Origin of the sequence: Planobacterium oryzisoli (assembly GCF_015354315.1) — a bacterium.
GTDB classification, from domain to species: Bacteria; Bacteroidota; Bacteroidia; order Flavobacteriales; family Weeksellaceae; genus Planobacterium_A; species Planobacterium_A oryzisoli.
In genome coordinates, this window is the sequence record NZ_JADKYY010000006.1 from 56,620 (window position 1) to 114,290 (window position 57,671).

At 46.2% G+C, this 57,671-nt stretch carries 53 protein-coding genes and 1 other RNA gene (2 of these 54 only partly in view); 32 read left to right on the forward strand and 22 right to left on the reverse strand.

From position 1 onward, the window contains the following. The 8 genes in view from hisG to hisIE are tightly spaced (at most 11 nt apart) and all read left to right on the forward strand, a layout consistent with a single transcriptional unit that may run on beyond the window. Window positions 1-572, forward strand: the 3' portion of a protein-coding gene (hisG, locus tag IC612_RS05980) for an ATP phosphoribosyltransferase (RefSeq protein ID WP_194739274.1). The gene continues 286 nt to the left of window position 1, outside the view; only the last 572 of its 858 coding nucleotides appear in the window; the start codon falls outside the window, past its left edge; the stop codon is at window positions 570-572. Window positions 573-583: 11 nt separating this feature from the next. Then, entirely contained in the window at window positions 584-1,882 is a 1,299-nt protein-coding gene (gene hisD, locus IC612_RS05985) for a histidinol dehydrogenase (protein WP_194739275.1), read from the forward strand. Next, entirely contained in the window at window positions 1,872-2,906 is a 1,035-nt protein-coding gene (hisC, locus tag IC612_RS05990; RefSeq protein ID WP_194739276.1) for a histidinol-phosphate transaminase, read from the forward strand. Before hisD ends, hisC begins: the two co-directional genes overlap by 11 nt. Further along, window positions 2,903-3,994, forward strand: coding sequence for a bifunctional histidinol-phosphatase/imidazoleglycerol-phosphate dehydratase HisB (gene hisB, locus IC612_RS05995; RefSeq protein ID WP_194739277.1), 1,092 nt, complete (start codon window positions 2,903-2,905; stop codon window positions 3,992-3,994). The genes hisC and hisB overlap by 4 nt, the downstream gene beginning before the upstream one ends. Beyond that, on the forward strand, window positions 3,991-4,569 hold the full coding sequence (hisH, locus tag IC612_RS06000) for an imidazole glycerol phosphate synthase subunit HisH (RefSeq protein ID WP_194739278.1): 579 nt from the start codon (window positions 3,991-3,993) through the stop codon (window positions 4,567-4,569). Before hisB ends, hisH begins: the two co-directional genes overlap by 4 nt. Before the next feature lie 7 nt (window positions 4,570-4,576). Then, the gene (gene hisA / locus IC612_RS06005; protein WP_194739279.1) at window positions 4,577-5,311 is read left to right on the forward strand and encodes a 1-(5-phosphoribosyl)-5-[(5-phosphoribosylamino)methylideneamino]imidazole-4-carboxamide isomerase; all 735 of its coding nucleotides are present in this window, start codon (window positions 4,577-4,579) and stop codon (window positions 5,309-5,311) included. Further along, the gene (gene hisF, locus IC612_RS06010) at window positions 5,304-6,056 is read left to right on the forward strand and encodes an imidazole glycerol phosphate synthase subunit HisF (protein WP_194739280.1); all 753 of its coding nucleotides are present in this window, start codon (window positions 5,304-5,306) and stop codon (window positions 6,054-6,056) included. The genes hisA and hisF overlap by 8 nt, the downstream gene beginning before the upstream one ends. Beyond that, window positions 6,053-6,643, forward strand: a complete 591-nt coding sequence (gene hisIE, locus IC612_RS06015; RefSeq protein ID WP_194739281.1) for a bifunctional phosphoribosyl-AMP cyclohydrolase/phosphoribosyl-ATP diphosphatase HisIE — start codon at window positions 6,053-6,055, stop codon at window positions 6,641-6,643. Before hisF ends, hisIE begins: the two co-directional genes overlap by 4 nt. On the opposite strand, the gene IC612_RS06020 is transcribed toward hisIE, so the two are convergent. From IC612_RS06020 to IC612_RS06045, 6 genes are all read right to left on the reverse strand, one after another. Then, complete coding sequence (locus tag IC612_RS06020) at window positions 6,640-7,173, reverse strand: GNAT family N-acetyltransferase (RefSeq protein ID WP_317173993.1); 534 nt, start codon at window positions 7,171-7,173, stop codon at window positions 6,640-6,642. The genes hisIE and IC612_RS06020 overlap by 4 nt on opposite strands. Before the next feature lie 17 nt (window positions 7,174-7,190). Beyond that, window positions 7,191-8,234, reverse strand: coding sequence for a bifunctional transcriptional activator/DNA repair enzyme AdaA (locus IC612_RS10070; RefSeq protein ID WP_194739283.1), 1,044 nt, complete (start codon window positions 8,232-8,234; stop codon window positions 7,191-7,193). A 75-nt stretch (window positions 8,235-8,309) separates the two neighbouring features. Then, entirely contained in the window at window positions 8,310-8,894 is a 585-nt protein-coding gene (locus IC612_RS06030; RefSeq protein WP_194739284.1) for a DUF2911 domain-containing protein, read from the reverse strand. Between the two features lie 129 nt (window positions 8,895-9,023). Beyond that, entirely contained in the window at window positions 9,024-12,206 is a 3,183-nt protein-coding gene (carB, locus tag IC612_RS06035) for a carbamoyl-phosphate synthase large subunit (protein WP_194739285.1), read from the reverse strand. Between the two features lie 3 nt (window positions 12,207-12,209). After that, window positions 12,210-13,292: a glutamine-hydrolyzing carbamoyl-phosphate synthase small subunit gene (gene carA / locus IC612_RS06040; protein WP_194739286.1), complete on the reverse strand. Its 1,083-nt coding sequence runs from the start codon at window positions 13,290-13,292 to the stop codon at window positions 12,210-12,212. 85 nt (window positions 13,293-13,377) lie between these two features. Next, window positions 13,378-14,277, reverse strand: a complete 900-nt coding sequence (locus IC612_RS06045; protein ID WP_194739287.1) for an aspartate carbamoyltransferase catalytic subunit — start codon at window positions 14,275-14,277, stop codon at window positions 13,378-13,380. 244 nt (window positions 14,278-14,521) lie between these two features. Here IC612_RS06045 and IC612_RS06050 point away from each other — a divergent pair, with 244 nt between their 5' ends. From IC612_RS06050 to IC612_RS06080, 7 genes are all read left to right on the forward strand, one after another. Then, complete coding sequence (locus IC612_RS06050; protein WP_194739288.1) at window positions 14,522-14,935, forward strand: IS1 family transposase; 414 nt, start codon at window positions 14,522-14,524, stop codon at window positions 14,933-14,935. Between the two features lie 111 nt (window positions 14,936-15,046). After that, window positions 15,047-16,366 carry a hypothetical protein gene (locus IC612_RS06055; protein ID WP_194739289.1) on the forward strand — a complete coding sequence of 440 codons (1,320 nt, stop codon included), beginning with the start codon at window positions 15,047-15,049 and terminating at the stop codon, window positions 16,364-16,366. Between the two features lie 56 nt (window positions 16,367-16,422). Next, window positions 16,423-18,333 carry an acetate--CoA ligase gene (acs, locus tag IC612_RS06060; protein ID WP_194739290.1) on the forward strand — a complete coding sequence of 637 codons (1,911 nt, stop codon included), beginning with the start codon at window positions 16,423-16,425 and terminating at the stop codon, window positions 18,331-18,333. A 384-nt stretch (window positions 18,334-18,717) separates the two neighbouring features. Next, a complete protein-coding gene (locus IC612_RS06065; RefSeq protein WP_194739291.1) occupies window positions 18,718-20,922 on the forward strand; it encodes a RelA/SpoT family protein in 2,205 nt (734 codons plus the stop codon). Between the two features lie 23 nt (window positions 20,923-20,945). Then, window positions 20,946-22,109 carry a Na+/H+ antiporter NhaA gene (gene nhaA, locus IC612_RS06070; RefSeq protein ID WP_194739292.1) on the forward strand — a complete coding sequence of 388 codons (1,164 nt, stop codon included), beginning with the start codon at window positions 20,946-20,948 and terminating at the stop codon, window positions 22,107-22,109. 259 nt (window positions 22,110-22,368) lie between these two features. Beyond that, complete coding sequence (locus tag IC612_RS06075) at window positions 22,369-22,635, forward strand: helix-turn-helix domain-containing protein (RefSeq protein WP_194739293.1); 267 nt, start codon at window positions 22,369-22,371, stop codon at window positions 22,633-22,635. A 41-nt stretch (window positions 22,636-22,676) separates the two neighbouring features. After that, window positions 22,677-23,942, forward strand: a complete 1,266-nt coding sequence (locus tag IC612_RS06080; RefSeq protein ID WP_194739294.1) for a type II toxin-antitoxin system HipA family toxin — start codon at window positions 22,677-22,679, stop codon at window positions 23,940-23,942. Window positions 23,943-24,099: 157 nt separating this feature from the next. Here IC612_RS06080 and IC612_RS06085 read toward each other — a convergent pair whose 3' ends face one another. Next, window positions 24,100-25,104, reverse strand: a complete 1,005-nt coding sequence (locus tag IC612_RS06085; RefSeq protein WP_194739295.1) for a YihY/virulence factor BrkB family protein — start codon at window positions 25,102-25,104, stop codon at window positions 24,100-24,102. A 31-nt stretch (window positions 25,105-25,135) separates the two neighbouring features. Between IC612_RS06085 and IC612_RS06090 the strand changes: the two genes are divergently transcribed. Next, a complete protein-coding gene (locus IC612_RS06090; RefSeq protein WP_194739296.1) occupies window positions 25,136-25,609 on the forward strand; it encodes a 23S rRNA (pseudouridine(1915)-N(3))-methyltransferase RlmH in 474 nt (157 codons plus the stop codon). Between the two features lie 214 nt (window positions 25,610-25,823). Here IC612_RS06090 and IC612_RS06095 read toward each other — a convergent pair whose 3' ends face one another. After that, window positions 25,824-26,696, reverse strand: a complete 873-nt coding sequence (locus tag IC612_RS06095; protein WP_194739297.1) for an aldo/keto reductase — start codon at window positions 26,694-26,696, stop codon at window positions 25,824-25,826. Window positions 26,697-26,826: 130 nt separating this feature from the next. Here IC612_RS06095 and IC612_RS06100 point away from each other — a divergent pair, with 130 nt between their 5' ends. The 11 genes from IC612_RS06100 to IC612_RS06150 all read left to right on the forward strand — a co-directional run bounded on the left by IC612_RS06100 (window position 26,827) and on the right by IC612_RS06150 (window position 38,876). After that, complete coding sequence (locus IC612_RS06100) at window positions 26,827-27,222, forward strand: acyl-CoA thioesterase (protein ID WP_194739298.1); 396 nt, start codon at window positions 26,827-26,829, stop codon at window positions 27,220-27,222. A 199-nt stretch (window positions 27,223-27,421) separates the two neighbouring features. Then, window positions 27,422-27,955, forward strand: a complete 534-nt coding sequence (locus tag IC612_RS06105) for a ferritin-like domain-containing protein (RefSeq protein WP_194739299.1) — start codon at window positions 27,422-27,424, stop codon at window positions 27,953-27,955. A 47-nt stretch (window positions 27,956-28,002) separates the two neighbouring features. Further along, window positions 28,003-30,135 (forward strand): catalase, encoded by a 2,133-nt coding sequence (locus tag IC612_RS06110; RefSeq protein WP_194739300.1) that lies wholly within the window; start codon window positions 28,003-28,005, stop codon window positions 30,133-30,135. A gap of 86 nt (window positions 30,136-30,221) precedes the next feature. Next, window positions 30,222-30,761 (forward strand): type 1 glutamine amidotransferase domain-containing protein, encoded by a 540-nt coding sequence (locus IC612_RS06115; RefSeq protein WP_194739301.1) that lies wholly within the window; start codon window positions 30,222-30,224, stop codon window positions 30,759-30,761. 5 nt (window positions 30,762-30,766) lie between these two features. Beyond that, complete coding sequence (locus IC612_RS06120; protein ID WP_194739302.1) at window positions 30,767-31,399, forward strand: hypothetical protein; 633 nt, start codon at window positions 30,767-30,769, stop codon at window positions 31,397-31,399. 103 nt (window positions 31,400-31,502) lie between these two features. After that, entirely contained in the window at window positions 31,503-33,059 is a 1,557-nt protein-coding gene (locus IC612_RS06125) for an amidase (RefSeq protein WP_194739303.1), read from the forward strand. After that, entirely contained in the window at window positions 33,056-33,778 is a 723-nt protein-coding gene (locus IC612_RS06130) for an SIR2 family NAD-dependent protein deacylase (RefSeq protein ID WP_194739304.1), read from the forward strand. Before IC612_RS06125 ends, IC612_RS06130 begins: the two co-directional genes overlap by 4 nt. 55 nt (window positions 33,779-33,833) lie before the next feature. After that, the gene (locus tag IC612_RS06135) at window positions 33,834-34,493 is read left to right on the forward strand and encodes a YggS family pyridoxal phosphate-dependent enzyme (RefSeq protein WP_194739305.1); all 660 of its coding nucleotides are present in this window, start codon (window positions 33,834-33,836) and stop codon (window positions 34,491-34,493) included. Window positions 34,494-34,608: 115 nt separating this feature from the next. Next, window positions 34,609-35,793 carry a sigma-54-dependent transcriptional regulator gene (locus tag IC612_RS06140; protein WP_194739306.1) on the forward strand — a complete coding sequence of 395 codons (1,185 nt, stop codon included), beginning with the start codon at window positions 34,609-34,611 and terminating at the stop codon, window positions 35,791-35,793. A 133-nt stretch (window positions 35,794-35,926) separates the two neighbouring features. Continuing rightward, on the forward strand, window positions 35,927-37,294 hold the full coding sequence (locus IC612_RS06145; RefSeq protein ID WP_194739307.1) for an MATE family efflux transporter: 1,368 nt from the start codon (window positions 35,927-35,929) through the stop codon (window positions 37,292-37,294). A gap of 61 nt (window positions 37,295-37,355) precedes the next feature. After that, window positions 37,356-38,876, forward strand: coding sequence for a carbon-nitrogen hydrolase family protein (locus IC612_RS06150; RefSeq protein WP_194739308.1), 1,521 nt, complete (start codon window positions 37,356-37,358; stop codon window positions 38,874-38,876). 3 nt (window positions 38,877-38,879) lie between these two features. Here IC612_RS06150 and kdsA read toward each other — a convergent pair whose 3' ends face one another. After that, the gene (kdsA, locus tag IC612_RS06155; RefSeq protein ID WP_194739309.1) at window positions 38,880-39,689 is read right to left on the reverse strand and encodes a 3-deoxy-8-phosphooctulonate synthase; all 810 of its coding nucleotides are present in this window, start codon (window positions 39,687-39,689) and stop codon (window positions 38,880-38,882) included. Window positions 39,690-39,719: 30 nt separating this feature from the next. Next, entirely contained in the window at window positions 39,720-43,205 is a 3,486-nt protein-coding gene (locus tag IC612_RS06160) for a protein O-mannosyl-transferase family (protein WP_194739310.1), read from the reverse strand. Between the two features lie 214 nt (window positions 43,206-43,419). Here IC612_RS06160 and IC612_RS06165 point away from each other — a divergent pair, with 214 nt between their 5' ends. Together IC612_RS06165 and IC612_RS06170 are read left to right on the forward strand one after the other, a co-directional pair. Beyond that, the gene (locus IC612_RS06165; RefSeq protein ID WP_194739311.1) at window positions 43,420-44,457 is read left to right on the forward strand and encodes a PLP-dependent cysteine synthase family protein; all 1,038 of its coding nucleotides are present in this window, start codon (window positions 43,420-43,422) and stop codon (window positions 44,455-44,457) included. Between the two features lie 99 nt (window positions 44,458-44,556). Beyond that, a complete protein-coding gene (locus IC612_RS06170; protein ID WP_194739312.1) occupies window positions 44,557-45,831 on the forward strand; it encodes an aminotransferase class I/II-fold pyridoxal phosphate-dependent enzyme in 1,275 nt (424 codons plus the stop codon). 116 nt (window positions 45,832-45,947) lie between these two features. On the opposite strand, the gene IC612_RS06175 is transcribed toward IC612_RS06170, so the two are convergent. After that, window positions 45,948-46,229, reverse strand: coding sequence for a FoF1 ATP synthase subunit delta/epsilon (locus tag IC612_RS06175; RefSeq protein WP_194739313.1), 282 nt, complete (start codon window positions 46,227-46,229; stop codon window positions 45,948-45,950). A 52-nt stretch (window positions 46,230-46,281) separates the two neighbouring features. Further along, window positions 46,282-47,790, reverse strand: a complete 1,509-nt coding sequence (atpD, locus tag IC612_RS06180) for a F0F1 ATP synthase subunit beta (protein WP_194739314.1) — start codon at window positions 47,788-47,790, stop codon at window positions 46,282-46,284. A 208-nt stretch (window positions 47,791-47,998) separates the two neighbouring features. Here atpD and IC612_RS06185 point away from each other — a divergent pair, with 208 nt between their 5' ends. Beyond that, a complete protein-coding gene (locus IC612_RS06185; protein WP_317173994.1) occupies window positions 47,999-48,931 on the forward strand; it encodes a bifunctional riboflavin kinase/FAD synthetase in 933 nt (310 codons plus the stop codon). Here the strand turns inward: IC612_RS06185 and IC612_RS06190 are convergent. Then, window positions 48,928-49,284: an MmcQ/YjbR family DNA-binding protein gene (locus tag IC612_RS06190; RefSeq protein WP_194739315.1), complete on the reverse strand. Its 357-nt coding sequence runs from the start codon at window positions 49,282-49,284 to the stop codon at window positions 48,928-48,930. The genes IC612_RS06185 and IC612_RS06190 overlap by 4 nt on opposite strands. A gap of 65 nt (window positions 49,285-49,349) precedes the next feature. Here IC612_RS06190 and IC612_RS06195 point away from each other — a divergent pair, with 65 nt between their 5' ends. After that, on the forward strand, window positions 49,350-50,009 hold the full coding sequence (locus IC612_RS06195) for an NAD(P)H-binding protein (RefSeq protein WP_194739316.1): 660 nt from the start codon (window positions 49,350-49,352) through the stop codon (window positions 50,007-50,009). Here IC612_RS06195 and IC612_RS06200 read toward each other — a convergent pair whose 3' ends face one another. The 8 genes from IC612_RS06200 to IC612_RS06235 all read right to left on the reverse strand — a co-directional run bounded on the left by IC612_RS06200 (window position 50,010) and on the right by IC612_RS06235 (window position 57,449). Next, window positions 50,010-50,588 (reverse strand): glutathione peroxidase, encoded by a 579-nt coding sequence (locus IC612_RS06200; RefSeq protein ID WP_194739317.1) that lies wholly within the window; start codon window positions 50,586-50,588, stop codon window positions 50,010-50,012. A gap of 19 nt (window positions 50,589-50,607) precedes the next feature. Next, window positions 50,608-51,270, reverse strand: coding sequence for a LolA-like protein (locus IC612_RS06205; RefSeq protein ID WP_194739318.1), 663 nt, complete (start codon window positions 51,268-51,270; stop codon window positions 50,608-50,610). Between the two features lie 83 nt (window positions 51,271-51,353). Further along, a complete protein-coding gene (gene kdsB, locus IC612_RS06210) occupies window positions 51,354-52,091 on the reverse strand; it encodes a 3-deoxy-manno-octulosonate cytidylyltransferase (RefSeq protein ID WP_194739319.1) in 738 nt (245 codons plus the stop codon). 14 nt (window positions 52,092-52,105) lie between these two features. Next, window positions 52,106-53,362: a pyridoxal phosphate-dependent aminotransferase gene (locus IC612_RS06215; RefSeq protein WP_194739320.1), complete on the reverse strand. Its 1,257-nt coding sequence runs from the start codon at window positions 53,360-53,362 to the stop codon at window positions 52,106-52,108. Between the two features lie 87 nt (window positions 53,363-53,449). Continuing rightward, window positions 53,450-55,162, reverse strand: coding sequence for a phospho-sugar mutase (locus tag IC612_RS06220; protein ID WP_194739321.1), 1,713 nt, complete (start codon window positions 55,160-55,162; stop codon window positions 53,450-53,452). 4 nt (window positions 55,163-55,166) lie between these two features. Then, on the reverse strand, window positions 55,167-55,880 hold the full coding sequence (locus IC612_RS06225) for a GIN domain-containing protein (RefSeq protein WP_194739322.1): 714 nt from the start codon (window positions 55,878-55,880) through the stop codon (window positions 55,167-55,169). Beyond that, window positions 55,870-56,820: a glycosyltransferase family 2 protein gene (locus IC612_RS06230; protein WP_194739323.1), complete on the reverse strand. Its 951-nt coding sequence runs from the start codon at window positions 56,818-56,820 to the stop codon at window positions 55,870-55,872. Before IC612_RS06230 ends, IC612_RS06225 begins: the two co-directional genes overlap by 11 nt. A 47-nt stretch (window positions 56,821-56,867) precedes the next feature. Beyond that, window positions 56,868-57,449: a DUF4199 domain-containing protein gene (locus IC612_RS06235; RefSeq protein ID WP_194739324.1), complete on the reverse strand. Its 582-nt coding sequence runs from the start codon at window positions 57,447-57,449 to the stop codon at window positions 56,868-56,870. Window positions 57,450-57,522: 73 nt separating this feature from the next. Here IC612_RS06235 and ffs point away from each other — a divergent pair. After that, an RNA gene (ffs, locus tag IC612_RS06240) (signal recognition particle sRNA small type) lies at window positions 57,523-57,620 on the forward strand. 8 nt (window positions 57,621-57,628) lie between these two features. On the opposite strand, the gene IC612_RS06245 is transcribed toward ffs, so the two are convergent. Continuing rightward, window positions 57,629-57,671 carry the final stretch of a metal-dependent hydrolase gene (locus IC612_RS06245; RefSeq protein WP_194739325.1) on the reverse strand. Its footprint extends 638 nt past the window's final position, so only the last 43 of its 681 coding nucleotides appear in the window; the start codon falls outside the window, past its right edge; it ends in the stop codon at window positions 57,629-57,631.

Below are 57,671 nucleotides of genomic sequence, written 5' to 3' on the forward strand. Positions count from 1 at the left end.
TGGCCCTTCCCAAAGAGGCCAGCTATGATGGACCCCAGGACCTTGCCGGAAAGCGTATTGCTACCAGCTATCCCCTCATCTTAGAAAAATTCCTTGAAGAAAAAGGAATCCAAGCACAGATCGAACAGATTGGAGGAAGCGTGGAAATTGCACCGAGCATAGGCCTCTCCGAAGCTGTATTCGATATCGTCTCGACGGGTTCCACACTTCTTACCAACGGTCTTAAGGAAGTAGAAAAGGTATTGGAAAGCGAGGCGGTACTCATCTCCTCGCCGGCCCTTAGCAGCGAAAAAGAGGCACTACTTAACAAACTGCTCTTTAGAATTGATGCGGTCCTTGGAGCGCGCGAGCACAAGTACATCCTATTGAATGCACCTAATGCGGCCCTGGACCAGATCATCGAGCTGCTTCCAGGAATGAAAAGCCCTACGGTACTTCCCCTGGCCACCAGTGGATGGTCTTCGCTACACACCGTCATCCGTGAAGACAGCTTCTGGGAAATTATCGACGAGCTCCAACTTCTGGGTGCCGAGGGAATACTTGTCGTACCGATCGAAAAAATGATACGCTAATACCCTCTACTATGAACATTATAGAATATCCGGAAAAAAAATCCTGGAACAGTCTTACCGAAAGACCCTCCCTCCCACAGCAGGATCTCTCCCTACTTATCGAGAACATCTTTTCTAGAGTGGAGAAAGAAAAAGACCAGGCAGTCCTTGACCTGACCAAAGAATTCGATGGTACTACCCTGGCCTCCCTGCGCTATCCATTAGAAGAGGTTTCTTTGCAGGACCTTGCTCTAAGCGTCTCGCTAAAAAAGGCCATACAAGTAGCCAAATCCAATATTGAGTCTTTTCACAAAGAACAAAAACTTCCCCTGGAGAAAATAGAGACCGCTCCGGGAGTGTTCTGCTGGAGGGAAGAGCGCCCTATCGAGCGCGTTGGACTGTATATTCCTGGAGGCTCTGCCCCTTTATTTTCTACGGTGCTGATGCTTGCCATCCCTGCAAAGGCGGCAGGATGCCAAAATATAGTGCTGTGCAGCCCACCGGACAAAAACGGAGAAATACACCCCGCCATCCTCTATGCGGCCAAGCTTTGTGGCATTGATGCGCTGTACTCAGTGGGTGGTGCCCAGGCCATAGCAGCCCTTACCCTGGGCACAGAGACCATCCCAAAAGTAGATAAGATATTTGGGCCGGGGAACCAGTACGTGACCCGCGCCAAACAGTACGCGCAGCAACTAGGTACAGCCATTGATATGCCGGCAGGTCCCAGTGAAGTGCTGGTGGTTGCCGCAAGCGATGCCGATCCCGCATTCTGCGCCATGGACCTTCTTTCCCAGGCAGAACACGGAGAGGACAGCCAGGTGGTCCTGCTCTCGGACTCTCGGCAGATACTGGAAAATACCATTGGCTATATCGAGAAATTCTTGCCTGAGCTGCCACGAAGTGCAACGGCTAAAAAAGCGCTCACCTGCAGTCGGTTTATCCTTTTAAATTCCTTGGAAGAGTGCGTGGAATTTTCCAACCGCTACGCTCCGGAACACCTTATCCTAAACACCTCTGAGGCAGAACGCCTCAGCTCCAGGATAACGAGCGCAGGCTCGGTTTTCCTTGGCGCCTACAGCCCGGAGAGTGCAGGAGATTATGCCAGCGGCACCAACCACACCCTTCCAACTTCCGGATTTGCACGCGCCTACAGCGGCATATCGGTAGAGAGCTTTACCAAGTATATCACTTTCCAGTCTCTTACCTTCGAGGGATTGAGCGGCCTGGGACCCTCGGTCATGCGCATGGCAGAGGCCGAAGGCCTGGAGGCCCACAAAAGAGCCGTGGAAATCCGTCTTACCCCAAATACTTCTTCCAATGGCATATAACCTATCGAATTTGGTCCTGGACCACCTCAAAGGACTCTCTCCCTACAGCAGTGCGCGCGACGAGTTCTCCGAGCGTGCGGAGATCTATCTAGACGCCAACGAAAATCCCTTTAGCCCCTACGGGCGCTATCCCGATCCGAGCCACCTGGAGCTCCGCAAAAGCCTCTCTGCCCTTAGGAAGGTATCTACTGAAAATATCCTGATAGGTAATGGGAGCGACGAGCTTATAGACCTGCTGCTGCGTCTGGTAGTTCGTCCCGGCAGGGACAAGGTACTGTACTTTACCCCTACCTATGGAATGTACCGCGTCAGCGCAGAGATTGCTGGGGCAAAGACCCTGGAGATGCCACTTAGCGTAGACTTTAATCTTCCCCTTGGCCCCACCCTGGAGCGCATCTTGAAAGACCCGGATCTAAAGGTGGTATTTCTGTGTTCTCCGAACAATCCTACGGGAAATACGCTGCCAAAGGAGGAGGTTCGCCAGATACTAAGCTCTACCTCTGCCCTGGTGGTAGTGGATGAGGCCTACGCGGATTTTGCCAAAGAGTCTTCTTTAGACCTGCTGGAAACGTATGAGAACCTGGTGGTGCTGCAGACCTTTTCCAAAGCGTTCGGACTGGCAGCCGCGCGGCTCGGTATGGCCTACGCGAGTAAGGAACTCATCGCCTACCTAAGACGCATCAAACCGCCCTATAACGTAAGTACCTTCAGTCAGTCTCTGGCCCTGGAGCGGCTGAAAAGCTATGAGACGGTAACTGAGCAGATCCAGAAAATTATTAAAGAGCGGCAGCGTCTTGAAAAAGCGCTAGCCAAACTACCCAGCGTACTGCATGTCTATCCTTCGGAGGCGAATTTCCTCCTAGTGGAATTTAGCGAGTCCAAGGAAGTTTTTCAGTATCTTCTCTCCCGCTCCATTGTAGTTCGCGACCGCTCCAAGGAAGTGCCCAGAGCCCTTCGCATTACGGTAGGCACCCCTAAAGAAAACAACCAATTACTCAGCGCATTAAAAAAGTATAACGCATGAAAAAAGTACTATTTATAGATCGTGACGGCACATTAATCAAAGAACCGCCCGTGGATTTTCAGGTGGACAGTCTCGAGAAACTCGAGTATCTACCGGGCGTGTTTCGCTATCTTTCCCGCATTGCAGAGGAACTCGAATACGAGCTGGTACTTGTTACCAACCAGGACGGACTGGGAACCGAGAGTTTTCCCATGGAGGATTTCTTGCCGGCCCAAAACAAGATGCTTCAGGCCCTGGAAGGCGAAGGAATCCGGTTTGCAGATATATTTATCGACAGGAGTTTTCCTCATGAAAAATTACCTACCCGCAAGCCCGGTACGGCGCTTCTATCCAAATACATCTACGGGGCGTATGACCTTAAGGAAAGTTACGTGATCGGGGACAGAAAGACCGATGTGGAGCTGGCCGAAAATCTAGGATCCAAAAGCATTTTTCTGGGAGAAGAAAATCCAGGAGCTACCTTCTGTGCCCAAAGTTGGAAAGAAATCTACCAGTACCTGAAAGGGGTTCCCCGAACGGCAGAAATCCGGCGCACCACCCTGGAGACCGACATCCACGTGGCACTCAACCTCGATGGAGAAGGAAAAAGCAGTATCTGCACAGGACTGGGGTTCTTCGACCATATGCTTGAGCAGATCTCCCGCCACTCGGGAATCGATCTTAAAATTGAGGTACGGGGCGATTTGCACATTGATGAACACCACACCGTAGAAGATACTGCACTGGCCCTGGGCCAAGCCTTTGAGCGCGCCCTTGGAGCGAAAAAAGGCATTGGTAGGTACGGCTTTTTACTTCCCATGGACGAGAGTCTGGCCCAGGTGGCCATTGATTTTTCCGGTAGACCTTGGCTTGTCTTTGACGCTACGTTTTCGCGTGAGAAAATTGGGGATGTACCGACCGAGATGTTCTTTCACTTCTTCAAGTCTTTCTGTGATGCTTCGAGGAGCAATCTGAACATCAAAGTAGAAGGTAGTAACGAACACCATATGATTGAGTCGGTGTTCAAGGCCTTCGCAAGGGCACTTCGCATGGCGGTGCAGCGCTCCTCGAGTGATTTTAACATACCAAGCACCAAAGGAAGCCTATGATAGCTATTGTCGATTACGGCGCAGGGAATGTATTTTCCGTACAATGCGCATTAGAGCGTCTAGGCGCAAATTCCGTGCTCACCAAAGACCCCGAAGTGCTCTTAAAAGCTGAAAAAGTACTTTTTCCCGGTGTAGGCCACGCTAAAGCGGCGATGGAAGCACTAAAAGAAAATGGCTTGGACCAGGTGCTAAAAGAGCTCTCGGTTCCCATACTTGGTATCTGTCTGGGGATGCAGCTGATGTGTCTACGCACCGAAGAAGGAGATACCCAAGGTCTAGGAATTTTTCCCGTTGAGGTCCGGAATTTTCCGTCAGGACTTCCCGTACCCCACATGGGTTGGAATAGCCTGGAAGCGCTCAGTGGCCCACTCTTTAAAGGTATTGCTAAAGAAACGGACTTTTATTTTGTGCACAGTTTCTACGCAGAGCCTAGCCCCTACACTACTGCCACCACAGAGTACAACGAACTATTTAGCGCTGCTCTGGAAAAAGACAATTACTTCGCCGTGCAGTTCCACCCAGAAAAATCAGGGGCCGAAGGGGAAAAACTACTTCAAAACTTTTTAAAACTTTAAGAATCTCATGAAAATAATACCTGCCATTGATATCCTTTCCGGGCGCTGTGTGCGCCTCTCCCAAGGAGACTATTCCAAGCAGAAAATATACAGTGACAACCCGCTCGATGTGGCACTTTCCTTCCAGGACCAGGGCTTTAATTATCTGCACTTAGTGGATCTGGACGGAGCCCGCTCCCAAGGCATCGTGAACTATTCCATACTGGAACAGCTCTCCACAAAGACGGACCTTGTCATCGACTTTGGAGGAGGAATCAAGTCCCGTAGGGACCTTGAAGTGGCCTTTAACGCTGGAGCCAGCAAAGTCACGGTAGGAAGTCTTGCAGTGAAGGACCCTCAGCTTTTTTCCCAGTGGATAGAAGAATTCGGTCCCGAGCGCCTGATTCTTGGGGCCGACTGTAAAGACGGGCTCATCAGGACTTCCGGGTGGCTCGAGGAAAGTACGCTCGAGGTAGTGGACTTTATTTCCGGGTTTGCATCGGGCGGGCTACTGGAAGTAGTGTGCACGGATATATCCAAAGACGGAATGCTTCAGGGCCCTTCGTTTGCACTCTACGAGGAGATCCTCTCTCGCCTTACAATTCCCTTAATCGCCAGTGGGGGGATTAGTTCTTTGATGGATTTGGACCGTTTAAAAGCACTGGGACTTTCCGGAGCGATACTGGGAAAAGCAATCTACGAAGGTAAAATCCCTTTAAATGAACTTAGTGCATGGAATCAAAAAAATAGTACCAATGCTTAAAAAAAGAATCATACCCTGCCTGGACCTTAAAGACGGTACCACCGTAAAGGGAGTCAATTTCCTGAACCTCACCAGTGCCGGGGATCCCATAGAACTTGCCAAAAGGTATGCCCGGCAGGGGGCGGACGAATTAGTCCTTCTCGATATAACGGCCACGGTGGAGAACCGCTCTACCCTGCTTTCTTTAATCGAGAACATTTCTAGGGAAGTCTATATTCCCATTACGGTGGGAGGTGGCATCAGCTCGCTCTCCCACGTACGGGCCCTACTAAAAGCCGGAGCCGACAAAATATCGGTGAATTCCTCTGCCGTTAAGCGGCCAGAGCTGGTCAGGGAACTCAGCGAAGAATTCGGATCGCAGTGCATCGTCGTGGCGGTGGATACTAAAAGCAGCGAAGGCACGCATTATGTGCACGTGAAAGGCGGCAGAGAGGCCACAACGATCCAGACCCTGGACTGGGTTAAGACCGTAGAGGCCCTGGGCGCAGGAGAGATTCTTCTTACCTCCATGGACGCGGACGGAACAAAGGCAGGATTTGACCTACATATTACGCGCGAGGTAGCCCTTCAGGTAAACCTTCCGGTAATAGCCTCCGGAGGCGCAGGGGAGATAGCACATTTTTCGGAGCTTTTCACCACTACGCGCGCTACAGGGGCACTGGCAGCCTCTGTATTTCATTTCGACCAAATTCCTTTGCCAACCCTCAAACAAAGTCTTAAACAACAAAATCTACCCATACGATGAATATAGCTTTTGATAAAACTACCGGTCTGGTACCGGCCATCATCCAGGATGCCACCACCCTACAGGTGCTGATGCTTGGATACATGAACCAAGAGGCCCTTGATAGCACCCTCAAGGAAAAAAAAGTGTACTTCTATTCCCGCAGCAGGCAAAAACTCTGGCTAAAGGGCGAGACTTCAGGGGCTTTCCTTCATCTAGAGTCGGTGGAGATGGATTGCGATCAGGATGCTCTACTGGTAAGGGTACGGCCCGAATCGGTGGTATGCCACACGGGAAGCTTTAGCTGCTTTGGAGAAAAAAGTCCTAAAGGGTTTCTTTACGGACTGGAAGCTACCATCCGGCAGCGGCTTGAAAACGGTAGCGACTCGAGTTATACCCGCTCCCTGGTGGAAAAAGGCATCAACAAGGTAGCCCAAAAGGTGGGTGAAGAAGCCGTTGAACTCGTCATTGAGGCCAAGGACAATAATAGGGAGCTGTTCTTAGGAGAAGCTGCAGACCTTCTCTACCACACCCTTATTCTTCTTGCAGCCAAAGGCGAAGAGCTACAAAGTGTAGAGAAAGTACTTCTTGAGCGTTCCAAAGGTTAAGAAGGTTTTTCAATTAAGTATTCCACATTTTCTCTTGGAGGCTCCCCGTGGTAGGCAACTAAGACCTCCCCTTGGTAGTGGGCACCTAGTTTTTCCATCGCACGGCGGCTGCGGTAGTTTTCTTTTCCGACATGGAAACGTACCTTCACGTATGGGGTGTGGGTAAAAAGATAGTCCAGCATCAGGCGCTTTATCTGGGCGTTGAGTCCCGTACCCCAGTATTTTCGGGCATAAAAGGTATATCCAATGAAAATTTCCTTTTTCTTAGGGTCCCAGTCGTAAAATCGTGTCGATCCGCATAGCATTCCCGTGCGCTCGTCGCGTACTACCATTGCTCCACCGCTCTTTATGGCGCCCTGGAAGAAATTCCGAAAATCCTCCAAGCGGTAGCGAAAAGGATTGGGATGCATCGCCCAGATAAGCGGATCGCTGGCGGCCGCATAGAGTGCGTCGAAATCGTGGGGCTCTACAGGAATAAGGCCAAAGTCCCCAATAAAGAGACTTGGTTGAAAGAGACTGGTATGTTCCACGGTCCAAGAATTTAATTTTATAAAAGTATGGCTTTTTCTAGTTCCAGGAGTTTTTGTTTTCTCCATATCCCCCCTCCGTAGCCTGTCAAATGGCCGTTTAGGCCAATAACCCGGTGGCAGGGGATGAGAATGGATATCTTGTTTTTACCGTTGGCAAGGGCCACGGCGCGCACCGCCTTGGGACTGCCCAGGATCTGCGCCTGCTTCTGATAGGAAACCACCGTACCGTAGGGGATACCCCGCAGCACCTCCCAAACCTGCTTTTGAAAGTCGGTACCAATCGGATCCAAGGGAACGGAAAACTCGGTACGGAATCCTTCAAAATACTCAGAAAGCTCCTTTTCGAGCGCTTGTAAAAGGGGACTCTCCCCTACTACTATCTGCGCACCAAGGCGCTTTTCAATATCCTTTAGTTCGGTCTCCAAAGCCCAACGGTCGGAAAACTCCAATAGGCAAATGCCGCGCGCACTGCTGCAGGCCACCATGGTTCCAAGAGGTGTTTCCAAACGTTTTAATTCCACCCGTGTTTTGGTAGCGCTTTGGGAAGGAGATACCTTATAAAGATTTTTGAATGCCTCGGTAAAACCGCTTAGACTCTCGTATCCACTCTCCAGGGCTACGGAAGGAATACTTTCCCCGTCTTGAAGTTTCTTAAAGGCACTGTTGATTCTAAGGGTGCGCTGAAAACTGTGGAAACTCATCCCGTACTGCTTTTGAAAATACCTGCGAATGGCCGTGGGGTCAATCTGTCGCGCGCGCAGATCCTGATCCCTAAGCTTTAGTGAGGGGTCTGCAAGTAGCTCACTTAGAAGCTGCTGGTATAGCTTAGGCGTTGCGTCGGGGTTCTCAAGTGGAGTGCAGACCTTGCAGGGCCGATATCCCTTCAGCATTGCCGATTTAGCAGAGAAGAAGAATTCCACGTTCTGCCGTTTGGGTTTTCTTGCGCGGCAGGTGGGCCGGCAAAAAATACCGGTGGTCTTTACTCCCATCCAAAAAACCCCTTCAAACGAGGGGTCTTTCTGTAAGGAGGCCTGGTACATTGTATCTTCTGAGAGTTCCATAAGCTGGTTTATTGGTACGGTCCAAAGGTAGCATGAGGCGGTTTTGGACTGCAACCGAAAAATGAGCAAGTATTTTTATTTCTCACGTTCAATGCCTCGGATTTCCATCAGCTTTTCTTGAATACGGCCTAGTTTTTCAGTACCTGCGGCCTCTACAGGAATGCGCACCGCTGTGCGGTCCCACTCCATCACTATATGGGCCTTATGCTCTGAGACGGGCTGGATGGAAATTTCAAAATATTCCTGCGATGTAGGCAATTTTTCTACCGGCACCTCTACCGAGAGCACGTCCTTTGACGCGTCGTACTGCGTACCCCAAGACTGGGAGTCCGAACTTAGGATCACCCGCCACTTGGAGGCAGAAGGTTCCACAAAGAGTCCGTAGGTTCCTGAAGAAACATTCTTGCCTTGCAGTAAAACGCCTTGGGAAAAAGTGATTTTGGTGGAAGAATTTGCCCCTGCCCTCCAGACTTTACCGTAGGGCACAAGAGCGCCGAAAATTTCGCGTCCCTTTACTGCCGGTCTACCGTAGTCTACCGTAATCTTGGAAAGGGAAAATTGCTGCTCTACTTTGGCCCGTGGAGAGGCCGCAGGAAGGGTATACTGCGCAAAGGTGTAGGCGGATGCACATAATAAGGCGGTAATAAGTATTTTTTTCATGGGTTAAAGGTTTATGGATAAAGATACAGATTTTTCCTTTTTGAAAAAGTCTCCCCGAGGACTTAAAAAACAAAGCGGCGCTCCTTCTAAAAAGCGCCGCCTGGTTAAAGCATTGTTATTTTCTTAAGACTATACCATGGGTTGCATACGGAAGCTCATGCTTTCGATAACCTTAAGGATAGCCTCGACCGTATCCATGGAGGTCAGACACGGTACTCCATTTTCCACCGACATGCGGCGGATCTGAAAACCGTCTCTTTCGGCCTGTTTGCCTTTGGTAGTTGTATTGACAACATACTGCACCTTCCCTTTTTGAATCAGATCGATAAGGTTTACATTCTCTTCTCCGATCTTGTATCCGATTTTTACAGGAATCCCTTTGCTTTGGAAATACTTGGCCGTGCCTTCCGTGGCCCAGATACGAAATCCTACCTGGTGGAACCGCTCGGCAAAGACCGCCGCTTCCTCCTTATGTTTGTCGGCTACAGTAAAGAGTATGGAACCGTGGGTAGGCACTTTGCGTCCTGCGGCGATAAACCCTTTATAGAGGGCTTTCTCCAGGGTGGAATCTTTACCCATCACCTCACCGGTGGACTTCATTTCCGGACCGAGAGAGGTGTCTACCTTAGCAAGCTTGGAGAAAGAGAAGACAGGCACCTTAACATACACCCCGTCTTTGGAAGGAACCAGTCCGCTGTGGTAGCCCATATCCTTTAGTTTCTCACCCAAAATTACCTTGGTGGCAAGATTGGCCATCGGAACTCCGGTTATTTTGGACAGAAACGGTACGGTACGTGAGGACCGAGGGTTGACCTCGATGACGTATACCTGGTTTTCAAAGAGCACGTACTGGATATTCATCAGACCCTTCACCCCAAGACCCAGGGCCAGTCGCTGGGTGTAATCCACCAGCTGGGCCGTGCAGTGCGCGTTGATATTCTGTGGAGGATACACCGCTATGGAGTCTCCACTGTGCACGCCGGCGCGTTCGATATGTTCCATGATTCCCGGAATCACCACCGTTTCTCCGTCGCAGATGGCATCCACTTCCACTTCCTTTCCGGTCATATACTTATCTACAAGGATTGGATGCTCTGGAGAAGCCTCCACGGCATGGTCCATATAGTGGGAAAGTTCCTGCTCGTTGTAGACGATTTCCATGGCGCGTCCTCCAAGCACGTAGCTTGGGCGCACCAGTACAGGATATCCGATCTCGTTTGCTATCTCCACAGCGCCTTCCTTGGAAAAACAGGTCTTGCCAAGGGGTTGTGGTATACCTAGCTCCTGCAGTGCCTTTTCAAACTTATCGCGATTTTCAGCCCGGTCCAAATCCTCCAAGGAGGTACCCAGAATCTTGACTCCGTGTGCTGCTATTTTATCCGCTAAGTTGATGGCTGTCTGTCCACCGAACTGTACCACTACCCCTTCGGGTTTTTCCAGCTCGATAATGTTCATCACATCCTCTTCGGTAAGCGGCTCAAAGTACAACTTATCCGATATGGAGAAATCAGTGGACACCGTCTCTGGATTGTTGTTGATGATAATAGCCTCGTATCCTAGCTGCTTGATGGCCCAAACGCTGTGCACCGTTGCGTAGTCGAATTCCACGCCCTGCCCGATACGGATCGGTCCGGAGCCCAGGACCACCACTTTGCGGTTACTTGAAACCACACTTTCGTTTTCCTGTTCGTAGGTTCCGTAGAAGTACGGAGTGTCGCTTTCAAATTCTGCGGCGCAGGTATCGACCATCTTGTAGGTAGGCATGATACCCAATTTCTTTCTCAGTTCAAAGACTTCCCTTTGCGTAACGCCCCAGTGGTGAGCGATATTCTTGTCGGAGAAGCCCATTTTTTTGGCCGTTAAAAGAACCTCCCCGTCGTGTTTTGCCCCGGCAATCACCTTCTCATAATCGATTAGTTTCTTTAATTTCCATATGAAGAACGGGTCTATCTTGCTCCATTCTACGATCTGCTCCCAGTCGTATCCTTTTCGTAAGGCATCACCGATAATAAACAGTCGCTCGTCGTCACAGACGCGTATTCTGCGCTCTATTTCCTCTGCGGTAAGGGCCTCGGCCTGCGTGCTCTTCAGCCCCAAATGGCGGATTCCGGTTTCCAGGGAGCGAATGGCCTTCTGGATACTTTCCTCAAAGGTCCTTCCGATGGCCATAACCTCCCCAGTAGCTTTCATCTGCGTGGAGAGCCTGCGGTCGGCCGTCTCGAACTTATCAAAAGGGAACCTTGGGATCTTGGTCACTACATAATCCAGCGCCGGTTCAAAACATGCATAGGTCTTGCCTGTTACAGGATTGAGCATCTCATCCAGAGTAAGTCCTACCGCGATCTTGGCAGCCAGCTTGGCAATAGGATAGCCCGTGGCTTTACTGGCCAGGGCCGAGGAGCGCGATACCCGAGGATTTACCTCAATGATATAGTATTTGTAGGAATGGGGATCGAGCGCAAGCTGTACATTGCATCCCCCCTCTATTCCTAGGGCCCGTATGATCTTAAGCGATGCGTTTCGAAGCATCTGGTATTCGCGGTCGGAAAGTGTCTGTGAAGGAGCTACCACGATGCTGTCTCCCGTATGCACGCCCACGGGATCCACATTTTCCATGTTACACACCACGATGGCATTGTCGTTGGCATCACGCATCACTTCGTATTCAATTTCCTTGAATCCTGCAATGGAACGCTCTATTAGACACTGGGTGACGGGCGAATATTTAAGTCCAAGCTCGGTGATTTCCTTGAGCTGCGTCTCGTCGGTGGCAATTCCCCCACCGGTCCCTCCCATCGTAAAGGCGGGACGAACAATAACAGGATAGCCAATGGACTGCGCAAACTCTACAGCCCCCTCCACCGTGGTGACGATGTCGCTTTCGGGTACCGGTTCACCCAGTTCGCGCATAAGCTCCCTAAAGAGGTCTCTGTCTTCGGCCTGGTTGATGGCCGAAAGCTTCGTACCCAGCACCTCCACTTCGCATTCCTCCAATATTCCTGATTTCTCGAGCTCAATGGCCATATTAAGACCTATCTGTCCTCCCAAGGTCGGCAGCAGTGCATCGGGACGTTCCTTTCGGATAATATGGGATACGAATTCCAGGGAAATCGGTTCAATATATACTTTGTCGGCAATCTCGACATCGGTCATGATGGTGGCTGGATTGGAATTGATCAGAATTACGCGGTAGCCTTCCTCACGAAGTGCCAGACAGGCCTGGGTACCTGCATAATCGAACTCTGCTGCCTGGCCGATGATGATCGGACCGGATCCAATGACAAGGATGGTATTTATATCTGTTCGTTTCATTCTTTAGTTGCTTTTAACTGGGTGCTGCTGCATTAGGGTGATAAATTCATCGAAAAGGTAGTTGGCATCTTCCGGACCTGGACTCGCCTCAGGATGGTACTGCACAGAGAAACACGGATATTTGGTGTGTCGAAGACCCTCGTTGGTACGGTCATTAAGCGCAATGTGGGTCTGCTCCAGTCCGGTTCCTTCCAGACTCTCACTGTCCACTGCGTAGCCGTGGTTCTGAGAAGTAATCGACACGGTATTTCTCTTAAGGTCCAAAACCGGGTGGTTTCCACCACGGTGTCCGAACTTGAGCTTGAAGGTACGGGCGCCACACGCAAGGCCTATAAGCTGGTGGCCCAAACAGATTCCAAAAATAGGGACTTTCCCAAGTAGGCCCTGGATAAGCTCCTGAGCACCTTTCACGTCCTGGGGATCTCCCGGGCCATTGGAAAGCATGACGCCATCCGGCGATAAAAGCAAGAGCTCCTCAGCAGTGATATCGTGCGATACCACTGTGATATCACAATCGCGGCGTGAGAGTTCACGTATGATTCCCAGCTTGCTTCCAAAATCCACAAGCACTACTTTCAGACCTCTACCGGGAGCCGCATACGGCGTCTTGGTTGATACTTGCTCCACCTGATTGGTAGGACTTGGATTTAAGCGCATGTTCTCCAAGGCCTGCTCCTTGCTCGCATCAGCGTCCAGGATCATTCCCCGCACTACCCCTTTACTTCTAATAAGCCGGGTTAGTGCCCTAGTATCCACGCCCTGAATGCCTGCAATCCCCTTTTTGCTTAGAAGGGCATCGAGATCCATCTGGGAGCGGAAATTGGAAGGATAATCGCAGAGTTCGCGCACGATAAGTCCCTTAATGGAAGGCTGAATACTCTCGAAATCGTCACGGTTTATTCCGTAGTTTCCTATGAGTGGATAAGTCATCGTTACGATCTGTCCACAATAGGAAGGATCGGAAAGAAGTTCCTGGTACCCTGTCATCGAAGTGTTGAACACCACTTCCCCATCGGTCGCATCCAGTGCTCCGAAGCCTTCGCCCCAAAATACCTCACCGGATTCTAAAAGTAATTTCTTTTTCATTATTTTTTTTTTTGCCTTCCTGGCAGTCTGCCGGAATGAAGCTATTACTGTATTCTAAAAAAAATGGGCACTGGGCCCACTATAATTAATTGATCTCTTTAAAGGAAAAACCTCTTTGCTCCAGCGCATTTTTTAAAATTGCCATTCTGGTAAACACACCGTTTTCAATCTGCTTGAAAATCCTCGAGCGCGGAGATTCTACTAGCTCCGGAGCTATTTCCACGCCCTGGTTGATGGGGCCGGGATGCATAATAATAGCGCCCGGTTTCATTTTCTTCTCCCGCTCCAGAGTGAGTCCATAGCGCTGATGGTACTCTCCAGGAGCTAGATGGAACTTCTGACGGTGGCGCTCGTGTTGGATACGCAGCATGATCAGTACGTCCACTTCAGGGATCAGATGATCAAAATTACGGTACGTACCGTTCATCATCGCTCCATGGTCAAACCAGTCCTCGGGTCCTGAGAAATGCACCTTGGCTCCCAGCCTTCGTAAGGCATCCGCATCGGAATTCGCTACCCGCGAATGCTTCACATCCCCAATAATACCCACGGTCAGTCCCTGAAAACTTCCAAATTCCTGCTTTATGGTCATAAGGTCCAAGAGTCCCTGGCTAGGATGGTGTCCGGTACCGTCTCCTGCATTAATTATAGAGATATCCAGGTCCTTGAGTTGGTTATAATAACGGTCGTCAGGATGACGAATTACCAAAAGATCCAGACCTAGTGCCTTTAAGGTCTTGACGGTATCGAGAAGTGTCTCCCCTTTATTCAGGGAGCTGGTCTGTATATTGAATGGAACAACCTGTAGTCCCAGACGTCTTTCGGCCATATCGAAGCTCACGATGGTACGCGTGCTGCTTTCGAAAAATAAATTGGACACGTAGATAGGCTGTGTGGCCTGTACTGCTTTTCCATTGGCAAAGTCAATACTGTCTGCGAGAATGCGTTCAATGAGTTCTTTGCTTAGACGGGAAAGTTTAATCATGTTTTTTTGAATTTTATATTCTAAAAGTACATAAAAAAAACGAAGCCAAAAAGACTTCGTTAATGATAAATATTATAGGAACGGTCGGTCTTAGAGCCGAACCAGTATACTTCAAAATGCACCATTTCCTTCATTGGGTGCAAAGATAAAAATTATTTGCGAACTAGAAAAAATTTCTTTTCACAACTGAGCTGTAATTTCAATAATTGCTAAATTGCTATACATTTGCTAAAATACTATACAAATGAGTCCCAAATGTCCGCGATGCAGCGCCACGGAGGTGGTAAAGAACGGAAAGGTTCATCTGCGCCAGCGCTATCTGTGCAAAGATTGCCGCTACCACTTCACCGTAAGCAAACTCGGCAAACAAATCGACCCCTACTATATGACTAAAGCCTTACAATTGTACCTTGAGGGACTCTCCTTACGGGATATCGAAAAAATAGTGGGCATTTCCCATGTCACCATTAGTAGTTGGGTAAAAAAACACAATATTCCACGACTCTTTAAAGAGAAAGTCCACACTTCCTACAGGGTTCTCAGGCACCAGGAGCTCCTTGAGTATCTAGGCGAGAAGCAAAACCTTAAAAACCGAGGTATTATTGTCTCCGAGCTGGGCGAGCGGTATATACTAATTACGTGGGAGCACCCTATATAAGTACCGTCTGCAAAGCGCAAATGTATTGCAACCGACCGGATATGTATACCTTTTTTTGCGCTGTTCTTTTTATAAGGGAACTTTACGGGACTAATTCAATTCCCAAATTCTATGCGTAAAGCACACCTGTTGTTTGTATCTCTTCCCCTACTGTTTTTTTCCCAGCAAAACTCCCTTCCTCAGGATTCCCTCGCAGCCTCCACTGTACTAGCTCCCTCTGCTTCCCCACCGCTAATAAACGCTAGACCCCAGGTTCAGACCTATTGGTACGGATGGGCTCGCACTGAATACAGCTACGACTCCAGGGAACTTGCGTACGCCCGGGAATACCAGCTCAACCTCTTCCCTTTGGATTTCAAAGCAGATTTAAACGGGGAGGATATCCACGCTGCCGGATCCAGCAATTACCTTTCCATCACTTCACGCGTGGGGGTAAGGGCCGTAGGTCCCAAAATCTGGGGCGCAAAATCCTCGGCTAACCTGGAGGCAGACTTCTTTGGAAATACCGAACTTAACCGTAGTACTTCAGGGACAGGATCTACCGGACTGCTTCGTTTAAGACAGGCTAATCTCACCCTGGAATGGCCATCTACCAGGCTCCTAGTCGGTCAAAGCTGGTATCCGAGTTATGTACCTGATGTGAGTCCCGGAGTAGCTAGTTTTAATGGCGGGATACTCTTTAACCCCTTCGGCTGGGCCACGCAGCTACGCCTCTCCCAAAAGCTTTCCTCCCACCTTTCGGTGCATATTACGGCCTATAAAGACCGTGAGTTTCAGGCTCCGGTAGTCGAAGGTGCAAGCAGCAATTCGGCCACCTATAACTCTTTGCTCCCGACCTTTAGTACGCAGCTGCAGTATCAGGAACAGCAGCTTCTTGTTGGTGTGGGGGCCGAATTGCAGAACCTCCAGCCCGTAAAGGAATCCCGAGGATATAAATCCTCTGAGAAACTCCACAGCCCCATGTTCTACGGATACCTGCGCTACCAAGCCCCACACCTTACCCTAAAAACCTACGCGCTTAAGGGCGAGAACCTCCACCATCTGGTCATGCTGGGAGGTATCGCCTCCTACCGGCAGTTAGAGGGTCCAGACCGCTACCAAGGCACGAAAACCTCCGCCGTATGGATGGACGCCTCCATGCCGGTGAAAAAGACGGTGCCGGGTGTTTTCCTAGGCTACAGCCATCAAGGGGGCACCGATCCCGGGTACGCGGAACTCTACCTTAGGGGTGGATCTACCACCCGTATCCTCACGGATCTCTACCGCGCCTCTGCCAGGGTGGAGATTAAGGAGCATTCCTTTCTGCTGGTACCTGAGATTGAGTATACCGTGGGCTCCTGGGAAGATACCACTGAGAATGCCACCGGTGCCGGTGATGCGTTTCACGCAGGCTCGCTGCGCCTGATGGCGCGCGTGATGTATTCTTTCTAAAAGTTAATCTATGGGAAAAGGAATATTTTGTAAATTTCATTTCCAAATACATTTCCATGAAAAATCTATACATCGATGATCTTCCCGATTACTTCAAGCAGTACAAGAAATCCATAAAGAATCCCAAGAAATTCTGGGATAAAATTGCCGATGAAGGCTTTGTGTGGTACCAGCGCTGGACTAAGGTAGTGGACTTTGATATGGAGAAAGCGCAAATCAAATGGTTCAAGAACGCCAAACTCAATATTACCAAGAACTGTATTGACCGCCATCTCGCCCAGCGTGGAGACAAGACGGCCATCATCTTTGAACCGAACGACCCCCTTGAGAAGGCCCAGTACATCTCCTACCGCGAACTCCACGAACGGGTATGTAAAATGGCCAATGTACTTAAAGACCTTGGCGTAGAGAAAGGAGACCGGGTTTGTATCTACCTTCCAATGATTCCGGAACTGGCCGTAACCATGTTGGCATGCGCGCGTATGGGTGCGGTGCATTCGGTTATCTTTGCCGGTTTTTCCGACTCTGCGGTCTCCAGCAGGGTAAACGATTGCGGGGCAAAAGTCATTGTCTGCTCGGACGGTAGCTACCGCGGGACCAAATCCATAGACCTGAAAGAGATAATCGACAAGGCGGTGGAAAACTGCCCTACGGTAGAGAAAGTAGTGGTAGTGCGCCGCACGGGCACAGAGGTTACGATGAAAGAAGGACGCGACCTGTGGCTCGATACCCTGCTGGAAAAAGCCTCTTCCGACTTTGTCTCCAAGATAATGGATGCCGAAGACCCGCTATTTATCCTCTACACCTCTGGATCTACAGGAAAACCCAAAGGAATGCTGCACACCACTGCAGGATATATGGTCTATACCGCCTACACGTTCAAAAATGTATTTAACTACCGGGAAAACGACATCTATTGGTGCACCGCCGACATCGGCTGGATCACCGGGCATTCCTATATCCTCTATGGCCCGCTGGCCAATGGGGCCACGACCGTCATTTTCGAGGGCGTACCTACCTACCCAGAGCCCGACCGGTTCTGGCAAGTGATCGACAAACACAAAGTCACGCAGTTCTACACCGCTCCAACCGCGATACGTTCCCTTGCCAAGGAAAGCACCCAATGGGTAGAGAAATACGATTTAAGCTCTCTACGGGTAATTGGATCGGTCGGGGAGCCCATCAACGACGAGGCATGGCACTGGTACAACGACCACGTAGGAAAGAAAAAATGCCCTATCGTGGATACCTGGTGGCAAACCGAAACGGGAGGCATTATGATTTCCCCTATTCCTTTTGTCACCCCTACCAAGCCCACGTACGCCACCCTACCTCTCCCGGGAATTCAACCGGTACTTATGGACGAGAAACGTAACGAGATCACCGGAAACCAGGTCGATGGAAATCTATGCATCCGTTTTCCCTGGCCAGGCATTGCGCGCACCATTTGGGGCGACCACCAGCGGTACGTGGAAACGTATTTTACGGCCTTTCCGGGCAAGTACTTTACAGGCGATGGCGCGCTGCGCGACGAGACAGGATACTACCGGATCACCGGACGCGTGGACGATGTAATCATCGTATCGGGCCACAATCTGGGAACGGCACCGATAGAGGATGCCATCAACCAGCATCCGGCCGTAGCGGAAAGCGCCATTGTAGGCTATCCACACGAGATTAAAGGAAGCGCACTTTACGGATACGTTACCTTGAAAGAAAGCGGCCAGGTGCGCGACCGGGAAAACCTCAGAAAGGAAATCAATCTGCTTATCTCCGACATGATCGGACCGATAGCCAAACTGGATAAAATTCAGTTCGTCTCGGGGCTTCCTAAAACCCGCTCCGGGAAAATCATGCGCCGGATCCTAAGAAAAATCGCTGAAGGGGACTTTTCAAGCTTTGGAGACACCTCCACCTTGTTGAATCCGGAAATAGTAGAAGAAATTAAAAACGATAGGATTGGCTAAGCCTTTATGCGGCTGTCTACAAATATCTTTGGACATAGGGCTTAGATGCCCCTTTTAAGGGTCCAAATCCTTTGTGTAAAATTACTAAAATTAAGATATGATTTTTGTCAACTTTACGTTAATTTAATACACATCATTTTAAAGTTAGTATTTTAAATGCGTATTTTTGCAGAGTAAATAACAGATAAAGACAGACTCGTCTGTCCCAACTCTGCCAAAACCGTTTCGAAATTCCCGACCCAGGAGCTAGAAACAATAAAGACAATTTCATATCATATTTTTTCATTTAGAAAGTCCGGCTCCTTTTCAGGGTCCGGGCTTTTTGTATGGCTTTACTTTTGGTGTTTTTTTTGCTATTTTCGCTTTTACTAAACCCTTCCTTGGATGACGTATGATTTAGAACAGGAAAAACAGGAAATTCTGGCGCGCTACCGCGACCTGATATCCAACACCTACCGCACGCTTGATGAAGAAAACAACAAGCTGATCCGGCGGGCGTTCGATATTGCCCTTGATGCCCACAAAGACCAGAGAAGAAAAAGCGGGGAACCCTATATCTACCATCCCATTGAAGTAGCCAAGATTGTCGCGAACGAGATTGGACTGGGAGCCACCTCGATTGCCTGCGCCCTTTTGCACGATGTAATCGAAGACAGTGAATACACCTACGAGGACCTAAAGAAGCTCTTCGGCGCAAAGATCGCAGACATTGTAGCTGGACTTACGAAGATCTCGGTGATGAACCACCAGAACATCTCGGTGCAAAGTGAGAACTACCGAAAATTACTTCTTACATTAAGTGAAGATTTCAGGGTAATTCTCATCAAGATAGCCGACCGCCTCCATAATATGCGCACTCTGGAGAGCATGGCACCGGACAAGCAGAAGAAGATTGCCTCCGAGACCGTGTACATCTATGCGCCCCTAGCCCACCGACTGGGTTTTTACAATATTAAATCCGAACTTGAAGATCTCTCACTACGCTACAACAACGCCGATATTTTCAACGAAATAACCGAGAAACTCGAACTGGCCAAGGAGAGCCGTGAAAAGTACATCGAGGAATTTAAAACCGAGGTCTCCCAGCGCCTGGAGGAAGAGGGACTTAATTTCACCATCAAAGGCCGGGCAAAGGCCATCTCTTCCATTTACCGTAAAATGCTCAAGCAGGGAGTCACCTTTGAAGAGGTCTTCGACAACTACGCCATTCGGATCATTTATAAGAGCGATGCCAAGAACGAGAAATTTCTGGCCTGGAAGATCTACTCCATCGTCACGGACCTATACCACAGCAACCCTTTACGAATGCGGGACTGGATTACCCGCCCCCGTTCCACCGGATACGAAAGTTTACACCTTACCGTGCTTGGTCCCGACAAAAAGTGGATCGAGGTGCAGATACGTTCCGAGCGCATGGATGAGATCGCCGAGAAAGGTGTGGCGGCGCATTACAAATACAAGGAGGGCTACCGAGGCTCTTCGGACGATCAGAACTTCGAGCGTTGGGTTAGGGAAATACGCGAAGTTTTGGAACAGCAGCAGAACCTCACCACCTCGGAACTTTTGGACAATATCAAATTAAATCTTTATTCCAAGGAAGTATTCGTATTCACCCCCAAAGGGGAGATCAAGATCCTTCCTATCGGTTCCACCGCACTGGACTTTGCCTTTGCCGTCCACACGGATTTGGGCACCAAATGCTTAGGGGCCAAGATTAATGGAAAGCTGGTTCCCATTTCCCACGTACTGCAAAATGGCGATCAGGTAGATATCATCTCCTCCCAGAACCAAAAACCCAAACAAGACTGGCTTGAATTTGTCAAGACCTCGAAAGCCAAATCCAAGATCAAAGCCTTTTTAAACTCCCAGAAGTCGAGCGCCGTGGAGGAAGGAAAGGAAACATTGCAGCGCAAACTGCGCCACGCAAAAATCAATTTCAACGACGAGGAAGTCAACCGTATGCAAAAGTTCTTCAACCTGAAGACTTCGCAGGAACTCTTTGTCTCTTTCCAGAACGGAGCACTAGACACCTCGGATCTGCGGCGGTATATAGAGAGCAAGAACGTGCTCTCCAATCTTATTCATCGTTTCCGTAAGTCTCCAACCAAGAGCGAGCACCAAGAGGAAACCGTGGAGACCAATTTGGATATGGTGGTATTTGGCAAGGACGAGGAAAAGCTCGATTACACCTACGCCAAATGCTGCACCGTCATACCGGGCGATAAAATATTTGGCTTCATCACTATCAACGAAGGGATCAAAGTCCACTCCGACAACTGTCCCAATGCCATTAACCTGCGCGCTCAATACGACTACAGGGTCCTTCCCGCCAAGTGGGTGAATGAGGAAAGCTTCAAGAACCGAGTGAAAATTGAGATCGAGGGTCTGGACCGCCTGGGTATGATCAACGACATCACGCAGGTCATCTCCAACAGTATGAGCATGGATATGAAAAGTATGAGTATCTCTTCCAACAACGGCGTGTTTAACGGACAGATTAACCTCGAGGTACGCAACAAGAGCCAACTCGAGCAAACCTTCAAGAAACTGAAAGACATCAACGGAATCACCAAAGTAAAACGTGTATAGGCACAAGAAAAAACAAAAAAACCATGACCTTAACTCAGTATTTCAGAAATTTTCTTCACTCCACGCAGTCCTCGGGAATTATTCTTTTGATCTGCGTATTTATCTCACTGCTCATTGCCAACTCCTCCCTGGGGCCTGGATTCCAGTCGGTTCTTGACACTATGGTAGGACCCTACACCGTAGGGGTGTGGATCAACGACGGTCTTATGGCTATTTTCTTTTTACTCGTAGGTCTGGAAATTAAAAGGGAAATTGCCGAAGGAGAACTCTCAAGCTTTAAAAACGCATCGCTTCCCATTTTTGCCGCGGTGGGCGGGATGGTAGTCCCTGCCCTGATTTATTTTCTTTTTACCCAGGGCACTTCCTACAGTAGTGGATGGGGTATTCCCATGGCTACGGACATTGCCTTTTCTCTGGCAGTGATCTCCATGCTGGGAAAAAGCGTTCCTGCCTCTATTAAGATCTTTTTGGCCGCCCTGGCAATTGTAGACGATTTGGGCGCCATCCTAGTGATTGCCATATTCTATACCGACCAGATCCACTGGAACTATCTTCTTTTAAGTGGAGCAGTACTTCTGCTGCTTGTGGCGCTGAACTTCCTTAAGGTGCATAAGCATATTTTTTACCTTATACCAGGAGCTGTGCTGTGGTATCTGATGCACCATAGCGGCATCCATGCCACGATAGCGGGAGTCCTTCTGGCCTTTACCATTCCCACCAATGTGTCCACTACAGAGATCTCCCCACTGGAAAAACTGGAGATGAAACTCCACATACCCGTGAGCTTTCTAATCATGCCAATTTTCGCTCTTGCAAACACCAATATACTCTTTAAGCCCGGGATGGTCGATGGACTCTTTACAAGCTTTGGCTACGGTATAATTCTGGGATTATTTTTAGGAAAGGTCCTAGGGATAAGTCTATTTTCACTTTTAGCCATCAAGCTTAAAATCAGTGGGCTGCCGGACCGAAGTTCTTGGCAGCATATGATAGGAACAGGATTTTTGGCGGGTATTGGCTTTACCATGTCCATTTTCATTGCGCTGCTCTCCTTCAAAGGACTTCCGGATATTCAGGAAGAAGCCAAGTTTGCAATCCTAATTGCTTCTGCCCTCTCGGGATTCACCGGATATTTCATTCTCAAGGCTGCTAGAAAAAAGGTGCAGGCCACTGTAGAAGAAGTGTAATGCATAAATACGCACCTACATGTATATAGGCTAGAGATTTATATCTCATATCCAAACATTTATATAAAGACGTGCCTACAATCTTGAGTGCACACTGTAAAGACATGCACTCTCAGCCTTTACACAAATAGTTAATTCAAATCCTATCAGAATATGTAGCGAAAGGGAGGCCTTATGATGCAATATATATATATATATATATATATTATAATATACAATTCGATAATATTTCCTATTTTTGTATATTATAATATATAATATGTTACAATTCACCACCGTAAAGGATGTTAAAATCAACATTGGCCAATGGTGCAAACTTTTGCGAAAGGAACATAACCTTTCCCGGAAACAACTTGCCGAGCAGCTTGCTTTATCTGCTCTTACTATATCCAAACTAGAAAACGGGCATAATCCTACCTTGGAAACACTTCTGAAAATACTGCAGCATTTTGAGCAACTAGATAGCTTTAATGTATGGATTCAAACAAAGACTACTGAAATCAATACGAACTCTTCCTTATATTAAGATCTACATTTAGGCTGCAAAATCAGAAATACAATTAACCGATGGCTAAAAATCAAATCATTTCCCTTTGGTTCCAAAATATGGAAATTGGCCGCATAGGTTTCGATGAAAATCTAAAAAAAGCATCATTCCAATACAGTCCACAATACCTCGAAAGTGGTAAATACAAAAAGCTTTTTCCCTACCTGTTTAAAAGAACACCTTCGGTTCAGATTTTTTCAATTTTTAATAACGAGACCTTCCGAGGCCTTCCGCCAATGATTTCCGATTCTTTACCCGATTCTTTTGGTAATTTAGTATTTAAAGAATGGCTTGTAGAATCTAATAAAGATATCGTAAGACTTTCTCCATTGGAACTCCTCACCTACGTGGGAAAACGTGGTATGGGTGCAATCGAGTATAAACCGGCAAAGGAATTTTCCAATAGCACCACAATAGATCTTAATGATATCACTGAAATAGTAAGAAAAGTGGTGGACGGAAAACTGGATACGCAAGAACAAGGTCTCTCAGATGCTTCGTTGCTTAACATTTTTAAGATAGGAACCTCCGCTGGAGGCGCCCGTCCAAAAATCATAGTCTCCGAGCATAAGAATACCGGAGTATTAGTTCCTGGAGACCTGGTCGTCTCTGAGGACTATAACCATTGGTTAATTAAACTTTCACTTGATAAGAATAGGCCTTATTCCCAAGAACAACTCGAATTTATCTATTATAAAATCGCAACGTCGCTTGGAATAGATATGATGCAATCAAAATTAATCGATCACCGGCATTTTGCAACTTTGCGATTTGATCGGCAGCATGGTGAAAAGCAACACATCCTTACTGCTACCGGTATGACAGGTTGGGATTATAGGAATCCCGACCCTTCCAACTATGAAAACCTATTTAAGCTCAGCACTGCGCTACAAGTTCCCCATCGCGATATAGTACAACTTTTCAGACGCATGGCGTTCAATCTTGTTTTTGGGAATACCGACGACCATCTGAAAAATTTTTCATTCATTTACAACCACCAAAGCGACAAATGGAACCTGTCTCCAGCATACGACCTCACTTATCCTTTTGATGCACTTCTTAACATTACGAAAATTAATAGGGCACTTTCACTCAACGGTAAGAGACATAATATTGTAAAGCAAGACCTGTTAGAAATTGCAGAGAAATTCAGTATCAAGGGTGCGCGGGGAATTATAGACGCTACAGTTCACACTACCCACGATTTCAAAAGTTGGGCAGAAAAATTTCATTTCCCAAAAGAGGTAGTGGAGAAAATAATGTCCCAATTTCAACTTTTTGAATAAGTAGAACGAAAACACAGAAAACTGCGCCGGTAAGCATGCAATTTTGAAAATAAGGATTTTTTATTTGTGAAATGTATCATCTGAAATGGTCTATGGGATTCCCAAAGTCCATGTACCGTTTTTTGTGCAAATCCAGGCGAGAACCGACGTAGAATAGTTATTGTCCTTTTTCGTCCACCACTATGGTGTGCCCACTTGCATCGATGTCGGGCTGCTGAAGAATCTCCATCTCTTCACTTTGCTTTTGAAGTTCGTCAGATATTAGTTTCTCCAGGCGGACCCTACGAATAGCAAGATTAAGTTCACTGCCAAATAAAAGCAGGTACACATTCACGTTTACCCAAACCATCAGTAGAATCATCGTCCCTATCGATCCATAGAGTACATTGTAGCGTGCAAAATTCCGGACATAGATCGCAAAAAAGTATGTAGTGAGTACAAACAGTATGGTTGTGAGAATAGCACCGGGAATGGCCTGGCGAAACCGAGTGATCTTCACCGTACCTACCCAATAAAAGAGAGCAAGAAGTACAAAGTAAAATAAAGGGAACGAAATAAACCCAATAATCTTGGAAAGGTTTGATACAAACCAAGAAAGGTCGTAGCTGGGCGTAAAAAGCTTGAGTACTACCTCGGAATAGTAGATACCAAATATGGAGAGCAGCACCACCGAGATAAAACCCAGAGTGATAAAAAAGGCCGTTATGAATTCCTTCACGTCGTTATGCTTCTCCTCGGTATGTTCATTAAACCCATCAATAAGGGCAAAGGTTCCGTTGGTTGCAAACAATAGGGCAAGGATAAGGGTAAGGTTACTCAGGCCCGAAGTGTTGGGAATGATATGCTCCTGGATATAAGTTACCACATCACCTTCAATTTTTCCCGGGAAAATATTGTGCATAAGCACGTCAAAAATGTAGAACTGCAGCTTATCGTAATGAGGAAGTAGTGGCAGGATAGAGAGAAGGAAAAGGATGAAGGGAAAAAGAGAAAAAACGAAGTTCCAGGAGATGGCCGCAGCCTTGCGCCCAATCTGGTTCTTAAATATCCCCTGGACATAAATCTCAAACATTTTGTAGAGCGAAATTCCCAAAAACGGAATATGGATTCCGTCAAAAAACAAATGGATTTTTCGGATGAACCTGGGAACTTTCACTGCCATACAAGTATATTTGCAGAAGCAAATATAGCAAATGCGAATCAATCTACTCTGCATAGGCAGAACACAGGACAAGGAGATAGAATCCCTTCTGGAGTACTACACCAAACGGCTCCCCCGCCATTGGAACTTCTCACTTATTGAAATCCCAGACGTGCGTGGAGGCGGAAGCCTGTCCCCACAGGAACTTAAAGTGCAAGAGGGTAAACTTTTCATGCAGCATCTCTTGCCCTCGGACTATGTGGTGCTACTCGATGAAAAAGGAAAACTATATACCAGCCGTGAATTCTCCGCCCGAATAGAGCATATTCAGAACAGTTCTGTAAAACGCCTCTGTTTTGTTGTGGGAGGAGCCTACGGATTCTCCGAGGAGCTCTACGGCCGGGCACAGGAACAAGTATCCCTTTCTAAAATGACCTTCACCCATCAGATGGTACGCCTCTTTATGGTGGAACAAATCTACCGTGCCTCGCAAATCCTACAGGGCAAACCCTACCACAACGATTAATTTTTCCCCAAATAAAACGTTAAAATAGTCTCAAGCCTGCTAACGCAAAGTTAAATATGTTAAAATTCGCTTTAGCATTAGACCCTATGTCACGATTTTTGAAATTAGAAAACCCGTAAGGCAATTGTAGCAAGGAACCTTACTATCTCAAGCAAAGAAGCATAGTTTATGCAATTTTTTAAGTTCAGCCCCGCAAGTACGCGGGGCTTTTCCTTTAAGGCACTGGATCTCCTCGTGATGCCTCCAAGAGACTAAACCAATCACGACGCTCCAGTACCAAATTTCTATGGGAGAAGAGCGTTTTTAGATGTCTAAGAGAGGTAGTGCCCACCACGGGCCGTATACCAGCTGGATGGGTTAATAGGAAAGCCAGTACTATACTACTCCAATCTGCTTGGTATTTCTTTTCCAGTTCTTTTAGTAACTGGTCCAGGTCCACCCTCTGGGAACGCATCTGTAAAACACCATTTAAAGGGCTATAAGCCTGGATCGGAGTTCCACTGCACATAAACTGCTCCACGCGACCGTCAAGAAGAAATTCGGGTTTACAGAGCGATATCTCTACTTGGTTGGGACCAAGATCCTTAAATTCGTCTTTAAGAAGTGTGTACTGTGAAAAAGAAAAGTTACTCACCCCAAATGCACGGACCGTTCCCTTTTGGCGCAACTGCTGAAAACTATCTCCTACTTCCCTGCAATCCATCAGTGGAGAGGGTCGGTGCAGCAGAAGTAAATCAAGATATTCTGTTTTAAGCTCCCTTAAGGAATTATCGACCGTCCGGAAGATGTGCTCTCGGGTATAATTGTAGGATTTAATAGGGTAAGGACTCTTTTTTCCAGGAAGTTCGATTCCTACCTTCGAGATGAGCCTGTAGTTTTCTCGCTCCACATTTAGAGAGCTAAGAGCCTTACCCACCTGCCCCTGCGTAGTATTGTCCCCGTATATGTCGGCTAGATCAAACCAATTAAGCCCGCTCTCCAAGCTCCCTAGGATGAGCTCCTGCATCTGCTTAGTGGAAAGACCACTCCCCCAACTCCCCCAACGCATGGTCCCTACAATTAGCTCCGGAACGTGTTCTGTATTCATGAGGTAAAGGTACGCAAGAGATCTGCAAGTGGTAGGGAATGCACAAAACAAATTCCATAGAATTTTCCAATAGCTTAACCCCATTGTTTTCTTCAGTGAGGCGACTTACCTTTGCAGGAAAATCAAGGCGATGAACTACCACACAAGAAAATGGATTAAACCGGAAGATCTCAACCCGAACCACACCCTATTTGGGGGAAGGTTACTGCAGTGGATCGATGAAGAAGCAGCGCTCTATGCCATAGTGCAGCTGGAAACTCCGCGCTGCGTGACCAAGTACATTTCGGAAATTAATTTTGTCAGTTCGGCCAAGCAGGGAGATATCATAGAGATAGGAATTGTCGCAACCGAATTTGGAAACACTTCCATCACGCTCCAGTGCGAAGTACGAAATATGATGACCCGCCAAACCATAATCACTATCGATAAGATCATTTTTGTCGGTGTGGACGAACAAGGTAAACCAACCAAACACGGAAAGACCAAAATCGAGTACATACAGGACCGTCTGAAGGGTAAGTTTTGAATTATTATGCCCGTCCTTTGTGGGATTCTCAAAAGCCTTGTTACTGCAATAACAAGGCTTTTTTTTGTGCTCAAAGTTGCGCGCATTGGGTCTTTTTATAGCATTTGAACCTTTTCTTATATAATTAAAACAGCAGCGTAGAATTGCCTTAAAAAATCAATAGTTTTGAGTAGAAATCAAATCAAAAAAATAATTAATTATGGCAAAAAAAACGACCGCTAACGGTAAGATTAAACCCAAAGCAGATGCTGCAGACCAGCTGAAAGATTTTATGGTAGATGGAATGAAAGATCTTTACTGGGCAGAAAAAGCACTAGTTAAAGCACTCCCAAAAATGTCCAAGAATGCCACTTCCAAAACACTGAAGGCTTCCATCGATGCGCATTTGAAAGAAACCAAAACACAGGTTACAAGACTTGAGGATGCATTCAAGTCCTTAAAACTAAAGCCTGAGGCTGTAAAGTGCGATGCTATGGACGGGCTTATCAAAGAAGCAGAAGGGATCATGGAGGAAACTGAACCGGGTGCAGTACGTGATGCCGCGATTATTGCTGCATCGCAGAAAGTAGAACACTACGAGATTGCATCGTATGGTACTCTGGCTACCTATGCCAAGCTGCTTAAAAACAAAGAAGCACTTAACCTGTTTTTGGAAACGCTCAAAGAGGAGAAAACCTGCGATAAGGACCTTACCAAATTAGCCAAAAGCGAAATAAACCTCAAAGCCAAATAGGATGTACGTTTAACGCGGTCTTCGGACCGCATTTTTTTTCCCTTTATATGAAACCACAAAAAAAAAATAAGAATCAGGACAACCTTAAAACAAAGGATTTGTCTAAAAACACGCAGAGTCCAGACAAGGAGTTCCTTACTACCAACCAAGGTGTACGCATCAACGACAACAACAATTCCCTAAAATCTGGCGAGCGCGGTCCTTCGCTGCTTGAAGATTTTATCCTCCGGGAAAAAATCACGCATTTCGACCACGAGCGCATACCGGAACGTATCGTACATGCACGCGGAAGCGCCGCCCACGGCATTTTTCAGCTTTATGAAAGTCAGGAACAGTTCACCAAGGCGGGAATCTTTACAGATACCTCCAGAACCACTCCCGTATTTGTTCGTTTCTCTACCGTGGCGGGATCCCGAGGATCTACCGACCTTGCAAGAGATGTTAGGGGATTTGCAGTGAAATTCTACACCGATGAAGGAGTTTTCGATTTGGTTGGAAACAATATTCCGGTATTCTCCATCCAAGACGCAATGAAATTTCCAGACTTCATTCATGCAGTAAAACCCGAACAAGACCACGAAATGCCGCAGGCAGCCTCTGCCCACGACACCTTTTGGGATTTCGTATCCTTGGTTCCCGAGACCATGCATATGGTCAGCTGGGTCATGAGCGACCGGGGCATACCTAAATCCTACCGAATGATGGAAGGATTTGGTATACATACCTTTAGGCTAATCAACCAAAAGGGCGATTCCCATTTTGTGAAATTCCATTGGAAGCCAGTTCTCGGCGTACACGCCGTGGCCTGGGACGAAGCGCAGAAGATTTCGGGTAAAGATCCGGATTTTCATCGCCGTGACCTGTGGGAAAACATTGACCAGGGCAACTTTCCAGAGTGGGAGTTGGGACTGCAGATCGTACCAGAGGCCGACGAGTTCAAATTTGACTTCGACCTTTTGGACCCTACTAAGATCATCCCAGAGGAACTGGTACCAGTGCGCATCATAGGAAAGATGACCCTAAACCGTAACCCAGACAACTTTTTTGCAGAAACCGAGCAAGTCGCCTTCCACCCCGGCCACATAGTGCCAGGAATTGATTTTTCGAACGATCCTCTTCTCCAAGGCCGACTGTTCTCCTATACCGATACCCAACTCTCCCGACTGGGCTCCCCCAATTTTCATGAAATCCCTATCAACCGCTCAGTGGCGCCCGTGCACAACAACCAGCGGGACGCCCATATGCGCATGACCATCAATAAAGGTAAGACCAACTACCACCCCAATTCACTGGGTGGAGGATGTCCCTACCAAGCCATGATCAAGGACGGTGGATTCAGTAGCTTTCCCGAGCGTGTCGATGCAGAGAAAATCAGGGGACGAAGCAAAAGTTTCTCCGACCACTTTTCCCAGCCGCGTCTCTTTATGAATTCGCTCTCCAAGCATGAAAAGCGCCATATGGTAGATGCCTATGCCTTTGAACTCAGCAAAGTAAACCACGACCATATCAAGGAAAGGGTATGCTACAACCTGAGCATGATTGATAAAGACGTGGCAAAGCAGGTTGCCGACAAGCTAGGAATTACCATTCCTAAAAAAGTGGAGTTACCGTTAAATCAAAACATAGGTGCCGATGAAGATCCTGTACGGAACGAACCGAAGGATGCCAATCACGTGACGGAGTCCTCAAAAGTGCTTTCGATGGAAGCCCACAATAAAGGGGATATTAAAACGCGTGTCGTAGGGATGATCTGCTCCAATGGAGTCAGAGAAGACTCTCTTATGGCCTATAAAAACACTTTGGAGAGCCAGGGTGCTACAGTGAAAATCATTGCACCAAAGGGAGGTAAAATAAAAACCGACCAAGGGACCGCTTTGAAAGTAGATGAGAATTTTCTAACCGTGACCTCGGTTATTTTCGAAGCCATGGTAGCCTGTGACGGACTCGATAAGGAGGTTCTGGAACATCAGGTAGCTAAGCATCTACTTCAAGAGACTTATAAACACTGTAAGGCTATTGCCATTTTAGGTAACGGTGTAGAACTCCTAAATAACACCCAGATCCCTACAAATAAGAAAGACCCCGCGCTACTTGTGAACGATGAGGCTAAGGCCTTTGTTAAAGCCATCGCAGCGGGCAGGAATTGGCAGCGTGAACTCGAACCAGTGGTTCCGGCATAAATCCTTCTTAAAAGCGCTAAAAAGCGTTAAAACCCATAGGGGCGGCGAAGTTTTTGCTGCTCCTTTATAAATCAAAAACAGTTAATATGGAAAATTTAAAAAGTAAGAAAATAGCGGTACTTGCCGCAGACGGATACGAAAAATCAGAACTTGACCAACCGGTCAAAGCCCTTAAAGAAGCCGGCGCGCAGGTTCATATCATTTCCCTTAAACCAGGTGAAATCAAAGCCATGGTAGACCACCAGTGGGAAGGATCGGTACCTGTGGACTATACCTTGGAACAGGCAAAAGCAGACAACTACGACGGACTTGTTTTACCTGGTGGTGTTTTAAATCCTGATACTCTTCGCCAGGAAGATAAAGCGGTATCGTTTGTCAAAGATTTTTTCGAACAAAACAAACCGGTGGCAGCCATATGCCACGGACCACAAACCTTAATAGAAGCCGGCGTGGTTAGCGGCCGTAAAATGACTTCGTTTGCCGCTATTTCCACCGATTTAAAGAATGCCGGTGCTGAGTGGGTAAATCAAGAGGTAGTGACCGACGGAAATCTGACCACAAGTAGAAAACCCGAAGATTTACCAAAATTCAACCAGCGTATTGTAGAAGAGTTTGCAAAAAGCTAATGATCATGGAAAACCTACCCATCCCCGCACAGACCACAGGTGCAAGCTGCGATGTAACTTCCTCTGTCCAGATGGACTCCTTGGAAGAGGCTCAGGCTTTTTTTCAAACCGTTCGCCAGCGCTTTGTAGATATCAACTCCTGGAAACTGCATGCGGGTGAAGAAAAAGCATCTTTTTCCTTAAGGGAACCTAGTGGGGACCTTCTCTTACGGGAACCAAAGGTGGGAGATTATATCCGCATACAGATTCCAGGACTTAATAACCCGGGAACAGATGGGTACGACTGGGTGCAAATAGAAGAAGTGAAAGAAGAGGATAACCTGCAGGAGCAATGCCTATATATCCGAGTACGGCCCTGCCCGGATCCTACAGCGCCCGATACGTCGGTAAAACATTTTTACTGCCCGGAGGCTACCTCCAATTTTCTTATCGTACGGCAGGGAAAGGAAATACGCGCAGAAGTACACGGCAGGAATGAACTTCCAAACACCCAGGAGGTGGGTGGACTGGAAAAGATCCGTAATTTCCTAGTAGCTATAGGCGGTATCCTAGCAGGCAGCAAGTTTCAATGGAAATCTCTTACCGAAGGACTTATTGAACTGCCTAAAGAAACCCTAAAGGATAAAAATAAAAGGTAGTACTTGACCTCAATACTTAGGACCTGAAGCGATACGGTTTGCAAGGAATTTATTATCTTTAAATTTCAATTGCTTAAAAACGTGTTCACTTCAGGTCTTTTATATGAAAAAATTGCTTAGCGCTCTGCTTTTCTGTATCTCCTATCTTGCTTGGTCCCAGCAGCCGGTCAAGGAGTTTGAATATATGGAAATATCCGCAGCTGAGCTGCAGGCCTTATATAAAAATAAGCAAGCAACCGTACGACAGGTGGTTTCCCAATACCTAAAGCGAATCGAATCAATAGATAAATCGGGTCCCAGCCTTCACTCAGTTATTGCAATAAATCCCGTTGCTCTTAAAACGGCAGATTCACTAGACGCTGTGCCTAGGGAAAAGCGCAAAGGACTACTCTTTGGCATTCCCGTGCTACTGAAAGACAATATTGACAGTAAGGAAATGCCTACCACAGCGGGTTCTCTAGTTTTAAAAAACTCCTATCCTCTTAAGGACAGTGAACTGGTGCGGCGTTTAAAAGCAGAAGGAGCGGTAATCTTAGGTAAAAACAATCTATCGGAATGGGCAAATTTCAGAGGTCAAAATTCCACTAGTGGCTGGAGTGCCGTTGGAGGGCTTACTAAAAACCCCTACGATTTATCCCGCAACACCTGTGGCTCGAGCAGTGGCGCAGGGGCGTCAGTTGCCGCTAACCTTGCCGTCTTTGCCGTGGGTACCGAGACCAACGGTTCCATTGTATGTCCCTCATCCCTTAATGGCATCGTTGGATTAAAACCTACCGTTGGACTGATTTCCCGCAATGGCGTAGTTCCCATCTCCCATTCCCAGGATTCCCCCGGCCCCATGGGTAGAACAGTAACCGACGTAGCATTGGGTCTTGAGGCCATGCAATCACCACTTGACCAAAATCCCGCAGGATTACATTCCCATTCTGCACACAGCCGCTCTTATATTCTACCCCTTCAAAAAGATGCGTTAAAAGGCAAAAGACTCGCGTATGTGAAAAATCCTAGCAATGGAAGTCATCCCAAAGTAGATGCATTATTCCTTTCTACCGTAGAGCGGATGCGTGCATTAGGAGCGGAAGTCATCGAAATAGAGTCCTTCCTATCGGAAAAAGCTCAGGAGGCTTCCTTCCAGGTGATGCTCATGGAATATAAAGAAGGACTGAATGGGTACTTCCAAAGCCTTGGAAGCAGCAGCCCGGTGAAGGACCTGCAGGAGCTTATAGCAAAAAACAAGGATATACCTGAAGAGCTGTATTATTTTGGCCAGCAGTACCTGGAACTAGCCCAGGCTACCGGAGGAACTAGCGATCCTAAGTATAAGGGCTTACTTCAAGAGATGCACCGGCTCAGTAGAGAAGAGGGTATTGATAAGGTACTTGCTACCCACCGTCTGGACGGGATTATCGCTCCCACGGCCTCCCCTGCGTGGAAAAGCGACCTTATCAATGGAGACCATTACCTTTTTGGCACATCTTCACCTGCAGCCATTGCCGGGTATCCTATTATCTCCTTGCCCATGGGGGACATAGATGGACTGCCTGTAGGCCTGTCAATCTACGGCGCCGCATTCTCCGAGCCAACCCTTCTGGCAATGGCCTACGCCCTGGAGCAGAGTCTACCAAAACGAATACTACCCACCTTTAAAAATACACCATGAAAAAGCTTGTTGTTCTTTCGGGTGCCGGAATTTCGGCGCCAAGTGGTATCAAAACCTTTCGCGACCAAAATGGTCTTTGGGAAAACCACCGAATTGAGGAGGTTGCCTGTCCCGAAGCATTCATGAGAAACCCTCAGAAAGTGCTGGACTTCTATAACCAGAGAAGGCGTCAGTTACTGGAAATTCAGCCCAATAGAGCGCACTATATTCTGGCCGAACTGGAAGACCATTACGAGGTGAAAATAATCACCCAAAACGTGGACGATCTGCACGAAAGGGCCGGATCCACCAATGTAATCCACCTCCACGGGGAGCTCCTCAAAGCACGTCCCGTTGGGAAATCCGAACCGGTGGTATCGTGGAAAAAAGATTTAAACGTCGGAGATACCGATAGCGAGGGTAGACAATTAAGACCCCACGTCGTATGGTTTGGAGAAAATGTTCCAGCCATTCGAAAATGCATGGACTGTGTCCAGCAAGCCGATATCTTTCTAGTAATAGGTACTTCCCTACAGGTTTATCCAGCTGCAGGTCTGATTCACTACGTCTCGGACCAGTGCCAGGTCTATGTGGTGGATCCTAACCTGGATGTGAGCTTTACTGCACGGAGAAACTACTTTGCACTGGATGCAGTGGAGGGAATGGAACGTTTAAAAAGGATTCTGGTTCGAAGTACAGAGCCCTCCAGAGGATACGATTTCCGACGGTTCTTTGAATAAGCATTCTGCTTCCTGTATTTTAAAGATACTTTTGTAAATTTGCGTAAAAACCTTCATGTCTCTAAAGGAAAACTACGAGAGAATCCTACAAAGCCTTCCCAGCCACGTACAGCTGGTGGCTGTCTCCAAGACACACCCAGCCCAAAGCATCCAAAGTCTTTACGATTTAGGCCACCGAGTGTTTGCGGAAAACAAGGTACAGGAGCTACTTCTAAAGAAAGAGCAACTGCCCTCCGATATAAAGTGGCATTTGATTGGTCATTTGCAGACCAACAAAGTAAAGCAAATCATAGGATTTATCTCACTGATAGAGAGTGTGGACAGTGAAAAGCTTCTTGACGAAATCAACCGTCAGGCTGAAAAAATTGGCCGGCAGGTTCCCCTACTTCTCCAGGTTCGTATCGCGCAGGAGGAGACTAAATTTGGACTGGAGATTTCCGAAACGAAAGAACTTTTCCAGCGCATAGTACAAGGGGAATTTCCTCATATTGTACTGAAAGGACTTATGGGTATGGCCAGTTTTACCACAGACCTTGAGCAGGTTAGTTCCGAATTTGCACTGCTTAAAAACCTCTACGACCAACTTAGTCGCATTCAACCCTTGGAGCTACTCTCCATGGGGATGAGTAGTGACTACGCGCTGGCCATTGAACGGGGCAGCACCTCCGTTAGAATTGGCTCCGCGCTTTTTGGTGAAAGGCATTACACTAATTGATTAAAGAATTGTATAATTTTTCCTAAAAACAAGTGGCTCCTTAGGAGGAACAATTTTTGCTGCATCTCCCAGAAAGAAAATTCCCCGCAACCTTTAAAATTGTAAATTTGCAACTATGCAGAAAATCCTTATAGTAGAAGACGAGAAAGCAATTTCATCCGTACTGAGCGATATTTTATCCGACGAATTAAAGGACTACGAGATCCAAGTGGCCGAAGACGGTCTAGAGGGATATAAGTCTATTGAAAAGGACGATTTCGCTTTGGTAATCTCGGACATCAAAATGCCTAAAGTATCCGGCACCGAACTCTTAAAACAGGCTCTGGCGCTCAAGCCCGAAACAACCTTTGTCATGATTTCAGGACATGCCGATATCGATACTGCCGTTGATTGCCTCAAAGACGGTGCGTACGATTTCATCTCCAAGCCAATTGATATTAACAGACTGATTACCAGTGTGAAAAATGCCCTAGACAAGGAAAAATTAGCTAAGGAAAACAAAACGTTGCAAAAAGAAAACGTGACCTTAAAGAAGAAGGTCAACAAAAAATACCAAATGATTGGGCAGAGTCCTGCTCTGAAGAAGATTCAGGACATGATCGAGAAAGTGGCTACCTCCGATGCCCGGGTTCTAATTACTGGTCCTAACGGTGCTGGGAAGGAACTAGTAGCCCATGCCATCCATGCGCAAAGCGACCGCTCTAAAGGGCCAATGATTGAAGTAAATTGTGCTGCCATTCCCTCAGAGCTTATCGAGAGTGAGCTCTTTGGCCATGTCAAGGGATCGTTTACAGGAGCTATCAAGGACAAACAGGGTAAGTTTGAACTGGCCAACAACGGAACCATTTTCCTCGATGAAATTGGAGACATGAGCCTTATTGCTCAGGCTAAAGTACTTCGTGCATTGCAGGAGAGCAAAGTCTCTCCCGTAGGAAGTGACAAAGAGATTAAAGTGGACGTACGGGTGCTTGCCGCTACCAATAAAAATATGCAGAAAGAAATTGAGGCTGGACGATTTCGTGAGGATTTGTACCACCGCCTTTCGGTCATTGAGATCTATGTGCCTGCACTCGACGAGCGCAAGGAAGACATTGAACTATTGGTGAGGCATTTCGCAAAATTAGTAGCAGATGAACAGGGCAATGCAGCGCGGGAATTTGCACCCGAAGCAATAAAGGCTCTGGAGGCTTTCTCCTGGACCGGAAACATACGAGAGCTACGTAACGTGGTGGAACGTCTAATTATACTAGGGGGTAGCCCAGTTAGCGAAAAAGACGTAGAAGCGTTCGTGCGTAAATAGGTACTTCTTTTGCACTACCAAGTACAAAATCCCGGCTATAGGCTGGGATTTTCTCTTGCTGGCTGGTGCGGGATCCAGAGGAATTTTTTTCTACCCCAAAGGATTGCGTACTTTTGCATTCAAAACAGCTACGATGGCCTTTCTTCATAAATCCTACACAAAAGAATCCTTGAAACTTGCACTTCCCGTGATGCTGACGCAGCTCGGGCAGGTTTCGGTGCAGCTGTTTGACAACATCATAGTGGGTAACCTACTGGGCGCTAAGGCACTGGCTGCCGTATCGCTGGGAAATTCCCTTTTCATTTCTGTGTTTATATTTGGTCTGGGAATTTCCTTTGCCATTCCTCCACTAGTATCCCAGGCACATTCCAGGCTCCGACACGAACGTATTAATTCAGTATTTCGCCATGGATTTGTACTCAATATGGTGGTGGGTCTTTTGCTGATGGCCCTGCTGCTTTTATTCCGCCCCGTACTCTACCATCTTAACCAACCGGAGGAAATTTTACCCGATACGATTGCGTTCCTTACCGTGATGTCCTTTAGCATTCTCCCCTTTATGGTATTCCAAACCCTTAGGGAGGTCTCCGAAGGATTGGGTTATACCATTGGAGTTACCAAAGCCACCATTCTTGCTAATATCATTAACATTGCCCTGAACTATGTCTTTATTAAAGGACTTTTGGGCTTCCCTGAGATGGGAGTACAGGGCTCGGCTCTGGCCACCCTGGTGGCAAGGATTTTTATGATGGTGTTTCTGTACTATATCCTTGTACGCCACCATTCTACCCGAAGGTATATAAAGGATTTCAGTTTAAAAGTGAGCCAGTTCTCCCAAAAGATGTTTTCCAAGATGCTTCGTCTTGGTCTTCCAACAGCACTACAGATGTTTTTCGAAGTCACGGCCTTTGCTGCCGCTGCATTTGTATGCGGACTGGTATCGGCCAAAGACATTGCTTCCCATCAGATAGCCTTGAGCATGGCCTCCTTCACCTTTAATCTCTGCATCGGATTTAGTGTGGCCTCCACCGTGATGATTGGTAGAAAACTCGGAGAGAGGAATTTCACCGAACTTCGCGCGGTAGGAATTAATAATATCAAGATTTCTTTCCTTTTCATGAGCTTATGTGGTCTCTTCTTTATCTTTGGGAAAGACATATTGCCTACCTTCTTTACGAAAAAAGAAGATGTGGAAGTAATCCAACTGGCCTCCAAACTAATGATCATCGCGGCATTATTCCAACTCTCGGACGGCATCCAGGTGACAGCCCTAGGGGTACTTCGTGGCATTCAAGACGTAAAAATTCCCAGCTACCTTACTTTTATCGCGTACTGGGTCATTACTTTACCTCTTGGTTATCTTCTCTGCGTCCCACTGAAAATGGGTGCCTTTGGAATGTGGATCGCCCTGGGACTGGGACTTACCCTATCAGCCGTAATGCTTGTGGTGCGGTTCTTGAGGCTCTCCAAACGACGTATACTGGCCTCGTCCCTCACTTAATTATGATCTGGGCCTTAAGGGTTAACAAAAAGTAAAACGCTGTACAATTAAAAAAAATATTATGCAAATTGATATCCGACGTCTTCAAGTGGCCGATTACGAAAGCCTTGTGGAGGTAATGCGTAAATCCTACCCCGAGATGCGCGACGATGTCTGGGACAAACGAAATATTCAAAAGCTCACTTCCATCTTCCCCGAAGGGCAGCTCTGCGTGACTGTCGACGGAGAAGTGGCCGCTGCTAGTTTATCCATTATAGTGCAATACGAACTCTATGGAGACGACCATACCTATGCAGAAATTACTGGAAATTCAACGTTTAACACGCATTATAACTCCGGCAATGTGCTCTACGGTATTGAAATGTTTGTAGACCCCAAATACCGCTCCCTACGTCTGGGACGCAGGCTCTACGATGCCCGAAAGGAACTTTGCGAAAATCTGAATTTAAAGTCCATCGTGATCGGTGGACGGATCCCGAATTATATCCAATACAAAGATACCCTGACACCACGACAGTATATTCAAAAGGTCCGAAAAAAGGAAATATACGATCCGGTGCTAACCTTTCAGATATCCAACAGTTTTCAGCCCATAAGAATCCTAAAAAACTACCTGCCGGGAGACACTTCCTCACAGGAAAATGCCGTCCTTATGGAGTGGAGCAACATATACTACAGCAGAAAACCCAATACCATGCAGGACAGTGTGGTGCGTCTTGGATTAGTGCAGTGGCAGATGCGTCATTTCCAGAACCTGGATGCTTTTTACGAACAGGTGGAATTCTTCGTCGATGTAATGGGAGACTACAAGTCGGACTTCGTTCTTTTTCCAGAGTTTTTCAACAGCCCTTTGCTTGCCCCCTATAATCATCTCTCCGAGCGTGAAAGTATGCTGGAACTGGCAAAATTGACCCCAGAAATAAAGGAAAGAATATCCCAGCTTGCCATCAGTTACAATGTGAATATCATCTCAGGAAGCATGCCCTTAGAAGACCAAGGGGAAATTTACAATGTCAGCTATTTGCTTCACCGAGACGGCAAGATTGACGAATACCGTAAGATCCACATTACTCCCAATGAACAGAGGTTCTATGGAATGAAGGGCGGCGATAAAGTCCGGGTATTTGATACCGACTGTGGAAAAGTAGGTATCGTAGTGTGCTACGATGTCGAATTTCCTGAACTGCCACGTATTCTAGCTGATATGGGAATGAAGATTCTTTTCGTTCCCTACCTTACCGATACGCAGAATGCTTATACTCGGGTGCACCACTGCGCCGCCGCACGGGCTATTGAGAATGAATGCTATGTGGCCATCGCAGGTTGCGTAGGAAACCTGCCCGGTGTGAACAATATGGATATCCAGTACGGAAAGGCTGCCGTTTTCACTCCGTCCGATTTTGCCTTTCCTTCCAATGCCATCAAAGGTGAGGCAACCGCCAATACGGAAATGACCCTCATTGTGGATGTGGACCTTAACCTCTTAAAGGAACTACACCACCACGGTGCGGTACGCACCATGAGCGACCGAAGGAAAGACCTTTATAAAATAGAACTGCTCGACCAACAGGACGAGCAGTAGATTTTAAAGAATGGCCTGGCGGACCCGGGTTAATTTTTCCAAAAGTCCCTCTAGAAGGTCTAAACGGAGCATATTGGCACCGTCGCTCTTTGCACACGAAGGATCCGGATGGGTTTCAATGAAAAGACCGTCCGCACCTACTGCAATACCGGCCTTAGCAATTGTTTCAATCAGCTCAGGTCGTCCTCCCGTAACACCAGTGGACTGGTTAGGCTGCTGCAGGGAATGTGTCACATCCAAAATGACAGGTGCATACTGCTGCATTACTGGAATACCTCGGAAATCCACTACTAAATCCGTATAGCCAAAAGAGTTTCCTCGCTCAATAATGGCTGTTTTTTCGTTGCCGGAATCTCTTACTTTTTCTACGGCAAACTTCATTGCCTCAGGAGAAAGAAACTGCCCCTTCTTTAAAGTCACGCATTTTTGGGTTTTGGCTGCAGCCACCAACAGATCGGTCTGACGCACCAAAAAGGCAGGAATCTGTAGTACATCTACATACTGCGCAGCAAGGGTTGCATGGTGGTTTTCATGAATATCGGTGGTAGTTGGCACTTTGAAGCGCTCCCCTACCTTTGCCAGGATTTCGAGTGCTTTCTCATCACCTATACCAGTGAAGGAGTCCACCCGGCTTCTGTTTGCTTTCTTGAAACTCCCTTTAAATATGTAGGGAATCTGGTATTTATCGGTAATTGCAAGAATTCTCTCGGCAATTTCCATTGCCATTTCTTCACTCTCAATAGCGCAAGGACCTGCGATTAAAAAGAAATTCTTGGAATCTTTATGGGCGATTTGGTCTAAGAACTGTATCATAATTTCTGTGTATTAGAAGAAGTACATCCGCTATTGGGTCACCTGAATTAATTCGGTCTCAATTTGTTTCAATTTCTCCGGACCAAACGTGGAATCGTAGGGATTCACCACCTCGATCAAATAGTGGTAAAACGGCACAATATTCTCAACCTGTCCGGTCTGTCCGTAGGCTTTTTGTTTGCCCATAGCTTGGAGATCAGAAATTAGTTTACGGTACCTCTTATCTAAAGGTTCCATCGAGCGAATCGTATAGTCGTACCCTTTATCTAGCCTTCCCATCTTTCGGTAGGCATCCGATACTGCGGCCACTACCATAGAGTACTCAAAAGGCTTGCTTCTAAGCTGTCGGGATGCAAAACGCTGCTGGTCTTTATCCATTGACATATAATAGTCGTATTCCTCAAATATACCTTCCTTGATTTGCTCTGCGAGTGCCAGACCTTTCTTTTCCTGCCCGGCAATCATGTACCCGTACACCATACTGGAGAGCGACCTTGGATCGTTGTACTTAGTGGAAGGTATTTCTCGTGACGCAAGATCCATAACCTCCAGGGCTTTGGATTTCTGACCCGAAAGTGCAAGTGCTTCTGCAGCTCTGCTGGCTGCACCGCGGTATACCGGAATGTTTTGCGTACAGGTTTCGTCAAAATGCACATCCAGATCCTTAAAGTTACCCCATCGGAAGTTTTTCACGTTTCGGTAGAGGATATCTGGATTCACCCTTCCCATTTCGGCATTCTCTGAGGCATTGGTGGCTATAGGAACCAATCGGTAGCTGAAACCGTCGTATTGTAAATAATCAGTTAGGTAAAAGATATTCTCCGGATCGTATACCCCTCCGGTGGAAAAACTGATAGGTCGGTTCCAATCAAAATTGGCCAGGATGTCCAAAAGCATAATGTTATTTTTAAACATACTCTGCCTTTGGTATTCAATAACAATTTGATCTTTTGCCAGAGCTGCTTCCTTTTGCGTGATTATTCCGGACTTAACTGCATTATTTTTATTTACCGGAAGTATGAACTTGGAGACAGGCAGTAAGTTAAAGCGTTCGTATTTACTCTCTCCAAAAAGAAGTTTAAGTACCATATCCTTGGCCTCTGATTTGGTCTTTAGGAATTGGACCGCCTCCTTCATACTCATCGAATCTATCTGCTGGTACTTCTGGAAATCTGCCAACGCACTTTGCGAAAGCCCGCGTTCGTTTAGGCTGGAAAAAAGGTCCTGCCATTGGTCCGGGGACATCAAATATACCTGGTCGTTGGTACCTTCACGGTAATGCTCGTGTGAGAGCTCCGAAGGGACTCCAAGGGCGTTGTAGGTTCTTCGCTTCACTTGATCAATGTTCCACGGAGTGGAAAGGAGCGTGAAATTCACCACCTTCACATCATCGCGCATGCGCTCGGTCTCTTGAATGGCCCAAATTGGATAGGTATCGTTGTCCCCATACACAAATAGAATTCCGTTTTTTGGAAGGTCTTTCAGGGATGAATACGCAAAGTCGTAGGCTGCACTTCTTCCACTGCGGTCGTGCGGAGTATAATTCTCAAAAGCCATCAATAGTGGGATTCCTAGCAGTAGGACACCTAATGCCCAGTTGGCCGGCTTGGACTGAAATTTCTGCTGCATATAGTAGTAGGCTGCCAATACTCCTAGTCCTATCCAAAGGGCAAAAGCATAGAATGACCCCACCATGGCGTAATCCCGCTCCCGCGGCTCAAAAGGTTTCACTCCCGTGTAAAAGATAATACCCACACTGGTGAGAATAAACAGGGATAATACTGCATAGAACCTTTTAAAATCCCGGTTTAATTGGAAGAAAATTCCCAAAAGTCCTAAAAGAAGCGGAAGAAAGAAAAATGCAGTTGTACTTTCGTTCCGGTATTTGGCAGGCATCTTTTCTTGATTGCCCCACAATGCATTGTCCACAAAGGGAATACCCGATATCCAGTTTCCGCGGTTGTTTTCCATATGACCTTCTAAATCGTTCTGTCTACCAACAAAGTTCCACATAAGGTAGCGTACAAAGTAGTATCCATTCTGGAAGGTGATGAAATAATCTAAATTCTGAAAAAACGACGGCCTTTGTACGTTGATTAGATCGTAGGGTTTAACGTCCAGATAGTCGTCTACTTTAATGGTACCATTATCGAACTTCTTGCGAAGATCGTCGTATATCTTATGTGCTTCGGGATTATCCGCCACCTGTGGATTGGAATAATTAAAGGTGAAATCCGGAGCACCATACATCGAGATATAATTGGCCATTACTTCTTTATCATCATTGAACATACGCGGCATGATGCTGATATGCTCTTTGCTGTACACATAATTGAACCGCTCTCCTACCTTGCGGTACATTCCGCTTTTTTCATCTTTCTCGAAAATGTCCCCTGTGGTGTTCTGCTTCCAGGATCCGTCTTCGTTCTTCTCCATACCGTCGTAATCCAGCGCGTGGGTATAGTTTTGACCCTTAAAAATAGGCCAATCACCGTACTGTACACGGTTGTAGTAGTCCAGCATACCAATTGCGTTATCCGGATTATTTAAGTTCATCGGCGGATTGGCGTTGGCACGGATCGGTATTACCAGCCAGCAAGAGAACCCAATGACCATAAATACAATAGAAAGGGCTGCGGTCTGATAAACGGCTCCCAGCTTTTCTTTCGAATAGGTGAGCAGATAATAGCACAGAACAGTAAGCAGAATAAAAGCGATTAATGTCCCACTATGGAAAGGAAGTCCCAGACCATTCACGGCGAATATTTCCATTTTACCGAACATGCTCATCACCAAAGGAAAAATGATCTTGAAAACAAAAACCATGATTCCCAGAGTTATCAGATTGGCATAGATAAAACTCTTCCAACTAAAGGTATACTTCCTTGCATAGTAAAACAAACATACGGCAGGAACGGCAAGCATGGCCATCATATGCACTCCTACAGAGAGTCCCACCACAAAAGCCATAAGGATAATCCAGCGGTGGTTGTCCTTCGCGTTAGACTCGTTCTCCCAACGGGTCACTAAATAAATTAGAAGGGCAATAAAAAGACTTGCCATAGAATAAACCTCCCCCTCGACTGCACTGTACCAGAACGTGTCGGAGAAAGTAAAGCTAAGGGCACCAATAAGGCCTGAAAAAAGTACTGCAAGTTGCTGTGAGGAGCTAAGCTCATTCATTTCCTTATTAAGAAGTCGACGTGACATATGGGTCACAGTCCAAAAAAGAAGAAGTACGGTCAGTGCACTGAAAAGTGCCGACATTCCATTAATAATGAGCGAATAATTTTCTCCGTTACCCAGTGCAAGCATAGCCGCCACGGCACCCACCAACTGAAAAAGTGCTGCCCCAGGTGCGTGGGTTACTTCAAGCTTTACGGCAGAAGAAATATACTCGCCTGTATCCCAAAAACTGAATTTTCGCTCCATTGTAGAGAGATAGGTGAGGAATGCCACGCCAAATACAGTCCAACCTAGGACTGTGTTCCATGTCTTAAATGTCCAGTTTTTCATAGAATCCAGTAAGTTGATGCGAAAATAACACAATTATCTCAATTCCCCTTGAATCCAAGCTTCATTTTCCAACAGCAAACCTCATAATTTAATGCAGTTAGATAAATATTAGTAATGGATGTAAAAGATGATAAAATTCACAAAAAAGACCTCAAGGCAATCAAACCAAAAAAAAATTGTAATTTTGCCCATGATTTTTTAGTGTAAATTGAAAATGACAAACGTTTATAACAATATACTCGAACTCATCGGAAACACTCCGATGGTGCGATTAAATAAAATCACACAGGAACTCCCATCCGCCGTGTTTGCTAAGTTGGAATCAATGAATCCTGGCCATTCCACTAAAGACCGGATAGCATTGCACATCATTGAAAATGCAGAGCGCAAAGGACTTCTAAAGCCGGGTTCCATCATTGTGGAAACCACCTCCGGCAATACGGGTTTTTCGGTAGCAATGGTATCGATCATCAAAGGATACAAGTGCATCCTTTCCGTGAGTGACAAAACCAAACCGGAAAAAATCGCCTATTTGAAAGCTCTTGGTGCAGAGGTCTATGTCTGCCCTGCAAATGTGCCCGCAGAGGATCCTAGATCGTACTACGAAGTGGCAAAAAGCATTGCGGCACGGACTCCAGGTTCCATATACATTAATCAATATTTCAACGAACTCAACATCGATGCCCATTACCAGACTACCGGTCCGGAGATATGGGAGCAGACCGAGGGGAAAATTACCCATCTCTTTGCCTGTACCGGTACCGGTGGCACGCTTTCAGGTTCCGCAAAGTACTTGAAAGAAAAGAATCCAGACGTTAAGATCATTGGAGTAGATGCGGACGGATCCATTCTTAAAGGCTATTTTGATACCGGTAAGATTAATAAAGACGAAATCAAACCCTACCAGATTGAAGGTATGGGTAAAAACCTAATTCCTGGCGCATTACTTTTCGATAAAGTAGACAGCTTTGTACGCGTAAACGACGAGATGGCTGCCTACCGCACCCGCGAGATAGCCATCAAGGAAGCCATCATGGGAGGTTATACCACCGGAGCGGTCACCCAGGGTCTGTTACAGTACGCCAAGGAATATCCGTTTAAAAAGGAAGATGTGGTGGTTTTGATATTTCCAGACCACGGCTCTAGATACATCAGTAAAGTATACAGTGACGAGTGGATGGCCCAACAGGGATTTACACATAACTGCGTCCATAATTACGAGGAGGTCTTCAAGACCCAGTACGTTAAATAGCGTATATCGTACATTGAAACACCTAGCCTTTTGCCTTAGCAAAAGGCTTTTTAATTGTTAAAATTTATTAACTTTGTGCCTTATAAAAAACAACTAAAAATGGTAGACATTTTTGATAGAATAAAACAGAATCCAGGACCACTCGGACAGTTTGCAAACTATGCGGAGGGTTATTTTATTTTCCCGAGACTCGAGGGCCCGATAGGCCCCCGTATGCGTTTTCAGGGAAGAGAAGTGATTTTTTGGTCAGCAAACGATTACCTGGGTCTATGCAACCACCCGGAAGTACTGGAAGCAGACGCTAAGGCTGCTGCAGAGTACGGTATGTTCTACCCGATGGGTGCGCGGGCAATGTCGGGAGAAACCGACCAGCATTTACAATTGGAAAAGGAACTGGCAGAATTTGTACAAAAGGAGTCCGCATACCTACTTAATTTCGGTTACCAAGGGATGGTATCGACTATTGATGCCCTTTTATCCCGCCACGATGTGGTGGTCTATGATGCCGACTCGCATGCGTGTATCGTAGATGGGGTGCGCCTGCACATGGGTAAGAGTTTTACATTCAAACATAATGATATTGCCAGCCTGGAGAAGAATCTAGAGCGTGCCACTAAAGTAGCTGAGGAGCAAGGAGGTGGAGTGCTTGTTATCACCGAGGGTGTATTTGGAATGCGCGGGCAGCAAGGAAAACTTAAGGAAATTTGTGAGCTAAAAAGCAAATACAGCTTCCGTTTGCTAGTGGACGATGCGCATGGCTTTGGAACGCTGGGAAAAACCGGTGCCGGCGCGGGTGAAGAACAGGGTTGTCAGGACCAGATCGATGTATATTTCTCTACTTTCGCTAAATCCATGGCAGGGTTTGGGGCTTTCATCGCTGGAAATAAAGATGTGGTTCGATTCCTGAAATTCAACCTAAGGTCACAGATCTTTGCAAAATCACTTACTATGCCAATGGTAGTAGGCGGTTTAAAACGTCTGGAACTTTTAAGAACGCGGCCAGAAATTAAAGAGAAACTTTGGGAGAATGTGCGTAAACTACAAAGTGGTCTTTTGGAAAGAGGGTTTAATCTGGGTGAGACAAATACCTGCGTTACTCCTGTAATGATGCAAGGATCTCCTGTGGAGGCTACCCTACTGGTGAAAGACCTAAGAGAAAACTTCGGAATCTTTACCTCGGTTGTAGTATATCCGGTAATTCCTAAAGGCATGATACTGCTTCGTTTGATTCCAACAGCATCTCATACAGATGCGGAGATAAATGAAACCCTTGCAGCTTTTGAAGCCATTCATGGCAAACTAGTTGGAGGACACTACAAGGAGCAGGCAGAAAAATTCCTTGAAGAGAATAACCTCAGCTTTAAACCGCTTTAGAAGCCTTTAGAAATAGACAAAACACTCAATCTAACGATTGAGTGTTTTTTTATTAGGCACTAAAAATATCGGCCACCTATGGCGACCGATATTTACTTTCTTGTTTATAGAATTTATTATTCCGCTAGGATAATACCCTTTCCATTATTGAACTCCACCACTCCACTTTTGATCGTGTAGGAAAAAACCGATTCTCTTTCGTTTTCTCTAGTGAAAAAAGAATCGTACTGCTGGGGTATCTCGTTGGTGTAAAGTCGTACTTTACCGCTTCCAAGAGCAGATACAATGGCAGCGTGGTTCTTCATTATGTGGAACTCACCTGATTTGCCAGGAAGCAGCACAGAACTGACTTCGCCTTCAAAAACTACAAATTCCGGGGTTAGTATTTTTATATTCATACGTTATTCCTTGTGGCTTATGATGCCTGGGCACCGAAAGCATTATTATTTACTACGCGTTCTCTGCAAGCATTTTCTGACCTGCCTCAATCGCCTCTTCAATAGTCCCCTTAAGGTTGAATGCTGCCTCAGGATACTGATCCAATTCTCCATCAATGATCATGTTGAAACCTTTGATAGTATCCTTGATATCTACTAATGCTCCTTTTAAACCAGTAAACTGCTCAGCTACATGGAACGGTTGGGAAAGGAATCTCTGTACTTTTCTTGCACGGTAAACCACGAGTTTGTCTTCCTCAGAAAGTTCCTCCATACCTAAGATGGCGATGATATCTTGTAGTGCTTTGTAGCGCTGAAGAATCTCCTTTACTCTCTGCGCGCATTCGTAGTGTTCGTTTCCAAGAATCTCTGGAGTAAGAATCCGTGAAGTAGATGCCAATGGATCCACCGCAGGATAGATACCTAGAGCTGCAATCTTTCTGTCCAGTACGGTCGTTGCATCCAAGTGGGCAAAGGTTGTAGCTGGCGCAGGGTCTGTAAGGTCATCCGCAGGAACGTATACCGCCTGTACAGAAGTAATGGAACCGTTTTTAGTCGAAGTAATTCTTTCCTGCATTGCTCCCATCTCAGAAGCTAGTGTTGGCTGATACCCTACCGCAGAAGGCATCCTTCCTAAAAGTGCCGAAACCTCTGAACCGGCCTGGGTGAATCTAAATATATTGTCTACGAAGAACAGAACGTCTCTTCCCTGACCCTGTCCGTCTCCGTCACGGAAATATTCCGCAATGGTAAGACCCGAAAGAGCTACACGCGCTCTTGCACCTGGGGGTTCGTTCATCTGTCCAAAAACAAAGGTACACTTTGAATCCTTCATCTCTTCCATGTCGGCTTTGGAAAGATCCCATCCCCCTTCTTCCATGGAGTGCATGAACTCATCACCGTATTTTATAATGCCGGATTCCAGCATCTCTCTTAAAAGGTCGTTTCCTTCTCTGGTTCTCTCTCCCACACCTGCAAATACAGAAAGTCCTCCGTGTCCTTTTGCGATGTTATTGATCAGCTCCTGAATAAGTACGGTCTTACCCACTCCGGCTCCACCAAACAATCCAATTTTACCCCCTTTTGCATAAGGCTCCACCAAATCAATAACTTTGATACCGGTGAAAAGCACTTCGGCAGAAGTTGAAAGCTGATCAAATGCCGGCGCTTCTCTGTGGATTGGTAGTCCATTTTCCTTAGAAAGTGCAGGCAGTCCGTCAATAGCATTTCCCACAACGTTAAAAAGACGTCCGTACACACCTTCTCCCGTCGGCATAGTGATCTGAGTACCTAATGCAACGACCTCCTGACCTCTTTGAAGTCCATCGGTGGCGTCCATCGCGATACATCTAACGGCGTCCTGACCGATGTGTTGTTCCACTTCCAGAATTAGTTTTCCACCGTTTTGATAGGTCACCTCCAGTGCGTCGTATATCTTAGGGAGCTCCTGGGCATCCGCAAAAACTACGTCGATTACCGGACCAATAATTTGAGAAATTTTTCCTTTAAGTTGGTTTGCCATTGCTAATTTTTTTCTTGAGTGCAAATATAGTGATATTTGAGTAATCTGCAATTTCAAATTTCAACATTTTTAATGACCCGAAAGGGGTGTAAAAGACTGCTTTTAGCGTAGCCTAAGAACGCTACAAATACACCGTACTCTCCGGTTATTCTCTCCCGCAGGCAGGCTCGGTTTATTTTCCTATTTTTGCACGTAAATTTTTTCCCTCGTGAAGGTATACTATCAGATACAGCACTCGGTACAAAGACCACCCCTCGCCCTTTCCCTTGGGATGTTTGACGGTGTACATAAAGGACACCAGTCTATACTTAAGCGCTTAAAGGAAGTGGCATACGAGCGTGGACTGCAAACCGCTATTCTTACCTTCGATCCGCACCCACGAAAAATCTTTGACCCTGATACTGATTTGGAGCAGCTTACCACGATCGAGGAAAAAATAGCGTTACTTGAATCTGAGGGTATTGACCATCTGTTCATTCAGTCTTTTGAAGAGAATTTCTATAATTTAACCGGAGTAGACTTTATCACTTCGATTCTGCACGATACGTTAGAGGTAAAACATTTGATTGTAGGGTACGATCATGTTTTTGGAAAGAACCGAAGTGGAAACTTTCAGTTATTGATGGAGATGGCTCCCTCCCTGGGTTTCACCTTGGAGGAGATGGATGCCGTAGATCTCTACAGTGAGCATATTTCTTCCACCAAAATACGACGTGCATTGAAAGAAGGGGATGTTCCGCGGGCGAATGCCATGCTAGGCTACCCGTACAGTATGGAGGGAAAAGTAGTGGAAGGAAGACAGATTGGACGTACCATAGGATACCCTACTGCCAATATCGATGTACATCCAGATAAACTTCGGCCACGTAAAGGCGCCTACATAGTCCAGGTACATCTTGAGGACAAAAAACTTGCGGGTATGCTCTCGGTAGGAACCAATCCAACCGTAGGGGGTGAAATTCTAAGTGTGGAAGTGTATATTCTGGATTTTAATCAGAATCTTTACGGAAAGACAATCAAGGTTGACTTCCTTTCCTTTTTGCATGAAGAGATCGCATTTTCTACCCTTGAGGGCTTAATTGAAAGACTCCAAGAGGACGAACAGCGGACCCGGGAATATTTCTTGGCAAATGCGCTTTAGTCCTGCTCCAATTCTTTCCGCAATTTTTTAGGGAGCCCACCTAGTACTAATTCATAAGAATGGTCAATGAGCCTGTGAACTAATTCAGGCGGAATACCCTGACAGTACACCGAATTCCAATGGGTCTTATTCATGTGGTAAGCGCCCGTAATTTGCGTATGCGTTTCGCGAAGAGTTGCGCTCCATTCCGGATCTGTCTTGACCGAGATGCTGCAGGGATTTTCCTCCATCGAGATAAGAAGAAACATCTTACCGCCAACCTTAAGCACTAAGGTGGTAGTATCAAAAGGAAATCCTTCCGTTACCCCCTTCTTTGCCAAGGCATACTCACGTAATGAATCTATTTCAAGCATAAGGAACAGTACTGTTATTTATTGTAAATTTAGCTAAAGTTACTTTACATAAAATAATTAAAAGAATGAAAGCTCTACTTATCGGTGCGACCGGTGCGACCGGATCGGATCTTCTACAGGAATTGCTTGTAGATAAAGACTTTACTTGCGTTGAGATTTTTGTACGTAAAGTACCGGAAATTAACCACCCTAAACTTGTGGTGAATGTGGTGAACTTTGAACGACCGGAAGAATGGAAAGAAAAGATAAAGGGTGATGTCGCGTTTTCCGCTCTAGGAACGACATTGAAAGACGCGCAAAGCAAAGAGGCACAATACCGCGTGGATTATACTTACCAATTGCGTTTTGCGCAAGCTGCTAAAGAAAACTCCGTTACAAAGTTTGTTCTTGTGTCTTCCTACGGCGCCAATTCCAAATCCAAATTATTCTATTCGCGTATGAAAGGAGAACTTGAAGAGGCGGTACGCGCACTCCATTTTGAAACTACGATCATTTTCCAACCCGGTATGCTCGAGCGTAAAAACTCTACTAGGACCGGAGAAGTGCTGGGAGCAAGAGTTATTCGTTTTGCCAACAGCCTGGGCATTTTACAGAGTCAGCGTCCATTACCAACAAAGGTGCTGGCCAAAGCGATGAGCAATGCCTCTAAAATAAAGAGTAGCGGATACAGTACAATCCCCCTTACCTCAATATGGAGTTTTGCCTCAAAGAAAACCGAGAGCTAATTAATTAAAGTACTTGGTAATCGCTTTATCGGTGGGCTTGGTAGTACTAATGAAAGAGTCGATAAGTTTTCCTTCCTCGTCCAGTAGAAACTTAGTGAAGTTCCACAGTATCTTGGTGTCCTTGACTCCATTGTACTGCTTTTCAGTCAAAAACTTGAAAATAGGAGCCGTATCCTCTCCCACTACGGAAACCTTAGCGGCCATCGGAAAGCTTACTCCGTAATTACGCTGACAAAAACTAGCAATTTCTTCGTTGCTTCCAGGCTCCTGACTTCCGAAATTATTGGCCGGAAAACCTACCACTACAACTTTGTCTTTGTATTCTTTGGAAATAGCCTCCAAATCCTCGTATTGTGATGTAAAGCCACACTTGGACGCCGTATTTACAATTAGGACTTTTTTTCCTTTGAACTGGGCAAAATCAATTGTATCGCCTTCCAGACCTTCCACTTTAAAATCATAGAGGGACTTTTCCTGCATATTATGTGTCATAGCATCCGGGGTTTGGTCTTTTTTCTGGTTGGTGCAGCTCTGTAGCAGCGCACAAACCGATAGCATTAGTATAAATAATCTTTTCATGGGGACTGACAATGAGATGTTAAAATTTAAATGTGGATTCAGGGAATACCCTGTTAATCTCTATCTTATTGAAAAGCATCACATAATCGCTTTCTTTATCCTTAGAGCTGCTTTCAATTCGGTGCGGAAACAAAAGCGGACCTACTTTTTTGTAGCCGCTGTAGTTAAGAGTCTCGTTTGCTTTTTCCTCACGAAGAAGCATGTAGCTTTTAGCATCGAAATAATAAACGGTACGGTTCACGTTCTTAAGTAGTTCTACCTTAAGACAAGGGATGCCACCTACGGATTCCTTACCCAAATAATTGGCCTGGAATCCTTTTTTTTCAAAATCGATAAAATCATTGTCAAAGCTCTCAGGCGTATAATCGTCGTACTGCTGCAGCTTATTTGCTGCGTAATTCATAGCATAGCCTCTTTTTCCATCAAACCCCTCAATGACCGTTTCTTTCTTTCCAATCGTGATCAGGGTTTTAGTTAGGTTGGGGCGTTGCTGGTATATTTTAATAGGATACTCATCTTTTATACCCAAGGTCACCCGCCCCTGAAGTAGCACAGAGTTAAGCAACTTCCACTGGGTAAGTCCTCCAGAAAGTTCAATATTTTTTTCAATGATTTCCTTACCTGTCTGTGCACTGAGAAGGAAAGAAAACAAGAAGGTAACGATAAAAAAAAGTCTTTTCATTTAATGAGAGTAAAATCGTCCAAATATAGAATTTTTATAATAAACATTTTCCCCCATACCTTCGTATGTAGCCAGGCAGCAATTTACTTTAGGCCGTTTTTCATTATTGCCTTGGCTTTCTCCAGATCTTCCGGAACATCTATTCCTACTCCTACAAACTGGGTTTCTACCATCCGAATTTTCATACCGTTTTCTAGGTAACGAAGGCATTCAATTTTCTCTGCGATCTCCAAGGGGCTCGCCGAAAGCCGGGCAAACTCCTGGAGTGCTTGTTTACGAAAGGCATATACCCCAATATGTTTATAGTATCGTACCTCTACACTGCTTTCACGTGCATAAGGCACAACGCTGCGGCTGAAGTAGAGTGCATTGCCCTTAAGGTCTGTCACCACTTTAACATTGTGGGGACTACGAATTTCATGCTCGTCCTGCAGACGCATTTTTAATGAAGCCAAGGAAACCTCCCTTCTCTGGTCCTGACGGAAAACCTCAATGAGATCTTCAAGGGGTTTACGCTCAATAAAAGGTTCATCTCCTTGGACATTGAGTACGATATCGCATTCAATATCACGGGTGGCCTCTGCAATGCGGTCGCTTCCAGTATCTGCTGGGCCCGTTAATACGGCGTGACCACCTAGGGAATCAATCTCCTGCTTTATTACAGGACTGTCCGTAGCTACAAAGACTTGCGAAAAAAGTCCTGTGGCTACTACATTCTCATACGTAGTGGCAATAACCGACTTGTCTCCCAACTTCTCCATGAGTTTTCCAGGAAAACGGCTGGCTTCAAAACGGGCAGGGATCACTGCAATTATCTTCATGCGGTTGGAATTTTTTATTTGGCAAGTGCCGATAGAGCTTTTTGTAGTCTCGGGATTAGTTCTTCAATTTCTTCCTTGGAAACTGCCCCCACGGAAGCTCTAAACCATGGAAAATCCCCTGCGGCACCAAAAGCGGAAAACGGAACCAATGCTACTCCCGCTTCTTTAATCAGGTAAAATACCAAATCAGAACTGGTATTAATGGTGCTGCCTTGGGGAGCGGTATACCCAAGATAATCCAGTTTAACAGTAAGATAGAGTGCACCCATCGGTTCAATACTATCGGTATGATAACCCTCTGATTTTAGCTCCTGCATTCCTTGATGAAGTGCGGATAAGCTACTTTGAAGCTGTTTTTTATAAGTTGAGACGAAGTGCTCTACCTCCTGGGCATGTGCAAGGTACTCGCCCATGGCATGCTGCTCTGGCTTAGGGGCCCATGCGCCTACATGGCCCAGGAACGACTTCATAGGGTCCATTATTTCCTTAGGACCAAAGGCCCAGCCTACACGTACTCCGGTGGCTGCAAAACATTTAGAGGATCCGTCAATATATACCGTATAAGGCCTCATCTCTTCAAAAAGACCTACAGGGTGGACATGGCTCTTGCCAAAGGTCAAAAGCGCATATATTTGATCGTAGAGAAGATAAAGTGGTTTCTTTCCAGGTTCACGTCGCGAGTTTATATCCAGCACCATCTGGCATATTTCACTAAGCTGCTGTTCGGTATACATGGTACCGGTGGGGTTCTGCGGAGAGCATAATGTAAGTAATACGGCATCCTCACACACAGAGCGCAACTGCGAGGCAGTAGGTAGGAAGTTGGTGCTTTCGTCGGTCTTAACTTCTACTGGAGTGGCACCACTCAAATAGACATAATGGTTGTTATTCCAAGACGGCACAGGATATACCACCTTTTCTGCTGGGTCTACTAGGGTTTTATAAGCGGCGTAAATAAGTGGTCTGGAACCACCTGCCACCAGAATATCGCCGCTCCCATACTTGAGATTCCAGCGTTTTTCGATATCGTTTGAAATACTGTTTCTTAGAGACAGTAGACCATTAGCAGGGGGATAATTTGTAAGATTCTCTGCATAAGCTCTAGATATGCCCTCTTTTAGTTCTTGAGGAATGGGATAGATAGCGGAATTCAGATCCCCAATCGTTAAGTTGGAAATTTCCTGTCCCTGGGTTTTGAGTTCGTTAACTTCATTTCCGATTTTAATGATTTCAGAGCCTATCAGGTTCTCTGCTAAAGAAGATATCTTCACGGTCGTATATTTTTATTCATTTTAATAATAGGTGGCTTCTTAAGGGTAATGTGTTTTTGGTTCTGCCCCTTTTTAGTCCCAAAGGAACTAGAGATTCAGATCGGCTTTGACCTGGTCTATTTTTGCTTCAAGCAACTGAAGCTTTGCTTTAAATTCCTCCTTATTTGCTAGTGTCTCCTTTACCGAAACATAAAATTTGATCTTGGGTTCGGTACCCGAAGGCCGAATACATACTTTGGTACCGTCTACTGTATAATAAATCAGAACATTCGACTTAGGAATATCGTCCATTACCGAAACGCTGTCGGTAGAGAGCACCTGACAGGTCTGCTCTTTAAAATCTTTGATTTCTTCAATGGGCGAGCCGGCAAGTTCTCTTGGAGGGTTTGCCCGAAAATCATGCATCATCTGCTGGATTTGCTCTGCTCCTTCCCTTCCCTTTCTAACTACGTTGATCAGGCCTTCGTAATACAGGCCCGTGGAAGTATAAATTTCAATCAAATACTCGTACATGGTTTTGCCTTGAGCCTTGCACCATGCAGCAATTTCGCATGCCAGCAGTATGGAGCCGCACGAATCCTTATCTCGGACAAAATCACCTGTCATAAAACCAAAACTCTCCTCACCTCCACAAACAAATTTCTCAATCCCTTCATAGTCGCGGATCATCTTTCCAATCCATTTAAATCCGGTAAGGCCCACCTTGCAATCCACTCCAAACTTTTGTGCTATGTCAAAGAAAATATCCGAAGTTACAATAGTGGATCCAATGAATTCTGTACCCGTGATGCGCCCGCTTTTTTTCCACTGCTCCAAAATATAATGGGTCAAGATAGTATTGCACTGGTTTCCATTTAAGAGTTGCATCTCTCCCTCGAGATTACGTACAGCAATTCCTAGACGGTCTCCGTCAGGATCGGTTCCAATCACAATATCGGCGTTGGTAATCCGCGCTAGGTCCATAGCCATCTCCAAGGCGGCAGGTTCCTCTGGGTTGGGACTCTCCACTGTTGGGAAATTTCCGCTTGGAATCATTTGCTCACGTACCAGATCAATTTTTTTAAAACCAGCCTGCTTCAAAGCCTGGGGAACAGTTGTATAGGTAGTTCCGTGGATGGAGGTAAATACAATATTCAAATCCTCATAACCCACATTCTGGTACGTGCTGTTTGAAATACAGGCCTCGATATATGCTTGATCCTGCGACTCATCCAACCACTCGATAAGGGCATCATTCCCCTCAAACTTGATTTCTGAGAACTCCACGGAGTACACCTCTCTTATGATAGCTTCATCGTGAGGAGGTACAATCTGAGCCCCGTCGTTCCAATATACTTTATACCCATTGTATTCCGGTGGATTGTGCGAAGCCGTAAGCACAATACCTGCATGGCAACTCTTGTCCCTTACGGTGAAGGAAAGTTCTGGCGTAGGGCGATGCTCCTTAAATAGAAGCACGTGGATACCGTTGGCGGTAAGTACATCGGCTACCAGTTTTCCAAATTCCTTGGAGTTGTTTCGCACGTCGTAGGCAATTGCCACTTTTATTTTATCCGAAGGAAATTGGCCGTGAAGGTAATTGGCAAGTCCTTGGGTTGCCTGTCCCAAAGTATACTTATTTAGTCGGTTCGTACCAACACCCATAATACCACGCATACCGCCGGTTCCGAATTCCAATTCGCGGTAAAAACTGTCTTCCAAATCGGGAGACGCTGAATTGATGAGCATTTCAACGGCCGAACGTGTTTCCTGATCGAACGACTCAGCAAGCCAAAGTTTTGCTTTTTCTAATGTTGTCATAGTGTCAATCTAATTTTTTGTTTTCAATCCGCACTGACGGCTCACTCTTCAAGCGCGACACGGGAGAGTTGTAGTATAATAATTTGGCGGTATTCTGCAGTCTGCCTTTTAAGGTATCTACTGCATAAACCTCTGTATAACTTCCATTCTGAGCATCTAAATCTAGTACCTCTATACGGTGGTATGGGGCAATTATATGCGCTGTATCTCGAATTTTAAGTTCCGCATATCTGCTTTTACCCGTCAGGTTGGCGCGGGACAGTTCCTTCATCTGTAGTTCCAATTGCTCTGAGGACACTGCCCCTATGAACTTGGAGTTACCTTCCAACTCCAACCGAAGGGAGGGGCTTTGAATGGCGCTGGAGAGGGTAAGTTCTACTTGGTCCTTTAAATGGATTTTTTCAATGGGTCGGGAAGAATAAATGGTAACATTATAAAAATCGTTACCTGCCACTTTCCTTTTCTCTTTAATTTCTAAAGTGTGGTTTCGTACATTCAAGCTTAAGTTATCCGCTATATTCTGATAGGTCTCCACCTCCACTGCATTCTCCTTGCCCAGGACATAAAAGACTCTATAATTTCCTTCCAAATGCATCTGGGAAAAGGAATCCACCTTTTCACTTCTTAAGGCCAGCTCACCCTTCGGAGTGATGTCACCACATCCAAGCAGGAAAACCATTGCGGAGCATAGCAGCAAAAAAAAATACTTAAATTTCATCTTCTATATGGTAGTTTTTTTGCGAACGGTGGGTACGGATGATTAGCTCTCCCAGAAATCCACCAATAAATAAAAGCGTACCCATCAACATTAAAGTAAGAGCTAGAAAAAACAGCGGATTATCGGTCAGTAAGTTTCCATAGATCCCACGCGCCACGCTGATTAGTTTAGAAATGCCCAACCAGGCGGCCGATAGAAAACCTAAGATGAACATAAGGGTTCCTACCGCCCCAAAGAAGTGCATGGGACGTGCGCCAAACCGACTGACAAACCAAAGGGTCACCAGATCCAAAAAACCCCTAATAAATCGTTCGCTGCCAAACTTAGAGACACCATAGGGCCGCGCTTGATGCTGTACGGGTTTTTCCGTTATTTTCTTGAATCCTGCATTGGCAGCCAGTACCGGGATATAGCGATGCATATCCCCGTGGACATCGATATTTTTGACTACTTGTTTTCTATAGGCTTTCAGACCACAGTTAAAATCATGAAGGCTCACACCCGAAACCCTGCGCGCTGCTGCATTGAATAACTTGGAAGGAATATTTTTCGTCATCACGTTATCGTAGCGCTTCTTTTTCCATCCTGAAACTATATCGAGCTGCTCTTCCAAAAGCAATTTTCTCAGCTCAGGGATTTCTTCAGGAAAATCCTGCAGGTCTGCATCCATGGTAATTACTACATCACCACGGACCCGTTCAAATGCAGCATGAAGTGCTTGGGACTTGCCGTAGTTCCGGGCGAATTTGATGCCGTGGACCTGAGGGAATTGTACCTTTAAATTTTCTATGATACTCCAGGAGAGATCGGTACTCCCATCGTCTACAAACCACACTTCATAACGAAGGTCATTCTCATTGCATACGCGGTGGATGCGGGAGAAAAGTTCCTCCAAGGAGGCCTCTTCATTTAAAAGCGGTATTACAATTGATAAATCCAAGGGCTATAGTTTTTCTTTAGTTTTGTCTTCTTTAATAATTAGTAAAATTACGTATTACTTCTGGTTCTGAAAAAAGATCCAAAAAATAAGGACAAAAGTAAAAAATAGGCACTGTAGCCGGCAAAGATATACAGGAAATATTTCACCGAGAACATATCTTCCTTACGCTGGCGTTTGGCCTCAATCCGTTCGATACCTTGCTGGTATTTTGTTTCAATATCTTTCATTTCTGCACTTTCCGGCTTAAACACTTTACTCCCCCTCTCATACTCGTCATCGAGTGCCGTCTTAAAACTCTCTATATATTGATAGTTCAGAAGGTCCTTGGTATCGGGATCCACATAATTTATGTAAAGAAAAATAGATCCCAGAGAAAGTGCACCTCCTATAAACATTGGTATGAAAGCTCGTCCGTAGGCTTCCTTAAAACTGACTCTTTTTTTATGTTTTACGTAAGTAGTTACAGAGAGAAGCGCTCCAAGAGCAAATAATAATGGAAGTAAAAAGGCACTTAATGTTACGGAGTTGCGGTAGTAATCTACATCTCTGAAGAAAATATTGGTTATAAAAAATGCCAGGATAATTGCGGTAAAAATAAGCAGACCAACGGCATATACATTTTTAAACATGGAGGTAATTTTCGGGTTAGTGAGAAAAAGTTATTCTTATTTTGAAATTTAAATTTTTGCCTTATCTTTGCAGTGGCAAGTCCTACACAACCAGCTCCTGAGAATCCTCCAGGGCGGGAACGCAGCAAAGGTAATCGGTTGTAGCGGTGTGATGTAGATCGCTTGCCATTTTTTTGTTTCTATACTTCCCATTCTTCACCCAGTTCCGGTAGTTTTAATTCA

Bases quoted from the DNA above. Each gene is read 5' to 3' on its own strand.
- hisD (WP_194739275.1), top strand. From the start codon at position 584: ATGAACATTATAGAATATCCGGAAAAAAAATCCTGGAACAGTCTTACC.
- hisC (WP_194739276.1), top strand. From the start codon at position 1,872: ATGGCATATAACCTATCGAATTTGGTCCTGGACCACCTCAAAGGACTC.
- hisB (WP_194739277.1), top strand. From the start codon at position 2,903: ATGAAAAAAGTACTATTTATAGATCGTGACGGCACATTAATCAAAGAA.
- hisH (WP_194739278.1), top strand. From the start codon at position 3,991: ATGATAGCTATTGTCGATTACGGCGCAGGGAATGTATTTTCCGTACAA.
- hisA (WP_194739279.1), top strand. From the start codon at position 4,577: ATGAAAATAATACCTGCCATTGATATCCTTTCCGGGCGCTGTGTGCGC.
- hisF (WP_194739280.1), top strand. From the start codon at position 5,304: ATGCTTAAAAAAAGAATCATACCCTGCCTGGACCTTAAAGACGGTACC.
- hisIE (WP_194739281.1), top strand. From the start codon at position 6,053: ATGAATATAGCTTTTGATAAAACTACCGGTCTGGTACCGGCCATCATC.
- IC612_RS10070 (WP_194739283.1), bottom strand. From the start codon at position 8,234: ATGGAACTCTCAGAAGATACAATGTACCAGGCCTCCTTACAGAAAGAC.
- IC612_RS06030 (WP_194739284.1), bottom strand. From the start codon at position 8,894: ATGAAAAAAATACTTATTACCGCCTTATTATGTGCATCCGCCTACACC.
- carB (WP_194739285.1), bottom strand. From the start codon at position 12,206: ATGAAACGAACAGATATAAATACCATCCTTGTCATTGGATCCGGTCCG.
- carA (WP_194739286.1), bottom strand. From the start codon at position 13,292: ATGAAAAAGAAATTACTTTTAGAATCCGGTGAGGTATTTTGGGGCGAA.
- IC612_RS06045 (WP_194739287.1), bottom strand. From the start codon at position 14,277: ATGATTAAACTTTCCCGTCTAAGCAAAGAACTCATTGAACGCATTCTC.
- IC612_RS06050 (WP_194739288.1), top strand. From the start codon at position 14,522: ATGAGTCCCAAATGTCCGCGATGCAGCGCCACGGAGGTGGTAAAGAAC.
- IC612_RS06055 (WP_194739289.1), top strand. From the start codon at position 15,047: ATGCGTAAAGCACACCTGTTGTTTGTATCTCTTCCCCTACTGTTTTTT.
- acs (WP_194739290.1), top strand. From the start codon at position 16,423: ATGAAAAATCTATACATCGATGATCTTCCCGATTACTTCAAGCAGTAC.
- IC612_RS06065 (WP_194739291.1), top strand. From the start codon at position 18,718: ATGACGTATGATTTAGAACAGGAAAAACAGGAAATTCTGGCGCGCTAC.
- nhaA (WP_194739292.1), top strand. From the start codon at position 20,946: ATGACCTTAACTCAGTATTTCAGAAATTTTCTTCACTCCACGCAGTCC.
- IC612_RS06075 (WP_194739293.1), top strand. From the start codon at position 22,369: ATGTTACAATTCACCACCGTAAAGGATGTTAAAATCAACATTGGCCAA.
- IC612_RS06080 (WP_194739294.1), top strand. From the start codon at position 22,677: ATGGCTAAAAATCAAATCATTTCCCTTTGGTTCCAAAATATGGAAATT.
- IC612_RS06085 (WP_194739295.1), bottom strand. From the start codon at position 25,104: ATGGCAGTGAAAGTTCCCAGGTTCATCCGAAAAATCCATTTGTTTTTT.
- IC612_RS06090 (WP_194739296.1), top strand. From the start codon at position 25,136: ATGCGAATCAATCTACTCTGCATAGGCAGAACACAGGACAAGGAGATA.
- IC612_RS06095 (WP_194739297.1), bottom strand. From the start codon at position 26,696: ATGAATACAGAACACGTTCCGGAGCTAATTGTAGGGACCATGCGTTGG.
- IC612_RS06100 (WP_194739298.1), top strand. From the start codon at position 26,827: ATGAACTACCACACAAGAAAATGGATTAAACCGGAAGATCTCAACCCG.
- IC612_RS06105 (WP_194739299.1), top strand. From the start codon at position 27,422: ATGGCAAAAAAAACGACCGCTAACGGTAAGATTAAACCCAAAGCAGAT.
- IC612_RS06110 (WP_194739300.1), top strand. From the start codon at position 28,003: ATGAAACCACAAAAAAAAAATAAGAATCAGGACAACCTTAAAACAAAG.
- IC612_RS06115 (WP_194739301.1), top strand. From the start codon at position 30,222: ATGGAAAATTTAAAAAGTAAGAAAATAGCGGTACTTGCCGCAGACGGA.
- IC612_RS06120 (WP_194739302.1), top strand. From the start codon at position 30,767: ATGGAAAACCTACCCATCCCCGCACAGACCACAGGTGCAAGCTGCGAT.
- IC612_RS06125 (WP_194739303.1), top strand. From the start codon at position 31,503: ATGAAAAAATTGCTTAGCGCTCTGCTTTTCTGTATCTCCTATCTTGCT.
- IC612_RS06130 (WP_194739304.1), top strand. From the start codon at position 33,056: ATGAAAAAGCTTGTTGTTCTTTCGGGTGCCGGAATTTCGGCGCCAAGT.
- IC612_RS06135 (WP_194739305.1), top strand. From the start codon at position 33,834: ATGTCTCTAAAGGAAAACTACGAGAGAATCCTACAAAGCCTTCCCAGC.
- IC612_RS06140 (WP_194739306.1), top strand. From the start codon at position 34,609: ATGCAGAAAATCCTTATAGTAGAAGACGAGAAAGCAATTTCATCCGTA.
- IC612_RS06145 (WP_194739307.1), top strand. From the start codon at position 35,927: ATGGCCTTTCTTCATAAATCCTACACAAAAGAATCCTTGAAACTTGCA.
- IC612_RS06150 (WP_194739308.1), top strand. From the start codon at position 37,356: ATGCAAATTGATATCCGACGTCTTCAAGTGGCCGATTACGAAAGCCTT.
- kdsA (WP_194739309.1), bottom strand. From the start codon at position 39,689: ATGATACAGTTCTTAGACCAAATCGCCCATAAAGATTCCAAGAATTTC.
- IC612_RS06160 (WP_194739310.1), bottom strand. From the start codon at position 43,205: ATGAAAAACTGGACATTTAAGACATGGAACACAGTCCTAGGTTGGACT.
- IC612_RS06165 (WP_194739311.1), top strand. From the start codon at position 43,420: ATGACAAACGTTTATAACAATATACTCGAACTCATCGGAAACACTCCG.
- IC612_RS06170 (WP_194739312.1), top strand. From the start codon at position 44,557: ATGGTAGACATTTTTGATAGAATAAAACAGAATCCAGGACCACTCGGA.
- IC612_RS06175 (WP_194739313.1), bottom strand. From the start codon at position 46,229: ATGAATATAAAAATACTAACCCCGGAATTTGTAGTTTTTGAAGGCGAA.
- atpD (WP_194739314.1), bottom strand. From the start codon at position 47,790: ATGGCAAACCAACTTAAAGGAAAAATTTCTCAAATTATTGGTCCGGTA.
- IC612_RS06190 (WP_194739315.1), bottom strand. From the start codon at position 49,284: ATGCTTGAAATAGATTCATTACGTGAGTATGCCTTGGCAAAGAAGGGG.
- IC612_RS06195 (WP_194739316.1), top strand. From the start codon at position 49,350: ATGAAAGCTCTACTTATCGGTGCGACCGGTGCGACCGGATCGGATCTT.
- IC612_RS06200 (WP_194739317.1), bottom strand. From the start codon at position 50,588: ATGAAAAGATTATTTATACTAATGCTATCGGTTTGTGCGCTGCTACAG.
- IC612_RS06205 (WP_194739318.1), bottom strand. From the start codon at position 51,270: ATGAAAAGACTTTTTTTTATCGTTACCTTCTTGTTTTCTTTCCTTCTC.
- kdsB (WP_194739319.1), bottom strand. From the start codon at position 52,091: ATGAAGATAATTGCAGTGATCCCTGCCCGTTTTGAAGCCAGCCGTTTT.
- IC612_RS06220 (WP_194739321.1), bottom strand. From the start codon at position 55,162: ATGACAACATTAGAAAAAGCAAAACTTTGGCTTGCTGAGTCGTTCGAT.
- IC612_RS06225 (WP_194739322.1), bottom strand. From the start codon at position 55,880: ATGAAATTTAAGTATTTTTTTTTGCTGCTATGCTCCGCAATGGTTTTC.
- IC612_RS06235 (WP_194739324.1), bottom strand. From the start codon at position 57,449: ATGTTTAAAAATGTATATGCCGTTGGTCTGCTTATTTTTACCGCAATT.